Annotated in this window: 39 protein-coding genes and 1 pseudogene; 22 read left to right on the plus strand and 18 right to left on the minus strand. The window is 66.2% G+C overall.

Annotated elements, in window-relative coordinates; all coding sequences use genetic code 11:
* The 4 genes and pseudogenes from ispH to QZ755_RS14220 form a co-directional block, all read left to right on the plus strand.
* A pseudogene (gene ispH / locus QZ755_RS14205) lies at window positions 1-219 on the plus strand (4-hydroxy-3-methylbut-2-enyl diphosphate reductase); the annotation flags it as partial.
* Window positions 219-1,172 carry a homoserine kinase gene (gene thrB / locus QZ755_RS14210; RefSeq protein WP_294324085.1) on the plus strand — a complete coding sequence of 318 codons (954 nt, stop codon included), beginning with the start codon at window positions 219-221 and terminating at the stop codon, window positions 1,170-1,172. The pseudogene ispH and the gene thrB, both read left to right, overlap by 1 nt.
* Window positions 1,169-1,621 carry a ribonuclease HI gene (gene rnhA, locus QZ755_RS14215; RefSeq protein ID WP_294324086.1) on the plus strand — a complete coding sequence of 151 codons (453 nt, stop codon included), beginning with the start codon at window positions 1,169-1,171 and terminating at the stop codon, window positions 1,619-1,621. The genes thrB and rnhA overlap by 4 nt, the downstream gene beginning before the upstream one ends.
* Window positions 1,618-2,283: a hypothetical protein gene (locus tag QZ755_RS14220; protein WP_294324088.1), complete on the plus strand. Its 666-nt coding sequence runs from the start codon at window positions 1,618-1,620 to the stop codon at window positions 2,281-2,283. The genes rnhA and QZ755_RS14220 overlap by 4 nt, the downstream gene beginning before the upstream one ends.
* Before the next feature lie 350 nt (window positions 2,284-2,633).
* On the opposite strand, the gene QZ755_RS14225 is transcribed toward QZ755_RS14220, so the two are convergent.
* The 4 genes from QZ755_RS14225 to QZ755_RS14240 all read right to left on the minus strand — a co-directional run bounded on the left by QZ755_RS14225 (window position 2,634) and on the right by QZ755_RS14240 (window position 6,590).
* On the minus strand, window positions 2,634-2,777 hold the full coding sequence (locus QZ755_RS14225; protein WP_162235335.1) for a hypothetical protein: 144 nt from the start codon (window positions 2,775-2,777) through the stop codon (window positions 2,634-2,636).
* 111 nt (window positions 2,778-2,888) lie between these two features.
* Window positions 2,889-4,466: an aldehyde dehydrogenase (NADP(+)) gene (locus QZ755_RS14230; protein ID WP_294324091.1), complete on the minus strand. Its 1,578-nt coding sequence runs from the start codon at window positions 4,464-4,466 to the stop codon at window positions 2,889-2,891.
* Between the two features lie 73 nt (window positions 4,467-4,539).
* Window positions 4,540-5,634, minus strand: a complete 1,095-nt coding sequence (locus QZ755_RS14235; protein WP_294324092.1) for an FAD-dependent oxidoreductase — start codon at window positions 5,632-5,634, stop codon at window positions 4,540-4,542.
* Window positions 5,631-6,590: an alpha/beta hydrolase gene (locus QZ755_RS14240; protein WP_294324094.1), complete on the minus strand. Its 960-nt coding sequence runs from the start codon at window positions 6,588-6,590 to the stop codon at window positions 5,631-5,633. Before QZ755_RS14240 ends, QZ755_RS14235 begins: the two co-directional genes overlap by 4 nt.
* A gap of 47 nt (window positions 6,591-6,637) precedes the next feature.
* On the opposite strand from QZ755_RS14240, the gene QZ755_RS14245 reads away from it, so the two are divergent.
* From QZ755_RS14245 to QZ755_RS14280, 8 genes are all read left to right on the plus strand, one after another.
* On the plus strand, window positions 6,638-7,111 hold the full coding sequence (locus tag QZ755_RS14245; protein ID WP_294324096.1) for a prepilin peptidase: 474 nt from the start codon (window positions 6,638-6,640) through the stop codon (window positions 7,109-7,111).
* Between the two features lie 43 nt (window positions 7,112-7,154).
* On the plus strand, window positions 7,155-8,195 hold the full coding sequence (gene cpaB / locus QZ755_RS14250; RefSeq protein WP_294324097.1) for a Flp pilus assembly protein CpaB: 1,041 nt from the start codon (window positions 7,155-7,157) through the stop codon (window positions 8,193-8,195).
* Window positions 8,195-9,850, plus strand: a complete 1,656-nt coding sequence (locus QZ755_RS14255; RefSeq protein WP_294324099.1) for a type II and III secretion system protein family protein — start codon at window positions 8,195-8,197, stop codon at window positions 9,848-9,850. Before cpaB ends, QZ755_RS14255 begins: the two co-directional genes overlap by 1 nt.
* An 11-nt stretch (window positions 9,851-9,861) precedes the next feature.
* Window positions 9,862-10,518: a CpaD family pilus assembly lipoprotein gene (locus QZ755_RS14260; protein ID WP_294324102.1), complete on the plus strand. Its 657-nt coding sequence runs from the start codon at window positions 9,862-9,864 to the stop codon at window positions 10,516-10,518.
* Window positions 10,518-11,810 (plus strand): pilus assembly protein CpaE, encoded by a 1,293-nt coding sequence (locus tag QZ755_RS14265; RefSeq protein ID WP_294324104.1) that lies wholly within the window; start codon window positions 10,518-10,520, stop codon window positions 11,808-11,810. Before QZ755_RS14260 ends, QZ755_RS14265 begins: the two co-directional genes overlap by 1 nt.
* A gap of 17 nt (window positions 11,811-11,827) precedes the next feature.
* Window positions 11,828-12,805, plus strand: a complete 978-nt coding sequence (locus tag QZ755_RS14270; protein WP_294324106.1) for a type II secretion system F family protein — start codon at window positions 11,828-11,830, stop codon at window positions 12,803-12,805.
* A gap of 4 nt (window positions 12,806-12,809) precedes the next feature.
* Window positions 12,810-13,802: a type II secretion system F family protein gene (locus QZ755_RS14275; RefSeq protein WP_294324108.1), complete on the plus strand. Its 993-nt coding sequence runs from the start codon at window positions 12,810-12,812 to the stop codon at window positions 13,800-13,802.
* Between the two features lie 87 nt (window positions 13,803-13,889).
* On the plus strand, window positions 13,890-14,423 hold the full coding sequence (locus tag QZ755_RS14280; protein WP_294324110.1) for a hypothetical protein: 534 nt from the start codon (window positions 13,890-13,892) through the stop codon (window positions 14,421-14,423).
* A 1-nt stretch (window position 14,424) separates the two neighbouring features.
* Here QZ755_RS14280 and QZ755_RS14285 read toward each other — a convergent pair whose 3' ends face one another.
* Window positions 14,425-14,841, minus strand: coding sequence for a helix-turn-helix domain-containing protein (locus tag QZ755_RS14285; protein ID WP_294324113.1), 417 nt, complete (start codon window positions 14,839-14,841; stop codon window positions 14,425-14,427).
* Window positions 14,842-14,891: 50 nt separating this feature from the next.
* On the opposite strand from QZ755_RS14285, the gene QZ755_RS14290 reads away from it, so the two are divergent.
* Complete coding sequence (locus QZ755_RS14290) at window positions 14,892-15,500, plus strand: NAD(P)-dependent oxidoreductase (protein WP_294324115.1); 609 nt, start codon at window positions 14,892-14,894, stop codon at window positions 15,498-15,500.
* A 42-nt stretch (window positions 15,501-15,542) separates the two neighbouring features.
* Here the strand turns inward: QZ755_RS14290 and QZ755_RS14295 are convergent, their stop codons facing one another.
* Together QZ755_RS14295 and QZ755_RS14300 are read right to left on the minus strand one after the other, a co-directional pair.
* Window positions 15,543-16,613, minus strand: a complete 1,071-nt coding sequence (locus tag QZ755_RS14295; protein ID WP_294324117.1) for a beta-N-acetylglucosaminidase domain-containing protein — start codon at window positions 16,611-16,613, stop codon at window positions 15,543-15,545.
* A 175-nt stretch (window positions 16,614-16,788) separates the two neighbouring features.
* Window positions 16,789-17,055, minus strand: coding sequence for a hypothetical protein (locus QZ755_RS14300; RefSeq protein ID WP_294324119.1), 267 nt, complete (start codon window positions 17,053-17,055; stop codon window positions 16,789-16,791).
* Window positions 17,056-17,343: 288 nt separating this feature from the next.
* Between QZ755_RS14300 and QZ755_RS14305 the strand changes: the two genes are divergently transcribed.
* The 4 genes from QZ755_RS14305 to QZ755_RS14320 are packed head-to-tail and all read left to right on the plus strand — an operon-like array spanning window position 17,344 to window position 23,247.
* Window positions 17,344-20,073, plus strand: a complete 2,730-nt coding sequence (locus QZ755_RS14305; protein ID WP_294324121.1) for a TonB-dependent receptor — start codon at window positions 17,344-17,346, stop codon at window positions 20,071-20,073.
* Window positions 20,074-20,078: 5 nt separating this feature from the next.
* Window positions 20,079-21,641 carry a sodium:solute symporter gene (locus QZ755_RS14310; protein WP_294324155.1) on the plus strand — a complete coding sequence of 521 codons (1,563 nt, stop codon included), beginning with the start codon at window positions 20,079-20,081 and terminating at the stop codon, window positions 21,639-21,641.
* On the plus strand, window positions 21,638-22,519 hold the full coding sequence (locus QZ755_RS14315) for an N-acetylmuramic acid 6-phosphate etherase (RefSeq protein WP_294324123.1): 882 nt from the start codon (window positions 21,638-21,640) through the stop codon (window positions 22,517-22,519). The genes QZ755_RS14310 and QZ755_RS14315 overlap by 4 nt, the downstream gene beginning before the upstream one ends.
* On the plus strand, window positions 22,519-23,247 hold the full coding sequence (locus tag QZ755_RS14320; RefSeq protein WP_294324125.1) for a GntR family transcriptional regulator: 729 nt from the start codon (window positions 22,519-22,521) through the stop codon (window positions 23,245-23,247). Before QZ755_RS14315 ends, QZ755_RS14320 begins: the two co-directional genes overlap by 1 nt.
* A 169-nt stretch (window positions 23,248-23,416) precedes the next feature.
* On the opposite strand, the gene QZ755_RS14325 is transcribed toward QZ755_RS14320, so the two are convergent.
* From QZ755_RS14325 to QZ755_RS14355, 7 genes are all read right to left on the minus strand, one after another.
* Window positions 23,417-24,820 carry a glycoside hydrolase family 30 beta sandwich domain-containing protein gene (locus QZ755_RS14325; RefSeq protein ID WP_294324128.1) on the minus strand — a complete coding sequence of 468 codons (1,404 nt, stop codon included), beginning with the start codon at window positions 24,818-24,820 and terminating at the stop codon, window positions 23,417-23,419.
* Window positions 24,817-27,078 (minus strand): glycoside hydrolase family 3 protein, encoded by a 2,262-nt coding sequence (locus tag QZ755_RS14330; RefSeq protein ID WP_294324129.1) that lies wholly within the window; start codon window positions 27,076-27,078, stop codon window positions 24,817-24,819. The genes QZ755_RS14325 and QZ755_RS14330 overlap by 4 nt, the downstream gene beginning before the upstream one ends.
* A gap of 122 nt (window positions 27,079-27,200) precedes the next feature.
* A complete protein-coding gene (locus QZ755_RS14335) occupies window positions 27,201-28,238 on the minus strand; it encodes a LacI family DNA-binding transcriptional regulator (RefSeq protein ID WP_294324131.1) in 1,038 nt (345 codons plus the stop codon).
* A 70-nt stretch (window positions 28,239-28,308) separates the two neighbouring features.
* Window positions 28,309-29,814, minus strand: a complete 1,506-nt coding sequence (locus QZ755_RS14340) for a tryptophan halogenase family protein (RefSeq protein WP_294324133.1) — start codon at window positions 29,812-29,814, stop codon at window positions 28,309-28,311.
* A gap of 218 nt (window positions 29,815-30,032) precedes the next feature.
* Window positions 30,033-32,936 carry a TonB-dependent receptor gene (locus tag QZ755_RS14345; protein ID WP_294324135.1) on the minus strand — a complete coding sequence of 968 codons (2,904 nt, stop codon included), beginning with the start codon at window positions 32,934-32,936 and terminating at the stop codon, window positions 30,033-30,035.
* Window positions 32,937-33,055: 119 nt separating this feature from the next.
* On the minus strand, window positions 33,056-34,267 hold the full coding sequence (locus tag QZ755_RS14350) for an MFS transporter (RefSeq protein ID WP_294324137.1): 1,212 nt from the start codon (window positions 34,265-34,267) through the stop codon (window positions 33,056-33,058).
* A 112-nt stretch (window positions 34,268-34,379) separates the two neighbouring features.
* On the minus strand, window positions 34,380-35,105 hold the full coding sequence (locus QZ755_RS14355) for a VIT family protein (protein WP_294324138.1): 726 nt from the start codon (window positions 35,103-35,105) through the stop codon (window positions 34,380-34,382).
* A gap of 1,018 nt (window positions 35,106-36,123) precedes the next feature.
* Between QZ755_RS14355 and QZ755_RS14360 the strand changes: the two genes are divergently transcribed.
* Window positions 36,124-37,713 carry an anti-phage dCTP deaminase gene (locus QZ755_RS14360; RefSeq protein WP_294324140.1) on the plus strand — a complete coding sequence of 530 codons (1,590 nt, stop codon included), beginning with the start codon at window positions 36,124-36,126 and terminating at the stop codon, window positions 37,711-37,713.
* The gene (locus QZ755_RS14365; protein WP_294324142.1) at window positions 37,710-37,991 is read left to right on the plus strand and encodes a hypothetical protein; all 282 of its coding nucleotides are present in this window, start codon (window positions 37,710-37,712) and stop codon (window positions 37,989-37,991) included. Before QZ755_RS14360 ends, QZ755_RS14365 begins: the two co-directional genes overlap by 4 nt.
* 181 nt (window positions 37,992-38,172) lie before the next feature.
* On the opposite strand, the gene QZ755_RS14370 is transcribed toward QZ755_RS14365, so the two are convergent.
* Window positions 38,173-38,436 carry a DUF3892 domain-containing protein gene (locus tag QZ755_RS14370; protein WP_294324145.1) on the minus strand — a complete coding sequence of 88 codons (264 nt, stop codon included), beginning with the start codon at window positions 38,434-38,436 and terminating at the stop codon, window positions 38,173-38,175.
* 68 nt (window positions 38,437-38,504) lie between these two features.
* On the minus strand, window positions 38,505-38,729 hold the full coding sequence (locus QZ755_RS14375) for a DUF2188 domain-containing protein (protein WP_294324147.1): 225 nt from the start codon (window positions 38,727-38,729) through the stop codon (window positions 38,505-38,507).
* Window positions 38,730-38,918: 189 nt separating this feature from the next.
* Here QZ755_RS14375 and QZ755_RS14380 point away from each other — a divergent pair, with 189 nt between their 5' ends.
* Genes QZ755_RS14380 through QZ755_RS14390 form a run of 3 tightly spaced genes read left to right on the plus strand, consistent with a single transcriptional unit; the run spans window position 38,919 to window position 40,665 of the window.
* Window positions 38,919-39,479 (plus strand): hypothetical protein, encoded by a 561-nt coding sequence (locus QZ755_RS14380; protein ID WP_294324148.1) that lies wholly within the window; start codon window positions 38,919-38,921, stop codon window positions 39,477-39,479.
* Window positions 39,467-39,907: a hypothetical protein gene (locus QZ755_RS14385; RefSeq protein ID WP_294324150.1), complete on the plus strand. Its 441-nt coding sequence runs from the start codon at window positions 39,467-39,469 to the stop codon at window positions 39,905-39,907. The genes QZ755_RS14380 and QZ755_RS14385 overlap by 13 nt, the downstream gene beginning before the upstream one ends.
* Entirely contained in the window at window positions 39,904-40,665 is a 762-nt protein-coding gene (locus QZ755_RS14390) for an ImmA/IrrE family metallo-endopeptidase (protein WP_294324151.1), read from the plus strand. Before QZ755_RS14385 ends, QZ755_RS14390 begins: the two co-directional genes overlap by 4 nt.
* 55 nt (window positions 40,666-40,720) lie before the next feature.
* Here the strand turns inward: QZ755_RS14390 and QZ755_RS14395 are convergent, their stop codons facing one another.
* Both QZ755_RS14395 and QZ755_RS14400 read right to left on the minus strand, forming a co-directional pair.
* Window positions 40,721-41,275 (minus strand): GNAT family N-acetyltransferase, encoded by a 555-nt coding sequence (locus tag QZ755_RS14395; RefSeq protein WP_294324154.1) that lies wholly within the window; start codon window positions 41,273-41,275, stop codon window positions 40,721-40,723.
* Window positions 41,272-41,592 carry a DUF1778 domain-containing protein gene (locus tag QZ755_RS14400; protein WP_366509178.1) on the minus strand — a complete coding sequence of 107 codons (321 nt, stop codon included), beginning with the start codon at window positions 41,590-41,592 and terminating at the stop codon, window positions 41,272-41,274. Before QZ755_RS14400 ends, QZ755_RS14395 begins: the two co-directional genes overlap by 4 nt.
* Window positions 41,593-41,602: the final 10 nt, after the last annotated feature.

Here is a 41,602-nt window from a genome sequence, read left to right on the forward strand (position 1 = left end):
ACGTCGGCCAAGCTGATCCAGCGGGCCGCCGAACTCGACTTCGCCTGGCTGGAAGGGGTCGGCACGCTCGGCATCACCGCCGGCGCGTCGGCACCCGAAGTGCTGGTGCGCGAGTTGGTCGATCGCATCGCCACCCGGTTCGACGTGACCGAGCGCGAAGTCGAGATGACGCGCGAGACGATCGCGTTCAAGCTGCCGCGCGGCCTCGAAGCCGCGTAATGGCCGTCTATACGCAGGTGTCGGCGGAGGCGCTTGCGCGCTTCCTGTCTGCTTACGACCATGGCGAACTGGTATCGGCAAAGGGGATTGCCGAGGGGGTCGAGAACAGCAACTATCTGGTCGATACCACGACCGGCCGCTTTATCCTGACGCTGTATGAGAAGCGGGTCGATCTGGCCGACCTGCCCTTCTTCTTCGCGATGACCGATGCACTGGCGGACGCCGGCAACCCGGTCCCGCGGGCGCTGCCCGATCGCGCGGGACAGGTGATCCAGACGCTGGAAGGGCGCCCCGCCTGTCTGATCGAATTCCTGTCCGGCGTTTCGGTCAGCCATCCCACGGTCGAACAGGCGCGTGCGGCGGGCGCCGCGCTGGGTGCGCTGCACCGTGGTTTACGCGATTTCGCACCGATCCGTACCAATTCGATGGGTGTGGCGGCCTGGCCGAAGCTGTACGCCGACTGCGCCGAACAACTGGATTCGATCGAGCCAGGATTGCGCGCGCGGGTCGGCGATGCGCTGAACACGGTGGTTGCGGCATGGCCCGCCGATCTACCGACCGGCGCGATCCATGCCGACCTGTTCCCCGACAATGTGCTGATGCTGGGCGAGCGCGTCACGGGCCTGATCGACTTCTATTTCGCCTGTACCGACATCATCGCCTATGACGTCGCGATCACCCATTCGGCGTGGAGCTTCGATGCGAAGGGCGCGCCCCTCGACCCCGCGATCGGGCAGGCGCTGCTGGCCGGATACCGGACCGAGGCGTCACTCAGCGCGGCTGAGGTCGCCGCGCTGCCGCTGCTGGCGAAGGGCGCGTGCATCCGTTTCCTGCTCACCCGCGCATGGGACTGGATCAACACGCCGGCCGACGCGCTGGTGACGCGCAAGGACCCGCTCGCCTATCTGTGCCGGCTCGACTGGTATTCCGCCAACCCGACCGCCTTCGCATGACCGACACCGCCGAACTTCCCCGCGTGGAGATCGCGACCGATGGCGCGTGCAAAGGCAATCCGGGTCGCGGCGGCTGGGGCGCGGTGCTGCGCGCCGCCGATGGCCGCGAGCGCGAATTGTCGGGTGGCGAGCGTGAGACGACCAACAACCGCATGGAATTGATGGCCGCGATCGAAGGGTTGCGCGCGCTGAAGCGCCCGTGCCGCGTGATCCTGTCGACCGACAGCCGTTATGTGATGGATGGCCTGACCAAGTGGATCAAGGGCTGGCAGAAGAACGGGTGGAAGACCGCCGCGCGCCAGCCGGTCAAGAATGCCGAATTGTGGCAGGACCTGCTCGCCGCCGCCAAGCCGCACCGCATCGAATGGATCTGGGTGAAAGGCCATGCCGGCCATCCCGATAACGAGCGGGCCGACAAGCTCGCCAGCGATGCAGCGATACAGCAATGATCCCACGCCTCCTGATCGATACCGCCAAGGTTCCCGGCGATGACGTCGAGCTGCGCCTCGTCCAGCGGGGCGACGATTTCATGATCGTCCTCGACCGCAACGAATTGATGAGCAGCCGCATGTCGGCGTCCGAAGAGGCGCTGGCCGATCTCGGCTGTGCGCATCTGACCGGGCGGAAGGGTGCGCGGGTTCTGATCGGCGGCCTTGGCATGGGATTTACGCTCCGCCGAGCGCTGAAAATCCTGCCCGCTGATGCCGAGGTGGTGGTCGCCGAACTCGTGCCCAAAATCGTCGAATGGGCGCGTGGGCCGCTCGCGCATATCTTCGATGGCTGCCTCGACGATCCGCGCGTGCGGATCGCGGTCGGCGACGTGGCGTGGGCGATCGAGCAGGGCGGTTGGGACGCGATCCTGCTCGACGTCGACAACGGGCCGGACGGGCTGACCCATGCCGGCAACGACAAGCTGTATTCGTCGCGTGGGCTTCAGGTGACGCAGCGCGCGATGCGGTCCGGCGGGGTGCTGGCGATCTGGTCTGCCTATGCCGACGCGGTCTTCACCAGGCGGCTGAGGGATTGCGGCTATCTGGTGGATGAACAGGTCGTGCGGGCAAGAGGGACCAAGGGCGCACGGCATGTGATCTGGCTGGCCGGGCGGCGGTAAGGATTACCTCAACTCATATCCCCACCCGTTTGGTTCGAGCTTCTCGAGAGCGGGGTTCCGCAAGGGCAGCATCTGCGGCGGACAAACCGCCCTCCCCTCCGTTCAGTTCGAGCCTGTCGAGAACCCGGCTGCCCCAAACAACCCGTTCTCGACGGGCGCTTCTCGACAGGCTCGAAGCTGCTCGAACCAAACGGGGTGGGTGAGGATAGGGGAAAGCCCCCCCCGTCCGAGCCGAGTAGCGACTGGAGCGAAGTCGAAGGCCCGTATCGAAGCACCTGCTACAACCCGTCCGTCGATACGCCGCTTCGACAGGCTCGGCGGCTACTCAGGACGAACGGGAGTGGCTCAGATCACTCATCCGTACGGATCTTCACCTTGTTCGGCAGATCCTTCCCTTTGGTCCGGCGCGAGGGCACCTGCACCGGGTTCTTCTTCTTCCAGTCCCCCCAGCGCTTCGGGCCTTCGGGGGTATCGATGATCGTGTCGTCGTCCATCACAGCATCCAAAACGAAAAGCGGGCGGCGGATCAACGACCCGCCGCCCGCTTATGTCCGCGATCGCGGCGCCGGCCCGCTCCCTCGGGCCGGCCGCGCATCACGCACCGATCAGCCAAGCGTCCACGCCCCGTCGATCCGCGCCAGCGCCCCCTGCTGGTTCCCTTCGCGCAACGCCTCGGGCAGCAGCGCTTCGGGGAAGTCCTGATACGATACCGGCCGCAGGAAGCGGTCGATGGCGAGGGTGCCGACCGAGGTCGTGCGCCCGTCCGACGTCGCCGGGAACGGACCGCCATGGACCATCGCGTGGCCGACCTCGACACCGGTCGGCCAGCCGTTGCACAGGATGCGGCCGACGGTGCGTTCCAGCACCGGAATCAGCTTGCGCGCATCGGCATAATCGCCCTCGTCGATCTGCAGCGTCGCGGTCAGCTGTCCTTCGAGCTTGCTCAACACCTCGACCAGTTCGTCGGCGTCGGCGCACTTCACCACCACCGACGACATGCCGAACACTTCGTGCGCGTGCGCCGGATCGGCGATGAAGTCCTTGCCCGACACGGCGAAGATCGCCGCACGACCGCGCGTCGGACCTTCGGGTTCGGCGCCTTCGCCGACCAGCGTGACGGCGGGGCTGGCGGCGAGCTTGGCGCGGCCTTCCTCGAACGCCTTGTGGATGCCGTCGGTCAGCATGACCTGTGCCGGGGTACCGAGCAGTGCTTCGCCCGCGGTGTCGAGGAACGCATCAAGTTCCGGCCCGGCAATGCCGAGGACGAGGCCCGGATTGGTGCAGAACTGGCCCGCGCCCATGCTGAGCGACCCGACATAGGCCTTGGCCAGCGCCTCGCCACGGTTCTTCAGCGCTTCGGGCATCAGCACGACCGGGTTGATCGACGACATTTCGGCATAGACCGGGATTGGCTGCGGCCGGTCCTGTGCGACCTTCATCAACGCGGTGCCGCCGGCGCGCGACCCGGTGAAGCCCACCGCCTGGATGCGCGGATCGGCGACCAGCGCGGTGCCGATCACCTGGCCCGACCCCGATACCATCGAGAATACGCCGTCCGGCATCCCGGTCTTTTCCGCCGCCTTGATAATTGCCGATGCGACCAGTTCGGCGGTGCCCGGATGCGCCTGATGCGCCTTCACAATCACGGTGCAGCCCGCCGCCAGCGCCGACGCGGTGTCGCCACCGGCGGTCGAGAAGGCGAGCGGGAAGTTCGATGCGCCGAACACCACCACCGGGCCGACCGGGATCGTGCGCAGCCGCAGGTCGGGCTTGGGCACCGGTGCGCGGGCCGGATCGGCATGGTCGATGCGCAGCTGCTGCCACGCGCCATCGCGCACTTCCTTGGCGAACAGGCGCAGCTGGCCACAGGTGCGGCCGCGCTCGCCGGTCAGGCGGGCGGTCGGCAGACCGGTTTCACGGCTGCCGCGTTCGATCAGCGCGTCGCCCAGCGCCTCGATCTCGTCCGCGATCGCGTCGAGGAAGCCGGCGCGCTGCTCCAGCGGCAAGGCGGCGTAGATGGGGAAGGCGGCGGCGGCGCGGGCGCACGCTTCCTCGGCATCTTCCTTCGTGCCCTTTGAAAAACCTTCGCCGAACAGCGCGCCGGTCGCGGGATCATAAGCCTGGAACATGTCGTCGCGGGCGACGCGCTTCGAACCCAGGAACAGTTCGCCGGTGATCGTCATGTGCATCCTCTTTGCGCAAAGTGTTGGCGCCCAGATAGGAACTGATAGCGCTAACGTAAATGGGTGTCGTGCATTACTCCGACAATCTATGCGGCGAATAGACGGCGGCGTCGACCCCCGGCGGCACGTCGCCGACGCCCAGCAGCGCGGCGCATAGCCGCGCGGCGGCGGGCGCGGTCTGGATGCCGAAGCCCCCCTGCCCCGCGCACCAGAAGACGCCGGGCACAGCGGCGTCGAAGCCATAGACCGGCAGCCGATCGGGCGCGAAGCTGCGCAGGCCTGCCCAGCGCCGCTCGACCGCCTCGACCCGCCAGTCGACCGCCGATTCGAACCGGTCGATGGCCAGCGCGACGTCGATCTCTTCCGGCGCGACATCGTGCGCGCGGTCGGGTGTCTCATCATGGGGACTGAGCCACAGCCGCCCGCCCGGTTCGGGCTTGAAGTAGAACCCGCCCGCCGCATCCAGCACCAGCGGCAGGTCGGCGGGCGCCGGCGGGTCGACCCGGACCTGCAACACGGTCCGCCGATAGGGGCGGATGCCCTGCGGCGCGGCGCCCAGCAGGGCCGCAACGTCATCGGCCCACGCCCCGGCCGCGTTCACGACGACATCGGCGACGATGGTGTCGCCGGCGGCCGTGGTCAGGCGCCACCGCCCATCGCTCCGCCGCGCATCGGTCAGCCGCGCATCGCACCGCAACGTCGCCCCGCCCCGCCGCGCTTTGGCGAGATAGGCGGCGTGGAGCGCGCCGACATCGATATCGGCACAGCCCGGCGACCATAAGGCGTGCCACCGCCCGCGCAGGCCATCCACCACGCCGTGCGGGTCGCGCCAGGCGATCGGCACGCCGGTCGCCGCAAAGTCGGCCGCCATCGCCTCCAGAACGGTGCGATCGCGCGCCAGCAGCAATTCTCCGCGCGTGCGCAGGAATCCCTGGGCTGCGAAGTCGGCCGGCGGCGCGTGCAGGAACGGGCCGGACGCGGTAGTCAACGGCTGGACCAGCGGCCCGCCATAGGTTTCGGACCAGAAGGCGGCCGACCGCCCGGTCGCATGGAACCCCGGCTGTGCTTCGGCCTCCAGCAGGATCACGTCGTCGGTCGCGGCGAGTTCGGCGGCAAGGCTCGCGCCCGCCATCCCCGCGCCGACAATCGCCACCCGCCTGCGCGTCATGCGTGCGCCCGGTGCGGTGCCGGCGCGCGGGCGTCGAGGAACGCGTCGATCGCCGCGATAGCCCGCGACCGGACCGGATCGGCCTCGCGCAATATTTCATGCGCCGATTCCGCCCCGAAGCGGAGCAGCTCGACATCGGGGAGCCGTCCGGCAACCTTGACAGCGGCGCGCGGATCGACCAGCGCATCGGTATCCGCCACCAGCATCTGGATCGGCACCGTCACCGTGGCGAGCGCGGGATCGGCGCGCAATTCGCGGGTCGAGCGGAACGCATCAATCACCCAGCGCCAGCTGGGCGGCCCGGTGCGCAGCGCCGCGTCGGTCCCCTGCCACCACAGCTCGTCCGAATAGCGTGCCGGATCGTGGGTCAGCATCCCCTCCCGCGGGCGCACCGTGTGCGGCCGCTCATTGCCTTTCCACGCCGGCCTGAGCGGGCTGCCCATCGCGCTCAGCACCCGCGCCATGCGTTCGCCGAAGCGCGGTCCGATCGGCGATCGCAGCCCCAGCATCGGCGCGACCAGCACGCACGCCGCCGGATCGACCCGCCGCTCGACCACGCCACGCAGCGCCAGATGCCCTCCCATCGAATGACCGATCAGCACGCGCGGCCCCTCGGCGGTCCACTGGTTCCAGAAGGCGGCAAGGTCGCCCAGATATGTTTCGAACCGGTCGATGTCGCCGCAGTCGCCTGCCGGGGTGCAGCGCCCCGACCCGCCCTGCCCACGCCAGTCGAATGCGGTGATTTTCCACCCGCGCACGTGCCAATGGGCAAAGACCTCCAGATATTTCTCGAACATGTCGCCGCGCCCGGTCTGGAACAACAGGCTGCCGCGCGGGCGGACATTGGCGGGCGCCGCCCAGTCGAACCGGCGATGCGACCAGCCGTCGGGTGCCTGCCACCGGGTGATGGCGGCGGCGGCGGGAATCGCGCGGCGATAGAGGGCGTGGGCGGCCATGCGTCCGGTTACGGTTTCGAAACCCCTTACGTCTAGAGGTTAACGCCATGGGGGGTATCGTCGTTCCTTGGCTGGCGCTCGCGCTGCTGCTGCTGCTGGTCATGGCCGGTATCGAGGATGCACGTACCCGCGAAATCGCCAACTGGAAAAACGCGGCCATCGCGCTGCTGGCGCTGCCATGGTGGTGGGCCAACGGCCTGTCGGGCATCGACATGGCGTGGCAGCTCGGCGTGGCCCTGATCGTCTTCGCGCTGTTCTTCGCCGCGTTTGTCGCCGGACAGATGGGCGGCGGCGATGTGAAGATGATCGCCGCGCTCGCGCTGTGGCTGCCGCCCGGCGCCGTGCTGTCGATGCTGATGGTGATGTCGCTGCTGGGCGGCGCCCTCACCCTGTTGTTCCTTGCCGACCGCTGGCGGCGGCGCGCGGCACAGGTGGCGGAGATTCCGTACGGAATCGCCATCGCCATCGCCGGGATGCTTGCGATCGCGAACCCGTTCTTAACCCATTTCGGTGATGCTTAACGGCGAATCAACCGGCCAGACGAATGGAAAGGCCATCGACGTCATGGACTCTCGCAAACTGTTCCTGCTGATCGGGGCGCTGTTCGTAGCCGGCCTGACCGCGTTCATGGCCCGCAATCTGATGGCCGGCGCATCGGCCCCGATGGCGACCGCCGCCCCTGTCGCGGCCCCGATCGACGGCCCGCGCGTGCTGGTCGCGACCAAGGCGCTGGCGGTCGGCACGATCATCGACGCCACCACGCTGCGGTTCCAGCCCTGGCCCAAGGAACTGGTCGAGAACGCCTATTTCCTCGAATCCTCGCCTGAATCGCGCAACCTGGTCGGCACCGTCGTGCGGTTCGCCATTCCGGCGGGCCAGCCGATCACCCAGGGCGCGCTGGTGAAGCCCGGCGACCGGGGCTTCCTGGCGGCCGCGCTGGGACCGGGGATGCGGGCGGTGACCGTGCCGGTATCGACGCAAAGCGCCGTTGCGGGCTTCGTGTTTCCGGGCGACCGCGTCGACCTGGTCCTGACGCAGAACGTGCCGGGCGGCGGCGACGGCGCCCCGCTGAAGGCGGCGGAGACGTTCCTGCGCAACCTTCGCGTGCTGGCGACCGACCAGCGCACCGACAAGAATTCCGACGATCAGGGCAAGACGCTGGTTTCGACCTATTCGACCGTCACCGTAGAGGCGACGCCGCGCATCGCGGAAAAGATCGCGGTCGCGCAGACCGTCGGTACGCTGTCGCTGTCGCTGCGCTCGATCGCCGACAATGGAACGGAACTGGAGGAAGCGATCGCCAGCGGCGACGTCCAGCTGCCGGCAAACGGCGATCCGAAGGCGGAAAAGGCCGCGCTGGCGCGCATCGCCAGCCGCCCGATCGATGGCGGCTCGACCTTTTCGACCGGTGCCGATGTATCGCGGTTCCAGCGCAGCTCGGTCCCCGGCAAGGCCGGCATGATGGCCGGCACCACCACCGCAGGGCCGCCGGTCGGAACGATGACGCCCGCCGGGCCGACCGCACCCACCGCAACGACCGGACCGGTCGTGCGGATCACCCGCGGCAATGACGTGACCGCCGTGCCGGTCGGAGGAAGCAAGTGATGTCTGGCAAGAACCTGATCCACCGGTCGCTGGCCGCGACCCTATCGGCCGCACTGGTCGCCGGGTCGGCGCTGCCCGCTACCGCCATCGCCGCCCCCGGCACCGCCGCCGTCCGCGCCGCGCGGGTCGGCACGCGGACCGGCACGATGCGGCCGACGACCGACGTGATGCTGTCGATCGGCCAGGGCGAACTGGTCACGCTACCCTCCAACGTCGTCGACGTGTGGGTATCGAACCCGACCGTCGCCGACGTCTATGTCGGCAATCCGCGCCAGATCCACCTGTTCGGCAAGGCCGATGGCGAAGCGACCATCTTCGCCACCAACGCCAGCGGTGCCGTCGTCTATTCGGCCAATGTCCGGGTGGGGCAGAACCTCACCTCGCTCGACCGGATGCTGAAGGCGGCGATGCCCGAGGCGGATATCCGCGTGACGACGGTCGGACAGATCGCGGTCCTCAACGGCACCATCGCGTCGCCCGCCGACAGCGCGCAGGCCGAACGGCTGGTCGCGGCGCTGCTCAACCCCGGTGTCGCGATGAACGACCCCAATGCCACGCTGAAGATCGGCGTGGTGAACCGTCTGAAGCTCGCCACCCCGCTGCAGGTCAACCTGCAGGTCCGCATCGCAGAGGTCAGCCGCAACTTCGTCAAGAATATCGGCGTCAACATGACGTCGCGCGACATGTCGGGCGGCATCCTGTTCGGCGTGGCGCAGGGGCGACAGGGCACGATCACGACCATCCCCGGCGCGGCGACCGATACCGCGTTTCTGGCGAACGGCGGCCGCCCCGGCGGCACGCTCTACAACTTCCCGACCAAGGGCACCAACGGCACCACGCTGAACCTTGCTGGCAAGCTGCTCGGCCTCGAATTGCTCGGCGCGCTGGATCTCGGCGAACGCATCGGACAGGTGACGACGCTCGCCAATCCGAACCTGACCGCCCTGTCGGGCGAAACCGGATCGTTCCTGGCCGGTGGCGAAATCCCGATCCCCGTCAGCCAGGGGTTCGGCGCGGTGTCGGTGCAGTACAAGCAGTACGGCGTCAGCCTCGCCTATACCCCGACCGTACTGGCCGATGGCCGCATCTCCCTGCGCGTACGTCCCGAAGTGTCGCAGCTGTCGGCGGCGGGCGCGGTGCAGATCGACGGCACCACCATCCCCGCGCTCACCACCCGCCGCGCCGAAACCACGGTCGAGCTGGGGTCGGGGCAGAGCATGATGATCGGCGGGCTGTTGTCGAACAGCCATGACAATTCGATCGACAAGGCACCGGGCCTGGGCGACCTGCCGGTGCTGGGATCGCTGTTCCGGTCGAACGCGTTTACCCGCAACGAAACCGAACTGGTCATCGTCATCACCCCGTATCTGGTGAAGCCGGTCGACAGCCAGTCGCGCATCGCGCTGCCGACCGACGCCTATTCCAGCCCCGGCGACGTCGAACGCGTGCTGATGGGTCAGCTATCAGGTCAGCGGAAACCCGATCCCCGGCCGGTGCCGACCATGGCGCCGCAGCTGCCGGCCCGGCCGACGATCGGCCTGACCGCACCGGCCCCGGTCGAACCGCAGGCCGCCGATCCCGCGCCGGCCGCGCCACCACCGCGCAAGGGCGGCCGCAACGCCCAGCCCGTCGCCCCCGGTTTCAGCATCCAGTGAGGCTCGCCCCGATGACCCTTTTCCGTATCCTCGCGCTCGGCACGACGATCGCGGTCGCCGGATGCACCGGCACCCCCAATCGCGGCGTCGAATCGGTCCATCAGCCGGTGGTCAGCCGTTCCGCCTATTCCTTCGACCTGTCGGCCGGTCCCGCCGGGCTGGCGCCGGGCGAACGCGCCCGGCTGGCCGGCTGGCTGGAGGCGATGCACCTGCGCTATGGCGACGAGATCGGCGTGGATGATGCCGGTACCGGCGACGAGGCGGTTCGCGGCGACATCGCCGCCGAAGCCGCGCGCGTCGGCCTCTTGCTCGCCGATGCCGTGCCGCCGACGCCGGGCGCGCTGGCCCCCGGCACTGTCCGCGTGGTCGTGTCGCGCATGGTGGCCAGCGTACCGGGATGCCCCGACAATTCGCGCACCTACCAGCCCAATTTCGGCGCGCACACCTCGTCCGATTTCGGCTGCGCGATCAATTCGAACCTGGCGGCGATGGTCGCCCGCCCCGGCGACATGGTGCTGGGCCGCAGCAATGGCGACACCACCGACACCATGGTCAATAGCAAGGCGGTCGGCGCGCTGCGACGCGCCACGCCCAGCGGCAACGGCGGACAGGTGACCAATTCCGCCGGGAGCGTCGGCGGCGGCTCGAGCGGGGGGAGCAGCAAGTAATGAACGCCCCCTTCAACCTCGCCAAGACGGGCCAGCGCGATGCGTTCGTCGCGTTCGTCTGCGACGAAAATTCGGCCGAAACGCTGCGCGGCGTCGCCAGCGATCATGGCTGGCCGGTCGAAAAGATCATGAAGGGCGGCCTGCGCAACGCGGTGCAGACGCTGTCGGTCGCGGCCAGCCCGCACGTGCTGTTTGTCGACCTGTCGGAATCGGGCGATCCGCTGAACGACATCAACGGCCTGGCCGAGGTATGCGAGCCGGGCACGATCGTGATCGCGATGGGACAGGTCAACGACGTCCGCCTGTACCGCGACCTGCTGGCCAGCGGCATCCACGATTATCTGCTGAAGCCGCTCAACCCCGACATGGTACGGGAATCGATCGCGCAGGCCCATGCGCTGCTCTATGCACCGAAGGTAGCGGAGGCGAACGCGGAGCGGCCGCATTGTTCGGTCGCGATCATCGGCACGCGCGGCGGTGCCGGTGCCTCGACCATCGCCACGTCGCTCGCCTGGCTGAGCGGCGAACAGGAAAAGCGCAGCACAGCGCTGCTCGACCTCGACGTGCATTTCGGTACCGGGGCGCTCGGTCTCGACCTCGAACCAGGTCGCGGGCTGACCGACGCGATCGAAAACCCCAGCCGGATCGACGGACTGTTCATCGAACGCGCGATGGTACGCGCAGGCGAACGGCTGTCGGTATTGTCGGCCGAGGCCCCGATCAACGCCCCGGTCCAGACCGACGGTACCGCCTTCTACCAGTTGCAGGAGGAGATGCGCGCCGCGTTCGAAACGACCATCGTCGACCTGCCGCGCACCATGCTGGTCAATTATCCGCATCTGGTGGAGGAAGTGCAGACCGCGGTGATCGTCACCGAACTGACGCTGGCCGCCGCGCGCGATACCATCCGCCTGCTGTCGTGGTTCCGATCCAACGCCTCCCACGTGACGGTCGTGCTGGTCGGCAACAAGGTGCAGCCGGTCGCGAACCAGGAAATCAGCCGCAAGGATTTCGAAGGATCGGTCGAACGCAAGCTCGACTTCGTGATCCCGTGGGACGGCAAGCTGGCGGCACAGGCGGCAAAGCTCGGCAAGCCGCTGGCCGAGGCGGGCAAGGGCAATCGCGCCCTGTCGCCGCTCGTCGACCTGTCGCGGCACCTGTGCAGGCTGCACGATGCCGACGAGGATGGCGACGCCGGAGGCAAAAACAAGGGCAAGGGCAAGGACGGCACCTCGCTGATCGGCAAGCTCGCCAGCCTGCGGACGCGCCTGCCCGGCCGGGCCAAGAAATAGGTGCGGGCGGTACGGCGATGAACATGCTCCCCATCCTGCTGCTGGCGGCCGGCGCGGCGATGACGCTGGTGTTGCTGTACCTTGCCGTGTCGGGGCCATCGGGCGACCGCGCGCGCAGCCGTCGCCTGCTGGCGGTCCGCGAACGCCATGCCTCCGCCGCCAGCGCGACGGCGATGGAGGCGCAGATGCGCCGCATCGGCAACCGCGGATCGACCAGGGGGGATCGCACCGCCGCCCGGTTCCTGCCCAATGTCGAACAGCTCAAGCTGCGCCTGCAAAAGACCGGCCGCAGCTGGACCCTGGCCCAATATGGCAAGGTGTCGCTGGGGTTGATCGTCGGGGTCACCGCGCTGCTGATGCTGCGCGGGTTTCCGATGATCCTCGCGCTGTTGCTGGGACTGGTCGCGGGCATGGGCCTGCCGCATTTCGCGGTCGGCTTCGTCATCAAGAAACGCATCGCGCGCTTCACCGCCAAATTCCCCGACGCAATCGAACTGCTGGTGCGCGGCCTGCGATCCGGCCTGCCGATCACCGAGACGATGACCGTCGTCGGACAGGAAGTCGATGGACCGGTCGGCGAGGAATTCCGCTTGGTCAGCGACCGGATGAAGATCGGTCGCTCGCTCGACGCGGCACTACAGGAAACCGGCGACCGGCTGGGCACGCCGGAATTCCAGTTCTTCATCATCACCATCGCGATCCAGCGCGAAACCGGCGGCAACCTTGCCGAAACGCTCGCCAACCTGGCCGATGTGCTGCGCAAACGGTCGCAGATGAAGCTGAAGATCAAGGCGATGTCGTCGGAATCCAAGGCATCGGCCTATATCGTCGGCTCGCTGCCCTTCATCGTCTTCGGCATGATCTGGATGATCAACGATACCTATATGCAGAATTTCTTCGTCGACCCGCGGCTGATGGTCGCCGGGCTGGCCGGGGCGCTGTGGATGGGCATCGGTGCCTTCATCATGGCCAAGATGGTCAGTTTCGAGATCTGATGCCATGGTAACCGCCCCTCACCCCACGCTGCTCGGGTTCGACGTCGTCAACGTCGCGACGATCCTGTCGGCCATCGCCGTCCTGTCGGTGATGCTGGCGATCTATGTCGCCACCACCACGCGCGATCCGATGAGCCGCCGAGTCAAGGCGCTGAACGACCGCCGCGAACAGCTGAAGGCCGGCATCACCGCGTCGACCAGCAAGCGTCGCGCGAAGCTGGTGCAGAAGAACGACGCGACCGACCGAATTCGCGACCTGTTGTCGTCGATGAAGGTGCTGCAGGATTCGCAGCTGAAGGTCGCGCAGCAGAAACTGATGCAGGCGGGCATCCGGTCGAAGGACTGGGCGGTCGCGGTCATCTTCGGGCGGTTGGTGCTGCCGATCGTGTTCGGCCTGCCGATGCTCTACACCGTCTATGGCACCGACGCCTTTGCCGACTGGTCGCCGCTCAAGGCGTACGGCCTGGTCGCCGGTACCTTTATCCTGAGCTACAAAGCGCCCGACCTGTACCTCAAGAACAAGATCACCAAGCGGACGGATGCGATCCGCAAGGGCCTGCCCGATGCGCTCGACCTGCTGGTGATCTGTGCCGAAGCGGGCCTGACCGTCGACGCCGCCTTTTCCCGCGTCGCGCGCGAGCTGGGCCGCGCCTATCCCGAACTGGGCGAGGAATTCTCGCTGACCGCGATCGAACTGGGCTTCCTGACCGAACGGCGGCAGGCGTTCGAGAACCTCGCCATGCGCATCGACCTCGACGCGGTAAGGGGCGTGGTGACGACGATGATCCAGACCGAGAAATACGGCACGCCGCTTGCCTCGGCGCTGCGCGTGCTGTCCGCCGAATTCCGCAACGAACGCATGATGCGCGCCGAGGAAAAGGCCGCGCGCCTGCCCGCGATCATGACCGTGCCGTTGATCCTGTTCATCCTGCCGACGCTGTTTGTCGTCATCCTGGGTCCGGCGGCGTGCAGCATCAGCGACGCGTTCGGCAAATAGCCCAGCCGACCGGGGGCGGGGCTTCGGCGGAACGCCGCCCCGCCCCGACCGTTATTGCCCCGTAATCACTTTCAAGGGGCCTGCACGATGCTGTTCCAGACGCCGACCCAGTTTGCGGTCCTTGCTCTCGTCCTGTTTGCCGGGTGGCTGTTTGGACTGGCATCGTCGTCGGGCGGAAAGAAGTGGAAGCAGCGCTATCGTGACGAGGAAGCGGCGCACAAGGCGTATCGTGCCGAAGTCGCCACCGACCTGAAGAATCGCGACGAACGCCTGCGCGAAGTGGAGACCGAACGCGACCGGCTGGCTACCGAACGCAGCACCGCGACAACCACCGCCGCAGCGGCAGGCGCCGCGACGGCCAGCAGCGGGGGCGGATTTTTCGGCTGGGGCGGCGACAATCTGTCGCGCATCCGCGGCATCGATGCCGAACTGGAACGGGCGCTGACCCAGCGCGGGATCAAGACGTATCGCGCGATCGAGGGGCTGAGCGAAGCCGACGAACGCGCGCTGGAGGACGACCTGCGCCTGCGTCCCGGTACGATCGACGACGAACGCTGGCGGGAACAGGCCGCGATGCTGCGCGCCGGCCATGACGACGACCATCGCAGCCGCTGGGGCTGACCTATTCCGCGCGCCGGGCGTCGAAGCGCGCCTGTGCGGCGGCGACGACGTCCATGCGCCGCTCCGCCCAGTGCATCATCGTCGTCAGTGCCTCGATCAATTCCCCGGCCAATGGGGTGATGCTGTAGCGCACCTCCACCGGCATCGTCGGGGTTACCCCCCGCTCGACCAGACCGTCGCGTTCCAACGACCTTAATGTCTGACTGAGCATCTTCTGCGAAACCCCCGCAATCCGCCGCCGCAGGGCGTTGAACCGCATCGGGCCACCGCCCAGCAGCAACAGGATCAGCACGCTCCATTTATCGCCGATCCGGTCGAGCAGCTTCCGGGTCGGGCAATCGGCGGCATAGACATCGCCTGTCCGAGGGGCGGTTTCCGATAGGAAACCGGGTATCGAAAAAGTGCCGTCTTGCGTCATTGGTATCTCCATAGCACCTGGTATCCATTGGAAACCAGAGGAGACCTTCGATGATCGTTGCGGTACTCGGCGCCAGCGGAAATGCCGGTTCGGAAATCACCCGCGAACTCGCGCGGCGGGGGCATGTCGTCCGCGCAATCGCGCGCAACCCCGACAGGATTCCGACCGGCGATGGCATCACCCCGGTCGCGGGCGACGCGCACGACCCGGCGACGCTGGCCGACCGTTTGACCGGGGTCGATGCGGTGATCAGTGCGCTGCATTTTGACGTCACCGCCGACACGCTGCTGACCGCGCTGCGTACTGCCGGGGTCGGACGGCTGCTGGTGACCGGCGGCGCAGCGAGCCTGGAGGTGGCGTCGGGGCAGCGGCTGATCGATTCACCCGACTTCCCCCCGGCATGGCGCGACATCGCGATGGGCGGCATCGCGTTCCTCGAGGCGCTGCGCGGGGTCGACGATATCGACTGGACGTTCTTTTCGCCGGCCGCGATGATCGAACCGGGTCCGCGCACCGGCCAGTACCGGCTTGGCACGGACACGCTTGTTACCGACAATGCCGGGGTCAGCCGGATCAGCTTCGCCGACTATGCTATCGCGATGGTCGACGAACTGGAGGCGCATCGCCACCCCCGCGCCCGCTTCACCGCCGCCTATTGACGATGTACCGCCCGCCGCGATGCGGGCGGCACATTCAGCGCGCTACTGGGTCTGCACTTCGGCATCGGTCATCAGGTCGAAGCCGTCCAACCAGCGCACGACCTCTTGCGCGGCGGGATGGTGCAGGGCGCCGTAGCGCGCGCGGAGGGGCGCGATGTCCAACCGGTCGTGGCCGCTGTCCTGCAACTTCAACAGGTCCTGCTGCAGCAGTTCGGCCAACTCCGCGCCCAGCAGAGCGGTCGCGACTTCGCCGAGGGCGGCGCCATAGGCGTACGCCTCGCCCCGGCGATACAGCAGCGGAAGGGTCAGCGCGGGCACGCAGCCCAGACGCGCCTGGATCATCGGGTTGATCGCATGGCCGCTCAGCCACGGCGCGATCGCCGCCGTCCGCCCGGTAAAGGCGCGCAGGTGCAGGTGGCGCGACATGCGTACGCCGTCATTGACCGGGTAATTGTCCCACAGACACACCCGGCGCCCCAGCGCCCCGGCGACGGTGCGCAAATGCCCGACGCCAATCTCGCGCGCGCAAACCTCTTCGCCGGTCCAATACACCTGCACCGCCGGATCGAGCATCCGCCCCAGATCGCCCAGATAATCGACCGGCCGCGCCCCGAACACGCGGTCGAGGACGGGATCGTCGGAATAATAGGTCGGGCACATATAGACCCGCGTCGCGCGGGTGATCCCGGCGCAGAAGTTGACCACATCCGCCTGCCGTGCCGCCAGTTCAGGCAAGTCGCCGCGCAGGTCATCGAACAGGATGGCGAGGTCGTCGATGCCGATCGCATCGAGATCGGCGATCCGCCGCGTCAGGTCGGCGCGGACGGCATTATCGAAGGGATGGGTCGAGCCGATCGGGGTCAGCGCCATGCCGAAGCGCATACCGGCCGCACGGACCTGCGCCGAGAGCCGCGCCAATGCTTCGGTTTGTTCTGCGTCGTGCGCAGTTCGCCAGCTGCGGCGGAGTGCCGAATCCGCCTTTGGGCCATAATGATAGAAGCCGTAGCCGGCGGCGGCGAGGGTTTCGACGACATAGCCGCGTTCGTCCGGGGTCCAGAGCCGGCCGAAGCGGCCCTCGATCATGCCGAGGTCGGGGAGTGCGGGTTCGGTCATAGGGAAATATAGATACCAGCTGCCGTAAAATGACAAGTGGCATCAAAATGGTTTGATCCGCCGCCTCTCTTGCGATCGTATCGATGCCATGGCAGCATCCACGCACGGCAGCGCCACCGAACGAGGCCGGGTTGAAGCCTCCTCGCCGATATCCACCGTTTGCAGAAACGGATTGTTATTCCGGCCTACCCTTTACAATGGCCAGTCGGATGATGGGCAGGATGCCAACGATATTAACGGCCGCCAAGGCAAGGGTCCCGAACACGGGATGCAACGCACCGGCCCACCGCGCCGTTGCCAATCCGACGAACAGGACAAGCGCGAGGCAAGCGATAAATCCCAGCCAACCCTTGCCATTCACAGGCATCGCCGTGATCTTTCCCGGCTTGCGGGAATAAACAAACCAGGTGTCGCGGGCACGCGGCTTTTCGTTCGGGTGCATCGCTGGGAATCCTATCCGTCCGGCAGCAGCTTACAGGCGTCGGGAACGTCGACAATCGGGCCGACGCTATTTTACGGAACGTGCCCCGGACATGATAGCCTGCAGGGAGAAGCGCCCCCTCCGGATAAAGTCCGGGGTGACGAGAGGGGCATGGCAAGGGTAGCATCCATACCAGGTTGATACCACCTATTTACTTAATGCCGACAGGTATACATAACTATGCCCGACCGCAGCGGGCGGGCGGAACACCGACCGGGAGAGTCGGCGGTGCGATAGAGGGAGCTGACCATGGTAGCATCGTTCCGGCATTCGAGTGCGCTGGCGGCGCTGACCATGGCGTTGACGCAGTTGCCCGGCGTCGCAATGGCGCAGACCGCGCCGGCCGATGCCCCTGCCCCCGCCGAAACGGGCGAAATCGTCGTTACCGGCACCCGCATCCCGACGCCGGGGCTGGTTTCGAGCAGCCCGGTGGCGTCGACCAGCGAGCAGCAAATCCGGTTGCAGTCGGCGCTGACGATCGAGGATTTCTCGACCAGGCTGCCGCAGCTGTCCGGCGGCGTGCGACAGGGGTCGCAGGGCAGCGATGCGTTCGGGGCGCAGGTGCTGGAACTGCGCAATTTCGGACAGAGCCGGTCGCTGGTGCTAATCGACGGCACCCGCGCCGCGCCGTTCAGCTTCCGCAACTCGGTCGACGTCAACGCCATCCCCGCCTCGCTCATCAAGCGGGTCGACGTGCTGACCGGGGGTGCCGCCGCCGTCTATGGCGCGGATGCGGTGGCGGGCGTCGTCAACTTCATCCTGAACGACGAGTTCGAAGGGGTACGCGGCACCGCCGCCAGCCGCTTGTCGGTGCGGGGCGGCGCGCAATATGGCGGGTCGGTGATGCTGGGCCTGGGCGTGGGGGACCGCGGAAACCTGGTCTTCGCGGCCGACTATACCCAGCGTGACGGCATCCTCGCCCGCCAGCGCGACTGGGCAGCGACGCCGAACCAGACCATTCCCAGCATCGGCGGCGTGTTCACCGATGTCGCCAGCGGGCGCCGGTTCGGCTTTACCGATTCCGGCGCGTTCACCACCAGCCCGTCGGCGACGTCGAACATTTCGGGCAGCTATCCGCTGGTATCGCCGCTCAAGCGCATCAACCTTGCCGCGCTGTACAAATATGAATTGGCCCCGGCGGTCGAGATATATGGCCGGGCGATGTTCACCAATGCGCGGACCGAAGAGACCGGCACGCCCGGCGCGCAGCCGGCAAGCGTCAGCCGCACGGTCGGCATCAACGCGACCAACCCGTTCCTGACCGACGCGATCCGCAGTCAGCTGACCTTCGTGAACGGCGTGGCGCAGGTGAATGTCAGCCGTTCGCTGGCCGAACTGGGCCTCATCACCTATCGCACCGAACGCGACACGTTGCAGTTGCAGTCGGGCCTGCGCGGGCCGATCACGACCGCGTTGCAGTGGAACGTCTATGCCCAATATGGCCGGTCGGTCGAAAACTCGCTGATCGGCGGCGACGGGCTGGTCGCCAATGCCAGCGGGGCGAACAACTTCGCATCGATCGTCAACACGGTCGACATCTTCGGTCCCAACCGCCCCGGCCTTGCCACAGCACTTGGCAGCCCGATCAACGGCTTCAACCGCAAGCGCGACCAGTTCGTGACCGCCGCGACGATCAGCGGGACGCTGGACGATGTGTTCACCATGCCCGCCGGGCCGATCGGTTTTGCGGTCGGTGCGGAGTATCGGCGCGAGACGGCGAGCATCCAGCAGGACAGCGCGCTGCTGTCGGGCAATACGTATCGGCAGGGCGTGCAGGCGGCCTATACTGGATCGTTCGACGTGAAGGAGCTGTACGGCGAGTTGCGCGTACCGCTGATCCACAACACGCCGTTCATCCGCCAGTTCGATGTCGGCGGCGCGTACCGCCTGTCCGATTACGACCTGTTCGGCACCCATGGCACGTGGAAGGTCGAGGCGAACTGGGCGGTCGACCGCAACCTGCGGCTGCGCGGCACCTATCAGCGCGTACTGCGCACCCCCAATTTCGGCGAGTTCGCCGCCAGCACATCCTCGCTGCCGTTCAGCAGCCTCGTAACGGTCGACCGGCTCAAGCCGCGCTATGGCGGCGATCCGTGCGTGATCGGCACGGGCAACCGCGCCCAGTGTGACCGGCTGGGTGCGCCGGCGGCGGGATCGACCGATCCCCGCGCCGCCAGCTACCTGACCGGCAACTATTTCTATGGCGGCAATCCGGACATCCAGCCCGAAACCGGCTTTACCAAGACGATCGGCGGCGTGCTGACCCCGACGTTCCTGCCCGGCCTGAACGCAACGGTCGACTGGTATGAGCTGGACTTGCGCGGCGCGGTGGGCGTGATCCAGCCGATCGCGGCGATCACCAGCTGCTACATCACCAATCCGACGGCGGGCAATCCGCTGTGCAACCTGGTGACGCGCAACGCCAACGGCACGTTCAAGGACGCGTTCGTCAACAACCAGAATCTGGGGCGCCTGCTCCAGCGCGGGCTGGACATCGCCGCCAGCTATACGCTCCGCCTCGAATGGATGGACGGCATCGGCCTGCGCGCCAGCTATCAGGGCAATATCGTCACGTCGTACCTGATCCAGGCGAACCCGACGGTGAATGCGGTGCAGTGCAAGGGCACGTTCGGCGCGACCTGTTCGAGCGACGGCACGACCCTGGTTCAGCCCGATTACCGCCACACCGCCGGCATCGGCATCCTGTTCGACCATGGCGTGATCCAGTTCGACTGGCAGCGGATCGGCCGGGTGAAGTCGAGCGCGGCCGGATCGACCGAGACGATCGGTGCGCAGGACACGTTCGACCTCTCGGCGTCGCGCGACTTCACGCCGGCGATCACGATGAGCGCGGGCGTCTATAATTTGCTCGACCGCAAGCCGCCGCGCGTGTCGGCGAATGGGGTCTTCAACACCTTCCCCGATACCTATGACATATTGGGCCGCACGATCGGGTTCACGCTCACGGCCAAGATGTAAGGGTGATGCACCTGCCCTTTTCGCTGGCCGACTGGCTGGTCATCGCCGCCTATCTGTTGCTGCTGATCGGCGGGGGGTGGATTTTTACCCCCCGCAACACCGCGTCGGCGCACGACTATTTCCTCGCCGGGGGCAATGTGCCGGCGTGGCTGGCGGCGGTGTCGGTGCTGTCGGCGACGCAATCGGCGGCGACGTTTCTCGGCGGGCCAGATTATGGCTATGGCGCCGACCTGACCTATCTGACCGGCAATATCGGCGGGTTGCTGGGCGCGATGTTCGTCGCGCATGTAATGATCCCGCGCTTCTACGCGATCCGGGCGACGACGGCGTATGAGCTGCTGACGATGCGCTTCGGCATTCGCGCGACGCGCTGGGCGGGCGGCATGTTCCTGGTCGGGCGGGTGTTTGCCGGGGGGGCGCGGGTGTATCTGGCGGCGATCGCGCTCGCCATGGTCATCACCGGGTCGGTAGATGCGACCGGCATATTGATCGCCGCCGCGCTGCTCGTGGTGGCGAGCGTGTTGTTCACCTTTGTCGGTGGGCTGAAGTCGGTCCTGTGGAACGACCTGATCCAGTTCATCGTGTATCTGGGGTCGGCGATCGCGGTGCTGGTGTTCCTGCGGCTTTCGATCCCCGCGTCGAACGAAGCGATCGTCGATGCGCTGCGGAACGCGCCGGGGGGCGTCGACAAGCTGCGGCTGTTCGATGTCTCGATGGATTTCTCGCGGCCCTTCTCGCTGCTGGCGATCGTCACGGGCATCACCCTGCTCTACATCGCCAATGCCGGCATGGACCAGGACACGACCCAGCGGTTGCTGGCATGCAAGGATGCGAAGACCGGCGCGCGCGGCCTGTACCTGTCGGTATTCGCGACGATCCCGACGGTCGGGCTGTTCATCGTCATCGGATTGTTACTCCACATCTTCTATAATCGCCCCGACCTGATGGGCGGTGCCGCTGCAACCGCCGGGCAGGCATTCGGGGGCGAGAAGATCAGCATCTTCATGCACTATATCCTGACCCAGTTGCCCGGCGGTTTGCGCGGGTTGGTGACGATCGGCATTTGCGCCGCTGCCGTCGCGACGACCAATTCGGCGCTGAACGCCATGTCGTCGGTGCTGGTGCAAGACTTTTACCGCCCGTGGCGCGAACGGCGTGGGAGCGTGCCGGAGCATCATTTCGTCAGCGCAGGACGCGCGGGCATGGGGGTGATCGGCCTCGCGATGCTCGTGATGGCGGTCGCGTCCTATTACTGGCAGCGGCATAGCAGCATGGGACTGCTGGAGTTCGCGCTGCAGGTGATGGTGTTCACCTATGCCGGACTGCTGGGCGTGTATTTCACCGCCCTGTTCACCGGCCGCGGCACCACCAATTCGGTGGTCGCGGCATTGCTGGTCGGCTTTGCCGTGATCGTGCTGCTGCAACCCGGCATCGCCCGCGCGATCGGCCTGCCCGGCGCGCTCACCGGCCTCGCCTTTCCCTTTCAGCTCTGCATCGGCACGCTGATCGCGTTCCTCGTCTGCGCTGCCCCGGCGGGGCGGCACCAACCGGATGGACCTTCCGCATGAATACCGAAACGCTCGACCCGCGCTATCAGGGCGTCGAACATTGGCCGACACCGTGCGCGGTCGAGGCGATGCTGGAAGGGCAGATGGCCGCCATCGCCGCGCTCCAGACGCAGACCGCCGCCATCGCCGGCGCTGCGGACGCCGCCGCCAAGCGGCTGGAAACCGGCGGGCGGCTGGTATTCGTCGGCGCGGGCACGTCGGGGCGGCTGGCGGTACAGGACGGGACAGAGCTGCACCCGACCTTCGGCTGGCCGTCCGAGCGGATGCTGTTCCTGATGGCCGGCGGGGCTGACGCACTGACCAAGGCACGCGAAGGGGCGGAGGACGACGCCGATGCCGCCCGTGCCGAGGTCGCCGCCGCCGGGGTCGGGCCGGAGGACGTGATGATCGGCGTGGCGGCGAGCGGGCGAACCCCCTTCACGGTCGCCGCGATCGAGGCTGCGCGGGCGGCCGGCGCGCTGACCATCGGGATCGCCAACAACCCCGAAACGCCGCTTACGCAAGCCGCCGAGCATATCGTCGTGGCGGCGACCGGCAGCGAGATCATCGCCGGGTCGACCCGAATGAAGGCCGGCACCGCGCAAAAGGCCGCATTGAACCTGTTGTCGACTACGATCATGATCCGCCTCGGCCTGGTCTATGACGGGCGGATGATCGCCATGCGGGTATCGAATGCGAAGCTGCTGCGTCGCGCGCGGGCGATGGTGCAGGACCTGACCGGCGTCGGGCCGGACGCCGCCGCCGATGCGCTGGAGCGCGGTGACAACGATATTCGCCGCGCGGTGCTGATCGCGCGCGGGCTGGCCCCCGATGCGGCCGCGGCGTTGCTGGCGGCGCATCACGGGCGGCTGGACGCCGCGATCGCGGCGGCACCCTGATGCGCCAGATCGCATGGCCCAGCGGCGACGAGGACACGCCGCTCTACCTGCAACTCGCCCGGAGTCTGCGCGACCATATCAGCGACGGCGGGATCGGACCGGGGGGCGCCCTCCCCTCCGAACGCGAGCTGAGCGAGATGGCCGGCCTGTCCCGCGTGACGGTGCGCAAGGGCATCCAGCAGCTGATCGACGAAGGCATCGTCGTGCGCAAACAGGGTTCGGGCACCTTCGTCGCCCCCCGGATCGAGGCGCGGGGCAGCCGGTTGACCAGCTTCAGCGACGATGCCCGCCTGCGCGGCGAGGCGCCGGGCGTCGTATGGATCTACAAGAGCTACGCGCTACCGACCGAGGAGGAAGCCGCCGCACTGGAGGTCGCGCCCGATACCCGTGTCGCGCGGCTGGGCCGGGTGCGGCTGTCGGGGGGCGATCCGCTGGCGATCGAACATGCGGTGGTGCCGGCCGAGTTCATGCCCGACCTCGCCCGGTTGCAGGATTCGCTATACGAGGCGCTGGAGGCGCACGGGTTCCGCCCGGTCGGCGGCACGCAACGGGTGCGCGCCTCGCTCGCCACCGCGACCGAGGCGGGGATATTGTCGATCGAGCAATTGTCCGAAGTGCTGCGGATCGAACGCCGTACCCGCCTGTCCGACGGGCGGATCGTCGAGTTCACTCGCTCGGTCTATCGCGGCGACCGCTATGAGTTCGTGACCGAGCTGAACGAGGTCTAGGGCCGGACGACATCGGGTCGTACCCCCGCGCAGGCGGGGATCCAAGGTAACGACAGGACAAGCTGTGTGGGTCTGGACCCCCGCCTGCGCGGGGGTACGCCTTCAATGTTAGTTGGTTCTCCAGCAAATCGACATTCAGCCGAAACCGCCCGTCCCGACAAGCTCCCCCCTATCGCGCGCGGTCCCAGACGATCGTCACCGCTGCTGCGGGCGGCAGGACATGGCTCGCCCGCCGCGTGCCGACCTGTGTGTCGATCCGGCGGGGGGCATCGCCGCGATTATAGGCGAGCAGCACCACGCCGCCGTCCGGATTGCGGAACGCGACCGAGGCGATGTCGGGCGTCTCGCTGCTGTCGATCCGCGCTGCGCCGCGCGTGACGAAGCGGCTGAGATGGCCCAGCGCATAATATTCGAGTTCGCGCGCGATACCGCCGGTCGCCGGATCGATGGTGACGACGCCGCGACAATCGGTGCAGCCGCCCTTGTTCGGGCCGCCCTTCGGATCGAGCGCCAGGTTCCAGAGCAACACGCCGCGCGCCCAGTTGCGGGTCGATCCGATCATCAGGTTCTGGATCGCGTCGGAAAAGCCGATCTTCCATCCCGGCCGCCACCCGCCGCCCGAACATTCGGTGAAGAAGGCGTCCTTGGTCGGATAGGCGGCGCGGACGCGCGACTGGGCCGATACCTTGCCGCCATAGCAATGCCACGCGACGCCGGGGATATAACGGCTTGCGGCGGGATCGCTCAGCACCGTTTCGGGCTGTTCGGGCTGGTCCCAATTATGGTCCCATTCCAGCACGCGGGTCGGCAGCTTCGCCTGCTCGAGTGCGGGGCCGAGATGACGACCGACGAAGCGTGCCCGGTCGCGCGCGGGCCATTTCATGCCCGGATAGTCGGCGGGCGAGAAATCGGGTTCGTTCTGGACGGTGACGTAGCGCATCGCCACCCCTTGCGCCGCATAAGCCTTCAGATAGCGGACGAAATAGCGGGCATAGACGTCGTAGGCATCGTCGCGCAGCGTTCCGCCGATCATCGAGTCGCCGGTCTTCATCCAGCCCGGCGGGCTCCACGGGCTGGCCATCACCACCAGCTTCGGGTTGATCGCCAGCGCCGCCTTCACGGTTGGCAGCACGGTCGCGCGATTGGGCGCGATCGAGAATTGCTTCAGCTCGGGATCGCGCTTTCCGATGGGCATGTCGTCAAAGCTGTAATGCGTCGGCGAGAAGTCCGACGCGCCGATCGTCAGTCGGGTAAAGCCCAGGCGCAGGTCACCCGGACCGCTGCCGAACAATTCGCGCAACAGCGCCTGACGCTTCAGTGCGGGCAGTTGCTGGATCAGGATCGCCGACGCATCGGTGATCGACGCGCCGAACCCGACCATCGTCTGATAGCGGCGCGCGGGATCGATGACGATCGTCGCCCCCTGCCCCGCCGAACCGGGCGACAGGGCGACCTGGGTCAGGCGCTGGCTGCCATCGGCATTCGTCTGCCACGCGCGGATTCCGGCGGGTGGCGCGGGTGCCGCTCCGATGGCCAACAGCGCAGTGACGGCGAGGAGGGGGCGGCGGATCATGGCTTCACGCTCCGTTCGGTCAGGGTCGCGGCGCCCGACAGGGTAGCATCGCCGGCAAAGTGCCCGACCGCGATCGGATAGCGCCCGGCAGCGACATGCCAGCGGCGCCCGGCGACATCGTAATCGGCGATCAGCCGCGGGTCGACCGTGACGCTTACCCGCCGCCGTTCGCCCGGCGCCAGCGTCACCCGTTCGAACCCGATCAGGCGCGTGGTCGCCCCGACACGATGGCCAGCGGTGGCGTAGATTTGCGGCACGTCCGCCCCGATGACCCGGCCGCTATTGGTCACGTCGAAACTGACACGCAGTTGGTCGCCGCCCTCGATCCGCAGCCCGTCGTAGCGGAACTGGGTATAGGACAGGCCGTGGCCGAACGGGAACAGCGGCCGCCTGCCATCCTTCAGATAACCGCGATAGCCGACCGCCGCACCCTCCGCATAGGGCACGACCGGGGCCAGTTCGTGCTCGACCATGCCGTACGTGCCGCCGGTCTTGCGCGCGGCGTCGGCGGCCTTCATCTCCGCCAGGCCGGGGATGGTCGGGCGCGGGGCCTGATCGATGCTTGCGGGGAAGGTCATCGGCAGCTTGCCCGACGGATTGACCGCGCCGAACAGCAAGTTGGCGATCGCCTCCCCGCCGCGCTGCCCCGGATACCATGCCTGCAACACGGCCGGCACCTTCTTCAGCCACGGCATCAGCACCGGCCCGCCGGTTTCCAGCACGACGGCGGTGTTGCGGTTGGCGCCCGCGACCGCATCAATCAGCGTGTCCTGCAGGCCCGGCAGCGCGAGGCTTTCGACGTCCTGCGCCTCGGTCCGCCATTGCCATGCGAAGACGATGGCGAGGTCGGCCTTGCGCGCGGCGGCCGCAGCGGCGGCGGGATCGAGGCCGTCGAGATAGGTGACCGTCGCACCCGGTGCCATCGCCCGGATCGCGGCGAGTGGCGACGACGCGTGCCAGGTGATCCGTGCGAACGACGCCGCCGCCCCTTCGGTCAGGGGAATCTCGACCGGCGCACCGCCGACCGATCGAACCTGCGACGACCCGCCGCCCGACAGCACGCCGACATCGGCATGGGCGCCGATCACTACGATGCGTTTCGCGGTGCGTGCGAGCGGCAGGAGGTTGCCGTCATTCTTCAGCAGCACCGCGCCCTTTTCCGCCGCTTCCTGCGCGACGCGGGCATGGGCGGCATAATTGATCGTCTGCGCGGTCAGCGGCACCGGATGGTCGATCAGCCCCGTCGACACCACGCCCCACAGGATGCGGCGGTTCATGTCGGCAAGGCGCGCCGGGGCGACCGTGCCGGCGGCGACAGCATCGGCCAGCGGCTTGCCGAAATACATCGCCTTGTCGAGTTCGCGGCCCGATTGCTGGTCCAGCCCGGCATTGGCCGCCTTCACCGTCGAATGCACCGCGCCCCAGTCGCTCATCACCCAACCGCGATAGCCCCAGTCGCGCTTCAGCACTTGGTTGAGCAGGAAGTCGTTCTCGCACGCCCAGTCGCCGTCCAGCTTGTTGTACGAACACATCACCGATCCCGGCCGCCCGCGCTCGATCGCGATCTGGAAGGCGAGCAGGTCGCTTTCGCGCAGGTCCGCCTCGCCGATGCGCGCGTCCATCGTGGTGCGCAGCGTCTCCTGCGGGTTCAGCGCCAGGTGCTTGACCGTCGAGACGATATGGTTCGACTGGACGCCGCGGATCGATTCCCCGGCCAGGATTCCGGCGAGCAGCGGGTCCTCGCCCAGATATTCGAAGGTACGCCCGCCCCAGGGATCGCGGGTCAGGTTGACGCCACCGGCCAGCAGCACATTGAACGTCTTGGCCCGCGCCTCCGCCCCGATCATCGCGCCCGAACGATAGGCGAGGTCGGGATCGAAGCTGGCGGCGAACGCGAGGCTGGCGGGGAGCGCGGTCGCGACATCGCCCTTGCGCTGTTCGATCTGGTTCGCGACGCCGAGCGAGGCATCGCTTTCCCGGAGCGTCGGGATGTTCAGGCGCGGGACGCCGGGAACATAGCCCGCCGACGGGATCATGTCGGCCGGGCGATCCTTGCTCATCGGCGGGAAATAGCCGAACACATAGCGCAGCTGTTCCTCGCGCGTCATCCGGCGGGCCAGCGTGTCGGCGCGCGCCTCGTCTGCGTCGACGGCAGACGGCGTCGCGGGCGCGGTCTGGGCTGCGGCGGCAGTCGCCAGCATCACGGCGGGCAGCGTCATCGCGGCGCGCCAGCGCATCGCCCGAGCGAACGGCGTCATATCCTCTCCTTCATCGGCGCATTGGAAGCGCTTCCAACGCCGGTAATCCGTGGTTGCGACAGGGAAGTCAATCACTTTGGCGGCGTAGCCCCGCGTCGGCCCGTTCCCGGCGCAAGCCGGGGTCAGCCGATTCTCGCCACCGATCCGCGCTCGACGATCGAGAAGGGCAGATGCTCGGCCCCGTCGACCGGCGGCGGTACGCCGGTCAGCGTTTCGGCAATGATCTGCATCGCACGCGCGCCCATTTCCTTCAGCGGCTGATGCACCGTCGTCAGCGGCGGCCATACCAGCGCCGACACCGGCGTGTCGTCGAAGCTGGCGATCGACAGGTCGCCCGGCACATCGATCCCCGCCCGATGCGCAGCGAACAGCGCACCGACCGCGGTATCGTCGTTGGCGCAGATGATCGCGGTCGGCCGATCGGCGCGCGCGACCATCGCGGGCAACAGGTCGACCCCGGCCTTGAAGGTGAAGTTGCCCCGCGCCACATGCATCGCCTCTCCCCCCAGCCCGGCTTCGGTCAACGCGCGAAGGGCGCCGCGATAGCGTTGTTCGGCGGACAGATGCTCGGCCAGCCCCTGGATGAAGCCGAAGCGCCGGTGGCCGAGCGCCAGCAGATGGCGGGCAAGCGCGAAGCCGGCAGCCTCGTCGTCCATGCCGACGCCGGGAATGCCGCGCGGTTCGTCGGCAGCGGGCGAGATGCGCACGACCACCGTGCCCGTTTCCTTGAGCGCGGCAAGCAGGTCGATCCGGTCGGAAAAGGGCGGGGTCAGGATGACGCCCGAACAGCGGCTGTCCACGACCAGCTCGATCAGCCGCGCATCGACGTCGGCGCGCGTCTGCAGCGTATGCGCCGCCAGTTCGAGGCCGGTCTGCATGGCGATGCGCAGCGCGCCGATCTCCAGTGCCGACTGGTAATAGGAGTTCGGCTCGCTCTCGGTATCGGACGACAGGATCAGCAGCACCGACCGGTTGCCGCCGCCCGCCAGATAGCGCGCCTGCAGGTTGACCTGATAGCCGAGCGTCGCCACGGCCTCCAGCACGCGGGTCCGCGACCGGTCGCTGACATTGGGACCGTCGTTCAGCACGCGGGAGACGGTTGCGCGGGCAAGGCCGGACAGGCGTGCGACATCGTCGATGGTTGGCTTGCGCGCCGTCACTTGCGGTCCCGATCCTGTTGGCGTGCCGAAACGGCCCTTTGGCAGTGCGGCGGCATGGGCACAAGCATGGTCAGGGTCGCGGGGCGGCACAGTGACGGTCTACGAAGGCGGCATGGCCCGGCATCCGCTCGACGCATTTGGCGATGACCCGCTCGATGTCACCCAGATAGCGTGCGATCTCGGCCGGGGGCGTCACCTCGACCAGCGGGTCGGGTGCGGCGGGCACGATCCCCTGCCCGATCAGCACCTGTATCCAGCTTTCCTCGGCGAACAGTTCGTCATCCTCGCGAAAGATGCGGCCGTTGGCGGCGAACAGCGCCATCTTGCGCGCCAGCGTATCCGGCACGTCCATCGTGCGGACATAGCGCCAGAACGGCGTGTCGTCGCGCGTCGTCGCCTTGTAATGCAGGATGATGAAGTCGCGGATGCGCTCCATCTCGAAATCGGTCTGGCGGTTATATTCGGCGATGGTCGCGGGATCGAACCGGGCATCGGGCATCAGCCGCACCAGCCGCAGGATCGCCGACTGGATCAGGTGCAGCCCCGTGGATTCGAGCGGTTCGAGGAACCCCGCCGACAGCCCGATGGCGACGCAGTTGCGCACCCACGCCGCCCGTCGCTTGCCCGGCACGAACGACAATCGGCGCGGGGCGCCGATCGCCGGCGCGTCGAGATGGTCGAGCAGCACCGCCTCCGCCGTCGCATCGTCGGTATAGCGGCTGGCATAGACATGGCCGTTGCCGGTGCGATGCTGGAGCGGGATGCGCCACTGCCATCCCGCCGCGCGTGCGGTCGACCGGGTATAGGGGGTGAAGTCGGCCGACCGTTCGCACGCCACCGCCACCGCCCGGTCGCAGGGCAGCCAATGGGTCCAGCTCTCATAGCCCGCATCCAGCGCCTGTTCGATCAACAGCCCGCGAAAGCCCGAGCAGTCGATGAACAGCTCGGCCTCGACCACGCCGCCATCGGCGAGCGTCACCGACGTCAGGAACCCGGTATCGGCATCCTGCGCGACCGACACGATCTCCCCCTCACGCCGCACGACGCCGCGTGCCTGCGCATAGTCGGCAAGATAGGCGGCATAGAGGCCGGCGTCGAAGTGGAAGGCATAGGCGATCTGCCCGATCGGGCTGTCGGGCATGTCGGCGCGCGGGCGCATGAAGCGGTTCGCAGTCGCGGCGACGGTGTTGATCGAATACAGGTCGAGCGGCCCGGCGCGCCCGGCATGATGTTCCTTCGTCCAATATTGGTGACAGCGCAGCCATTCGAGGTCGCGGCCGATGACACCGAAGCCGTGGACATAGCTGCTGCCCGGATGCGACCAGTCGTTGAACTGGATGCCCAGCTTGAAACTGCCCTGCGTCCGGCGGAGGAAATCGTCTTCGTCCAGCCCCAGCAGGTCGTTGAATTTCTTGATCGCCGGGATCGTCGCCTCGCCCACTCCAACCGTGCCGATCGCATCGGATTCGATCAGGGTGATGGCATAGCGGCCCTTGAACAGCCGCGCGAACATCGCGGCCGTCATCCACCCGGCCGATCCGCCGCCGACGATCAGGATGCGTTTGAGCGGGGTCATGCGGTGGTTCTATCGATGGCGGGGCTGGCTTGCATCACTTGATCCGCATCCTGTCACACCCCGGCGAAGGCCGGGGCCCAGTTGGGAAACGGTAGTAAGTTACAGGAAAAGCCTTCCCAACTGGACCCCGGCCTTCGCCGGGGTACGGAAAAGGGCGGAATGTCGCTCCCCCAGAAAAAATCGCGGCGGGGCACGCCCGCCGCGAGGCAGGGGGAACATCAGAAGCGGTAGTTGAAGCCCAGCAGGAACTGCCGCCCATAGGTTTCGTAGGTTTCGAGCAGCGACCCGCCGTCCGACGTCGTGGTCCCGCCGCCATCGAGGCCGAGGCGGGTGCGATAGGGCGAATTGGTCAGGTTGTTCACCTGGAACAACACGCCCAATCCTTCCAGCGCGCCGCCCTGGATCGTGTAGCCGACCTGCGCATCGACCTGCTTGTCGGCCAGGATCTCGGTAAAGCCGCGCGTCGCGAACAGTTGCACCACCTCGCCCTTGAAGCCCGAACGATAGCGCTGGCTGATCCGCGCCTGGAACCCGTCGCGTTCGTAATAGCCGGTGATGTTGTACACCGTCCCGGACAGGCCCGGAATCCGCACCGCCTGCGTCGGATCGGGGTTGCTGGTCGGGTTCAGGTTGGATTCGGTCAGCGACAGGCTGCCCTGCACGCCAAGGCCGTCGAGGAACGAGGTCAGCGTGCCGAAGTTGAACGCGCCGCTGAACTCCAGCCCCTTGACCGTGCCGCCCTTGCCGTTGGCCGGCAGCGTGATCTGGCCGATCGGGCTGATGACGACGCCGGGCGGAATGGCGTTCGCCGTCGTCGGCAACGGGATACCGCTGAAATCGAACGTGCCCGACTGCTGGTAGATATAGGTCTTGATATCCTTGTAGAAGCCGGCGATCGACAGGTACGTCGTCGGGTTGACGTACCACTCATACGCCAGGTCGAGCGCGTCGGCGCGCCAGGGTTTGAGCTTCGCATTGCCGCCCGATGCCGACCATGGATTGACCGTCGTGCCCGGCGCGCAGGGCTGGCCCGAACAGACAAGCGAGTTGAACCCCGGCGCGACGTTCGCACGCATGTCGTCCATCCGCGGCCGCGCCATCGTCTTGGACGCCGCGAAGCGGAGGCGATGCCCCCCGCCCAGGTCGTAGATCAGGTTCAGGCTGGGCAGCACGTCGGTATAGCTCGCCCCGTCGCGAATACGCTGCGGCACGATCGGCTGTCCGGGTTCGAGGCCGTTGATGACGACGCCGGTCGACGACTGGTCCTGGTTGACGACCTGTACCCCGACATTGCCCTTCAACCGGCCCCAGTCGATATTCGCCTTGGCGTGCCAGGTGATGACGTCCTCGAGGATCGACCAGTTCTTGTCATAGAAATTGGCGTCGCGGATCGGGGTGATGTCGTAATAGCGCGCCAACAGGTCGGCGGCGTTGAAGCTCAGCACCGGGCCGAACCCGGCAAATCCGAGGTCGGTCGGCTTTTGCAGGAAGCTGCCGTCGACCGCCACCTGCTGCCGCCCGTTCTTCAGGAACAGGTCGTTGTCGTCGACTGCCTTCGACTTGCTGCGATGGGTCCAGTTGACGCCGATGTCGAAGCCGCTGAAGAATCCCTCGACCTCGCGGGACAGACGCAGGTCGAGCGCATAGACCTTTTCATCGACCTTCGGGAACCGGATCGCGCCGTCATGGCCCCAGCCACCCCACGGCGCCCGGTCGCCCAGCGTCACCCGGTTCGCATCGGCATAGTTCAGCCCCGGATCGTAGCTGGCAAAGCCGTCCTCGGGCGTGGTGAAGCCGATATTGTCGAGCGTGCGGCCGATATTGGGCGTAGCCGGCGTGACACCGCCGATGCCCTGCCCATAGCCGGCATAGGTTTCGAGGATCTGTTCGTTCCGCTTGTTTTGCGAATAGGACAGGTCGGCGACGAACTGCGTCCGGTCGTCGAGGCGGAATTCGTTGTTCAGCCCGGCCGAGAACAGTTCGTCGTTGCGCCGGTTATTGTCGTTGCGGATGATCGGCACCGCGCCGACCGCGACGCCCCCGGTCGCCAGCTTCGTACCGCCACGCTCCTCGGTCGTAACGCCGGTATAGCTCAGGCCGTCGGCGAACGGGTTGGAGAACCACTGCGCGCCGCGCGTGATCTCGTTCTGGCGGAACTTGGAATAATAGACGTCGAGCGTCGAATGCACGCTGTCGCTCGGCTGCCATTCGAGGATGCCGATGAACGCGTCACGCACGTTGCTGCGCGAGGTGACGAAGATTTCCTGCCCGTTGACCAGCAGGGCGCCGTCGGCACTGTCGGGCCGGACGATGTTGATCGGCGCACCGTTCGCATCGGTCTGATCGCCGAATGCCTCATAGCCGTACGCCTTGTAATGGCGGTTGCCCGACGGGGAATCGATCCGGGCATAGCCCAGCGCGACGCCGATCGTGCCGTTCGCGAACTGGTCGATATAGCTGGCGCTGACGCGGTAGCCCATGTTGCGGATGTCGTCGTTGAGCTTGCCGCCCTCGGTCTTTTCACCGCGCAGGTTCAGCGCGATCGCCTGCTTCCCGAACGCCAGCGGGCGGACGGTACGCAGGTCGGCGGTGCCCGACAGGCCCATGCCCGCGATCTGCGCGTCGGGCGTCTTGTACACGACCACGCTGGACAGGAGTTCCGACGGATATTGGTCGAATTCCACCGCACGGTTGTCGCCCGAGCTTGCCTGTTGCCGGCCGTTGAGCAGCGTCGTCGTGAAATCGGGGGCGAGGCCGCGGATCGAGATGACCTGCGCCCGCCCGCCGACCCGCTGCGCGGCAAGGCCGGGCAGGCGCGCGATCGATTCCGCGATCGACACGTCGGGCAGCTTGCCGATGTCCTCGGCCGAAATCGCCTCGACGATCGAAGTGTTGTCGCGCTTCAGGCTGATCGCGTCGGCGACGCCGCGACGGATACCGGTCACGGTGATGACCTCGCCGCCATCGGCGGGCGTGTCGGTCGTGGTTTGCGGATCGCCGGCGGCGGTCTGCGCATCGGCGGGTGCGGCGCTGTCCTGCGCCCAGGCGACCGGCGCGATCGCACTCGACCCCAGCAACAGCGATACCAGCGTTACGGTGCGGCGCGCGCGTACGCTCTTCATGCTCATCCTCCCCAATCGGACCGGTCCCGTGCCGGCCCTACCCGCCCCCGGCCATGTGTCATGGTCGATTGGAAGCGCTTCCAATTCTGTAACACAAAGTTGCCGGGGCGCAACAACGATTATTCGGATGGGCGAGGATGACGGGCATAATGGGCAAAGGCGGCGATCGGCAGATAGCAGAGCGCGGGTAGCATTAGCGCCGGGATCAACCCAATCCGGTCGGCCATTGCCCCGGTCACCACCGGCACCACCGCCCCGCCGACGACCGCGATGCACAGCAGCATGGCCGCCGGCGCGGTCCGTTCCGGCCGGTCGGGCAATGCCAGGACATAAATGGTCGGATACATCACCGAATTGACCACCCCGACCAGCAACAGCGCCGCCGCCGCCACTGGCCCGCGCACCACTATCGCGGTCAGCGCCAGTGCGGTCGCCACCAGCGCCGCAACCCCCAGCACCCTTGCCGGGGCCAGCCGCCGCATCACCGCCGCCCCGGCAAACCGCCCGGCCATCGCCCCACCCCAATAGAGCGTGACAAGCCCCGCCGCGCCGCCGGCCGCCCAGCCCAGTGCATGGTCGCTCATCAAAAAGTCGGTGAGCAGCGCGCCGATCGTGATCTCCGCCCCGACATAGGCAAAGATCGCCCCCGCCCCGGCCAGCAACCGCCGGTCGCCCAGCGCCCCGCGCCACGCGGTGCGGGTCATGTGCAGGCTCCCCGCCGGCAGCCCGCGCAACAGGTCGCGATGACGGTAGAAAGCGATGGCCAGCACCGCCAACACCAGCGCCGCAAGCGCGAACGGCAGCGTTGCGCCGGTCGGGTCGGTCGCCGCCTTGGCCGACACGATCGTCGTCGCGCCCAGTGCCGGGCCGGCGACGGTGCCGAGCGAATTGAACCCCTGCAGCAGGTTGAGCCGTATCGCCGCCCGGCGCGGGTCGCCGACCATGGTCACGGCGGTATTGCTGGCGATCTGCAGGAACGTCGCGCCCGTCGCGATCGCCAGCAGCGCGGGCAGGATGATGCCATAGTGTTGCAGGACCAGCCCCGCGATCAGCGCGACGCACCCGATCGCCATCGTCGCCAGCCCGATCGCGTGCGCCCGCATATAGCCGGTCGCTGCGACGATCGCCGCGACCGGGGCGGCGAACAGCAGATAGCTGGAAAAGGACGCCAGCTGGATGCTGGTCGCAGCGGTATAGCTCAGCCCCAGCGTGAGGCGCACCCGCGGCATCAGCAGGCTGATCGACGACGCGACGAACCCGCCGATGAAGAACACGCCGAGCGACAGCCGGAACAGGCGCTGCGCGATGGGATCGGTCGGGGACTGGGACAAGCGGCGGCCTCTGGATACGGGAGGCGGCGACCCTAGAGCGATCGCAGCGTACAGGCGAGTGCCGCGCGGCGTTCGTCCGGCAGCGAAGGCGCCATCCGTTATCCCGCTTGGCTCATAGCACCGTACCGGTAAGCGTGCCGATCATCGCGGTCACCCCCATCGCCATGGCACCGAGCAGGACGACCCGCACCATCCCGCGCCCGAGCGGCGCGCCGCCTGCCTTCGCCCCCAGCGCGCCCAGCAACGCCAGCAGCAACAGGGCCACCAGCGGCACGGCGGTAAGGACATAGGCACGCGGCACGAGCGCGGCGATCACCGGCAGGACGGCGCCCGCGGCAAATGCGATCGCCGAGAACAACGCCGCCTGCAACGGGCGCGCCCCGCCGTCATCGGCCAGGCCCAGTTCGTCGCGCCGATGCGCCCCCAGGGCATCATGCGCCATCATCTGCGCGGCCACCTGCAGCGCCAGCGCCGCTTCGACTCCGCGCGATTCATAGATCGCAGCCAGTTCCCGCGTTTCCGCCTGCGGCGACCGGGCGAGTTCCGCCGCCTCGCGCGCCAGATCGGCGGTTTCGGTATCGGCCTGCGAACTGACCGAGACATATTCGCCCGCCGCCATCGACAACGCCCCGCCGACCAATGCCGCCACCCCGGCCAGCAGGATGTTGGCCGCCGTGGCGCCCGGCGCAGCGGCCACGCCGACGATCAGGCTGGAGACGGAGATGATTCCGTCATTCGCGCCGAGTACCGCCGCGCGCAGCCAGCCCGTACGATGCACCAGATGCTGTTCGGCGGCAGGATGCTGCGTCGGGTCGGTCGTCATTCCGGGTTTTGCCATGCTGTCAGTTTAAGCCCGTCGCTACATAGTATACGATCCCAGATTATATTAATCGTCCTATGGCTTCCAGCAGCATTGCCCCATTTTGCAGCTGCAGCAATGGACTTTACCGCCGCCCATCGTCGGACAGCCCGTTCCTGCCACCCGTCACAGCATCACCACCGACAGCACGAACCCGTCCGCGCCCAGCGTCGTCGAAGCCATCAGGGGCGAAACGCCCGAAGTGATCCGCGCCCGATCCAGTGCAACGCCGCCGCATCATACATCCGGTGGGTGCCGGTCCATGCCCTGCCGGGTCATCGTCGCCGCATTCGGAACAAAGGCAACGAACCGCCCGCCGATGCGCAGCACGCGAAAAAGCTGGGCGACGACCCCGCCGAGCCGATGCCAAAAATACAGCATGTTGATCGCCAGTAAGGCGCTGAATTGGCTGGGGCGGCAGGATTCCCATCCCAGCGAAGCTGCTAGCTAAGTACTTAATTCCACTAGCGCACAGGTACCGCCTGCACAACTCATTGCTACAGTGCATTGGCACAATTTTCAATCATGATTTGAGCGGTGTTTATGGGTGCTGGAAGGAGTCAATTTTCCGGCGCCGGCAACCAAGATGATTGCCAGTCGTCAACCAAGCTATTGCGCGCCATCATAACCGCCGGGCGCCAGCCGGCACATGCTTGGCGGGTAGACCCACAATCGGTCGTTCACGCCAGCTCCGCCGCTACCCGGAAGCGGACACTTGTTCAGGCAGAATACTACGGCCGTGACTGGGCCGTTTGCGGACTGGCAACTTTCCGTTCGCTTAGGGCAAAAAGCTGCCTTTCAGCGCGTGTCACAACCGCTCGGTTTTGACGCACCCCGGCCTTCCCAATTTTGTTGGCAAACGAGACACGATAGTGCCGTACAAGCCTATGGAGACGATGCCGCGTTCGGGGTGGCAAATGACTTTCAATAATCTCGCTGCCATCGGTCGCGGACCGATGCTATCGCTTTGGGAAAGAACGGGAGGGAGACGCTAGCGATGGTGGCGCAAGTATCAATTCAAACGCTGCTGTCCGAGGTCGACGAGGGGTCGAATGTCGCCGAGCAGATTGATGAACGGTTGTCGCAGGAGCTGATCTTCGCGCTCGTCGGCCCGGTGGGCTCTGGCGTCTCAACTGCGGCTAGCATGCTGTACGACGCGCTTTCGACCGAGTTCAACTACGAGGTCGCGCCGATTATCAAGCTGAGCGATATCATCAAGACCGAGGCGCATCGAGTGAGCGCGACGCCAGCCGCCCGCGACCACCTCGACGATTACATTGAAACCATGCAGAAGATCGGCAACGAGTTGCGCCGCAAATATGGGCCCTTCTACCTGACCGAAAAGGTGGTCGAGCGGATCTGCAAGATCAGAGAAGACAAGGGCGGCTACGACGCCAAGGGCATTCAAGCGCCAGGCCGTAGAGCCTTCATACTTGACTCGCTTAAGAACGCTGAGGAGCTGACGCTCTTAAAGCGTATCTACGGCGAGACGTTGATCGTTGTCGGCGTGTTCGCGCCCGATGCCATGCGGCAGACCAGGCTGGCGAATGATGGCGTTGACGCCGGACGCGTCAAGGCTATCGTTGATCGGGACCAAGGCGAGGTTACGACCTTTGGCCAGATGACCCGTAAGATCTTCCAGAAGGCCGATCTCTTTCTTTGCAACGACCAGCGCAAAGAGGAGATGAAGCAGAAGATTACCCGTTTCTTGCACCTCGTTTTCGACACCGGCGTGCACACGCCCAGCCGTGCCGAGTCGGCGATGTATGAGGCCAGCTCATCTGCGGCGAACGCGGCATGCATGTCCCGCCAAGTTGGCGCCGCGATTGTCTCGGCCGATGGCGAACTCATCGCAGTGGGATGGAATGACGTGCCGAAGTTTGGTGGCGGGCTCTACGGCGAGGATGACCGTGCCGTGCACGACAAGGACGGCACCCACGACCATGATTACCGTTGTTATAATTGGGGCAAGAAAATCTGCCACAATGAGATTAGGCGTAACGAAATTCTCGAAAAGATGGTGAAGAATATCGCTGGAGCCGAACTGCTTCGCGAGGGCGTTACCGCCGACGCTGTCCGCGCGGCGCTGAAGGGTACTGGCGTTGACTCGCTGATCGAGTTCTCCCGCTCCATCCACGCCGAAATGGAGGCGATTCTCTCAGTCGCCCGCGAAGGTAAAAACTCGCTCGTTGGCGCAACTCTCTTTACGAACACCTATCCGTGCCACAATTGCGCCAGGCACATCGTCGCCGCTGGCATCACCACGGTCATCTACATCGAACCGTACCTTAAGAGCTTGGCGATTGCCCTTCACAGCGACGCGATCACTGAGGACGCGACCGAGCCGGACAAGGTGGTGTTCCGACAATACGACGGAGTCGCGCCGTCCAACTACGTCCGGCTGTTCCGTCCGGCTTCCGATCGAAAGAAGGACGGCAGGCTGGCCCGACCGGACCCGAAGACCGCTATGCCCGTTTTCCGCATCCTGCTGGATGCGCAGAGCGACTACGAATACAAGATCATTGCGGACCTGTCGGATAAGGAGCAGAATTCAGTGACGCCAACGATTTCGGTCATGCCCACATGAGCAAAAAGACCCGTGATTCGCGTCAGATGCCGCTCGACTTCGACCTGACCACCCTCGTCGACGTGAAGGACACCGTTTGCCAGCATCGTCTGGTCAGGACCGCTCCGATGGTGCCAGCTGTCCGTGAATCGGTTTGTATGCACGCCACGTTCGTCGGCGCCACGATCGTCTCGTTTACTGATGCCGGCACCTTGGCACTGCGCCGGAGGGCCGTGCAACGGGTGATCAACGCCGGCATCTTCCCAACGCCGCTGACAAAGATCACCTCTAAAGATTGAGCCGAGCGTCCAAGGCGCCTCGTTCCAAAGAGTGGCCGATTGGCGCGACAATCCGCTCGAGCATCGCACCGCGCTTTCAGGGCAAATCCGAAACCTGCATACGCGGCGAGTTGAGGTAAAAGACCTACTATCTTTCGTTGATCAGTAAGGCGGCCGGGGGCAATTGCCCCCTGCTCCTTCCTCAGCAATCGGGCAGATCGTCGAGGTTGTTCTTGGTCGAGCCATCACGGCGGGTGCGGAGGTACTTACCCGTCGTGCCGTTGACGACCGTGACCGGCGTCTCCTGGCCATCGGTCCACGCGACGTAATACTGGTGATCGCCGTTCTCGATATCACGGATCGCATCCGCCTTGAGGCGGGGCGACCAGCTCTGCCCGGCATTGCAGAGCTTCGTGATGTCGCCGTCTTTGTCCTTGCCGCTCTTGGTTACTTGGCGCCTGGCCATAATCGTCTTGTCCTTTCATTCCGCGTTTCAGTGGGACGGGCCGTGCCTTTGGGACACGGCCCGCTTGGTCAGCCTCGCGGCGGGAAGGGGTCGCTGCCGTAGCTATCGCGATCTCTGATCTGGCCGTTGCGGCCGTGGATCAGAAGCTCGCTGTGCTGGTTCTGCGCGATGCCTCGCGCTGCATTGATCGCGTCACGCTGGGTGTCATGGACCGACGTCGCACGACCGTTGCCGGCACCGCGAACAGCCCAACCACCTGCGTGCGGGACGACATGCTGGTTCTTTCCGGACATAATTCTACCTCCTTCCTCGCGCTTTAAGGGTAAGACGGCTTGCGACCCCGCTCCCGATCGTCTTCATTGACTATCAAGGGGGTAGGCTGAAACGGCGGGTGCTCTCGGACATCCCGGCACGATTTTTTCGTGTCGTGTCCGAGCCGAGCTGAAAGTCAGCCTACTCCGTCAGGAAGCCGGCGGAGTTGAGTGAGCGAACAGACCCTTGATCTTGCGGAAGCGCGGCAGGCGATCGAGTGCCTGACATCGACCGATCTCCTCAGGCTGAGGAAGGCGGGACGACAATATGCGTTTGCGGCTGGGTGTGAGGTCGACGATCTACTTAATGAAGCGGTATGTCAGACGATCGAGGGCGTTCGGAATTGTCCGCGTGGGATGGAGATGGTGCCATTCTTGATCGGTGTCATGCGCAGCCGCGCGTCTGCTAGGCAGCAGAAGGTCGAACCCGAACTGGTGTCGGCTGATGCCACCGATGCCGAAGGCCGGTTCCTACATGAGCCGGTAGAAACGAAATCCAATGTCGAGGAACTGGCGCTTTCACGGGAAGATGCGTCGGCTCGACGAAATGCGCTGGAAACCTTGTTTGCCGATGATGAGGAAGCAACCTTGTTCCTGTGGGCGTATCTGGACGACCTTCCGAAGGAGGAGATTATGACCATGATCGGTGTCGATATGACGGCGTATGCCACTATCCGACGCCGTGTCCGCCGCAAGATAGATGCGGCTTTTCCCAATGGATGGTCATCGTGAGCGGCGCGGGGCGCCCTACCCCTCCGATCAATCGGCTGGCGGATGAACTGGTCGCAGACATAATGGCTATGTCGGATGCGGAATTACTGGCGGAGGTCGAGGCTGAAGGACTGAATGTCGAGGATGAAGCCGACCGTATCCGCGCGATAATCTCGACCGCAACCGCCCGATCTGGAAAATCGCGCCTCCAGGCTGCGCGAGCGGAGATCGATCGCGTAGCCGGAACGGGCCGAGGGCAAGTCCACCGGCTTCCTCTCAGGGATCGAGCGGCCGTCCTTGCCCGGTTCGCCAACGATGACACCAAGCTGAAAAGCCGGCTGACGATGGCCGCACGCAACGGCGAAGGCATTACCGAGAAAGAGATGGATGATATTCTCGCCGATTTGCGAGAGCTTGGTGCCATCGACGAAGACGGCAATCCGATTTGAAGGGGCTTGGCCAAGCCGAAAAGCTTTTGCAGTCCCTCGGCGTCACCAGTCCGGATGAGATCGATATAGAGGCGATCGCCTGGACGATGGGTGCCAAGGTGCGCAACGCCATTTTGGAGAGCTGTGAAGCCAGGATCATCGGCTTTCGCGATCAGGCGATTATAACTGTGAAAGGCGATGGCGATCCGCGTCGCCGTCGCTTCTCGATCGCGCACGAGTTGGGCCACTGGCAGCATCATCGCGGCCGGTCGTCGGTCTGCAGGGCGAGTGAGATCGGGAGTGTCAGCCAGGGCGGTGCCGGCATTGAGCGGCAAGCCGATAATTATGCCGCCGACCTGTTGATGCCTGCCTATCTGTTTCGACCGCTTGCCGCCGCTCAACGGCGGCCGTCATTCGAAGCAATCGACGCTCTGGCGGCTGCCTTTTCCACCAGCCGGTTGGCGACGGCGCTAAGGTTTATCAATCATAGCCCTTGGCCCTGTATGATCGTTTGCCACGGTCAGAACGGACGCCGATGGTTTCGACGCAATGGCGGCATTCCGGATCACTGGTTTCCCCGTGATGATCTCGATCCCGAGTCAGACGCGATGGACGTGCTGTATGGAAAGATTGATCGGTCGCGGCCGACGATCATCGGGGCAGACGCATGGTTCGATCGCCGGGGCGCCGATCGGTTTGAGCTAACCGAGGAGTGCGTCAAAGGCTTTGGGAATGATGTGCTCGCCCTTCTGACGCTGAAAGATCAAATGCTCGATTAGGACCGCGCAGCATGGGGCTTTGAACTGGGCAAGTTGCGCGTCGGCAATTCTCAGCCTACGCATCCGCTTGCGTAAGAGTCCGAACCGTCGCGATCGGCAGGAACAACCGCAAGCCGTTGGAGGGCAGCGGCTCAAAGCCATAACCGGTATAGAGCGCGGTGCGTTTCGCCACCTTCTCGGCATCGCCGCAGTCGAGCACGTCCAGCATAACCACGGCGATACCCAACGCATCGGCCGCCACAGCCAGTCGCTTGAGGCAATCGACCAGCAGATCGCCGCCATAGCCCTGCCCTTGGAAGCGGCTATCGACCCCGATCATCGAAATATAGGCGGCCGGGATACTGCCATGCGCAGGCCGGTTGCGGGCGAACCGATCGGGTAGCTCGGCATAGTCGATCGCATGGGCGTTGATGGCGTAGAAGCCGATCAGCTGGCCTTCGGCACCGACCATCACAAAGGTGCGGACGTTATCCGCCTTGGCGAGCTTGTTCGCGGTCCGGCGAAAGAAGTTGTCGACCTGTGTGATGCCACAGGAAAAGGCCGTTCGATCATGCTTGGCAGGATCGAACGGTTCGATGGTGAAGGGCTTTGCGTCCTCTGTCGCCGTCACCTGCTGACGATCGTCTCACGATGCCGCGCGAATGCTGCCCGAAGTCGCTCGGTGGGTGCCGGTGGCGTGTCGAGCGCCGCAAAGAAGTGCGCATGATCGACCGGCTGCAGGGTAGTGCGTTCGTGCGCCGCGATCGTCTCCATCGCGGAGCGATAGGCTGCGTTCATCGTAAAGACGGAATCGTCCACACCGGAAAGAGCGGCAGCCTGCTGGATCGCCTGCTTGATGCGCGGCTTGGTACGGAAGTTCATCCGCTCGCTGCTGCGCTCCTCAACGGCGCCGACCTGATCCTGAAAGCCAAGCATGGCACACCTCATTCAACCTGCA

The sequence above is a fragment of the uncultured Sphingomonas sp. genome (assembly GCF_913776855.1).
Taxonomy (GTDB): Bacteria; Pseudomonadota; Alphaproteobacteria; order Sphingomonadales; family Sphingomonadaceae; genus Sphingomonas.

Coding starts and splice junctions, on each gene's coding strand:
- rnhA (WP_294324086.1), top strand. CDS start 1,169: ATGACCGACACCGCCGAACTTCCCCGCGTGGAGATCGCGACCGATGGC.
- QZ755_RS14285 (WP_294324113.1), bottom strand. CDS start 14,841: ATGACGCAAGACGGCACTTTTTCGATACCCGGTTTCCTATCGGAAACC.
- cpaB (WP_294324097.1), top strand. CDS start 7,155: ATGGACTCTCGCAAACTGTTCCTGCTGATCGGGGCGCTGTTCGTAGCC.
- QZ755_RS14260 (WP_294324102.1), top strand. CDS start 9,862: ATGACCCTTTTCCGTATCCTCGCGCTCGGCACGACGATCGCGGTCGCC.
- QZ755_RS14370 (WP_294324145.1), bottom strand. CDS start 38,436: ATGGCCAGGCGCCAAGTAACCAAGAGCGGCAAGGACAAAGACGGCGAC.
- QZ755_RS14295 (WP_294324117.1), bottom strand. CDS start 16,613: ATGACCGAACCCGCACTCCCCGACCTCGGCATGATCGAGGGCCGCTTC.
- QZ755_RS14275 (WP_294324108.1), top strand. CDS start 12,810: ATGGTAACCGCCCCTCACCCCACGCTGCTCGGGTTCGACGTCGTCAAC.
- QZ755_RS14325 (WP_294324128.1), bottom strand. CDS start 24,820: ATGATCCGCCGCCCCCTCCTCGCCGTCACTGCGCTGTTGGCCATCGGA.
- QZ755_RS14280 (WP_294324110.1), top strand. CDS start 13,890: ATGCTGTTCCAGACGCCGACCCAGTTTGCGGTCCTTGCTCTCGTCCTG.
- QZ755_RS14290 (WP_294324115.1), top strand. CDS start 14,892: ATGATCGTTGCGGTACTCGGCGCCAGCGGAAATGCCGGTTCGGAAATC.
- QZ755_RS14265 (WP_294324104.1), top strand. CDS start 10,518: ATGAACGCCCCCTTCAACCTCGCCAAGACGGGCCAGCGCGATGCGTTC.
- QZ755_RS14340 (WP_294324133.1), bottom strand. CDS start 29,814: ATGACCCCGCTCAAACGCATCCTGATCGTCGGCGGCGGATCGGCCGGG.
- thrB (WP_294324085.1), top strand. CDS start 219: ATGGCCGTCTATACGCAGGTGTCGGCGGAGGCGCTTGCGCGCTTCCTG.
- QZ755_RS14300 (WP_294324119.1), bottom strand. CDS start 17,055: ATGCACCCGAACGAAAAGCCGCGTGCCCGCGACACCTGGTTTGTTTAT.
- QZ755_RS14360 (WP_294324140.1), top strand. CDS start 36,124: ATGGTGGCGCAAGTATCAATTCAAACGCTGCTGTCCGAGGTCGACGAG.
- QZ755_RS14315 (WP_294324123.1), top strand. CDS start 21,638: ATGAATACCGAAACGCTCGACCCGCGCTATCAGGGCGTCGAACATTGG.
- QZ755_RS14320 (WP_294324125.1), top strand. CDS start 22,519: ATGCGCCAGATCGCATGGCCCAGCGGCGACGAGGACACGCCGCTCTAC.
- QZ755_RS14240 (WP_294324094.1), bottom strand. CDS start 6,590: ATGGCCGCCCACGCCCTCTATCGCCGCGCGATTCCCGCCGCCGCCGCC.
- QZ755_RS14305 (WP_294324121.1), top strand. CDS start 17,344: ATGGTAGCATCGTTCCGGCATTCGAGTGCGCTGGCGGCGCTGACCATG.
- QZ755_RS14365 (WP_294324142.1), top strand. CDS start 37,710: ATGAGCAAAAAGACCCGTGATTCGCGTCAGATGCCGCTCGACTTCGAC.
- QZ755_RS14330 (WP_294324129.1), bottom strand. CDS start 27,078: ATGACGCCGTTCGCTCGGGCGATGCGCTGGCGCGCCGCGATGACGCTG.
- QZ755_RS14225 (WP_162235335.1), bottom strand. CDS start 2,777: ATGGACGACGACACGATCATCGATACCCCCGAAGGCCCGAAGCGCTGG.
- QZ755_RS14400 (WP_366509178.1), bottom strand. CDS start 41,592: ATGAGGTGTGCCATGCTTGGCTTTCAGGATCAGGTCGGCGCCGTTGAG.
- QZ755_RS14230 (WP_294324091.1), bottom strand. CDS start 4,466: ATGACGATCACCGGCGAACTGTTCCTGGGTTCGAAGCGCGTCGCCCGC.
- QZ755_RS14235 (WP_294324092.1), bottom strand. CDS start 5,634: ATGACGCGCAGGCGGGTGGCGATTGTCGGCGCGGGGATGGCGGGCGCG.
- QZ755_RS14255 (WP_294324099.1), top strand. CDS start 8,195: ATGTCTGGCAAGAACCTGATCCACCGGTCGCTGGCCGCGACCCTATCG.
- QZ755_RS14310 (WP_294324155.1), top strand. CDS start 20,079: ATGCACCTGCCCTTTTCGCTGGCCGACTGGCTGGTCATCGCCGCCTAT.
- QZ755_RS14270 (WP_294324106.1), top strand. CDS start 11,828: ATGAACATGCTCCCCATCCTGCTGCTGGCGGCCGGCGCGGCGATGACG.
- QZ755_RS14355 (WP_294324138.1), bottom strand. CDS start 35,105: ATGGCAAAACCCGGAATGACGACCGACCCGACGCAGCATCCTGCCGCC.
- QZ755_RS14375 (WP_294324147.1), bottom strand. CDS start 38,729: ATGTCCGGAAAGAACCAGCATGTCGTCCCGCACGCAGGTGGTTGGGCT.
- QZ755_RS14385 (WP_294324150.1), top strand. CDS start 39,467: ATGGTCATCGTGAGCGGCGCGGGGCGCCCTACCCCTCCGATCAATCGG.
- QZ755_RS14245 (WP_294324096.1), top strand. CDS start 6,638: ATGGGGGGTATCGTCGTTCCTTGGCTGGCGCTCGCGCTGCTGCTGCTG.
- QZ755_RS14345 (WP_294324135.1), bottom strand. CDS start 32,936: ATGAAGAGCGTACGCGCGCGCCGCACCGTAACGCTGGTATCGCTGTTG.
- QZ755_RS14220 (WP_294324088.1), top strand. CDS start 1,618: ATGATCCCACGCCTCCTGATCGATACCGCCAAGGTTCCCGGCGATGAC.